At 55.3% G+C, this 57439-nt stretch carries 55 protein-coding genes, 1 pseudogene and 1 other annotated feature (1 of these 57 cut by a window edge); of the genes and pseudogenes, 21 read left to right on the forward strand and 35 right to left on the reverse strand.

What is annotated here, in order from left to right; all coding sequences use genetic code 11:
• Nucleotides 1–374 precede the first annotated feature (374 nt).
• Entirely contained in the window at nucleotides 375–1196 is an 822-nt protein-coding gene (gene dapB, locus QLG09_RS05595) for a 4-hydroxy-tetrahydrodipicolinate reductase (RefSeq protein ID WP_047743390.1), read from the reverse strand.
• 133 nt (nucleotides 1197–1329) lie between these two features.
• A complete protein-coding gene (locus tag QLG09_RS05600) occupies nucleotides 1330–2337 on the reverse strand; it encodes a LacI family DNA-binding transcriptional regulator (protein ID WP_020882554.1) in 1008 nt (335 codons plus the stop codon).
• 188 nt (nucleotides 2338–2525) lie between these two features.
• On the opposite strand from QLG09_RS05600, the gene QLG09_RS05605 reads away from it, so the two are divergent.
• Genes QLG09_RS05605 through QLG09_RS05625 form a run of 5 tightly spaced genes read left to right on the forward strand, consistent with a single transcriptional unit; the run spans nucleotide 2526 to nucleotide 6829 of the window.
• Entirely contained in the window at nucleotides 2526–4268 is a 1743-nt protein-coding gene (locus tag QLG09_RS05605; RefSeq protein ID WP_049023058.1) for a class I mannose-6-phosphate isomerase, read from the forward strand.
• Nucleotides 4269–4270: 2 nt separating this feature from the next.
• Nucleotides 4271–4699 carry a PTS fructose transporter subunit IIA gene (locus QLG09_RS05610; RefSeq protein WP_025205457.1) on the forward strand — a complete coding sequence of 143 codons (429 nt, stop codon included), beginning with the start codon at nucleotides 4271–4273 and terminating at the stop codon, nucleotides 4697–4699.
• 9 nt (nucleotides 4700–4708) lie between these two features.
• Nucleotides 4709–5203: a PTS sugar transporter subunit IIB gene (locus QLG09_RS05615; RefSeq protein WP_047955032.1), complete on the forward strand. Its 495-nt coding sequence runs from the start codon at nucleotides 4709–4711 to the stop codon at nucleotides 5201–5203.
• Between the two features lie 10 nt (nucleotides 5204–5213).
• Nucleotides 5214–6011, forward strand: coding sequence for a PTS sugar transporter subunit IIC (locus tag QLG09_RS05620; RefSeq protein WP_025205460.1), 798 nt, complete (start codon nucleotides 5214–5216; stop codon nucleotides 6009–6011).
• Entirely contained in the window at nucleotides 6011–6829 is an 819-nt protein-coding gene (locus QLG09_RS05625) for a PTS system mannose/fructose/sorbose family transporter subunit IID (protein ID WP_014168581.1), read from the forward strand. The genes QLG09_RS05620 and QLG09_RS05625 overlap by 1 nt, the downstream gene beginning before the upstream one ends.
• A 26-nt stretch (nucleotides 6830–6855) precedes the next feature.
• On the opposite strand, the gene QLG09_RS05630 is transcribed toward QLG09_RS05625, so the two are convergent.
• The 8 genes and pseudogenes from QLG09_RS05630 to QLG09_RS05665 all read right to left on the reverse strand — a co-directional run bounded on the left by QLG09_RS05630 (nucleotide 6856) and on the right by QLG09_RS05665 (nucleotide 14341).
• Nucleotides 6856–7626: a glucose-6-phosphate isomerase family protein gene (locus tag QLG09_RS05630; protein WP_049023057.1), complete on the reverse strand. Its 771-nt coding sequence runs from the start codon at nucleotides 7624–7626 to the stop codon at nucleotides 6856–6858.
• Entirely contained in the window at nucleotides 7619–8173 is a 555-nt protein-coding gene (locus QLG09_RS05635) for a glucose-6-phosphate isomerase family protein (protein WP_032681684.1), read from the reverse strand. The genes QLG09_RS05630 and QLG09_RS05635 overlap by 8 nt, the downstream gene beginning before the upstream one ends.
• A gap of 158 nt (nucleotides 8174–8331) precedes the next feature.
• Nucleotides 8332–9282 carry a 4-hydroxy-3-methylbut-2-enyl diphosphate reductase gene (gene ispH / locus QLG09_RS05640; RefSeq protein WP_020882547.1) on the reverse strand — a complete coding sequence of 317 codons (951 nt, stop codon included), beginning with the start codon at nucleotides 9280–9282 and terminating at the stop codon, nucleotides 8332–8334.
• Between the two features lies 1 nt (nucleotide 9283).
• Nucleotides 9284–9733 (reverse strand): FKBP-type peptidyl-prolyl cis-trans isomerase, encoded by a 450-nt coding sequence (fkpB, locus tag QLG09_RS05645; RefSeq protein ID WP_020882546.1) that lies wholly within the window; start codon nucleotides 9731–9733, stop codon nucleotides 9284–9286.
• A 92-nt stretch (nucleotides 9734–9825) separates the two neighbouring features.
• Nucleotides 9826–10326, reverse strand: a complete 501-nt coding sequence (lspA, locus tag QLG09_RS05650) for a signal peptidase II (RefSeq protein WP_020882545.1) — start codon at nucleotides 10324–10326, stop codon at nucleotides 9826–9828.
• Nucleotides 10326–13142, reverse strand: a complete 2817-nt coding sequence (gene ileS, locus QLG09_RS05655) for an isoleucine--tRNA ligase (protein ID WP_049023056.1) — start codon at nucleotides 13140–13142, stop codon at nucleotides 10326–10328. Before ileS ends, lspA begins: the two co-directional genes overlap by 1 nt.
• 34 nt (nucleotides 13143–13176) lie before the next feature.
• Nucleotides 13177–14115 (reverse strand): bifunctional riboflavin kinase/FAD synthetase, encoded by a 939-nt coding sequence (gene ribF, locus QLG09_RS05660; protein ID WP_014168574.1) that lies wholly within the window; start codon nucleotides 14113–14115, stop codon nucleotides 13177–13179.
• Nucleotides 14116–14122: 7 nt separating this feature from the next.
• A pseudogene (locus tag QLG09_RS05665) lies at nucleotides 14123–14341 on the reverse strand (DUF2575 domain-containing protein).
• A 102-nt stretch (nucleotides 14342–14443) separates the two neighbouring features.
• Between QLG09_RS05665 and rpsT the strand changes: the two are divergent.
• Nucleotides 14444–14707, forward strand: a complete 264-nt coding sequence (gene rpsT, locus QLG09_RS05670) for a 30S ribosomal protein S20 (RefSeq protein WP_008502037.1) — start codon at nucleotides 14444–14446, stop codon at nucleotides 14705–14707.
• 59 nt (nucleotides 14708–14766) lie between these two features.
• Here the strand turns inward: rpsT and nhaR are convergent, their stop codons facing one another.
• The 4 genes from nhaR to dnaK form a co-directional block, all read right to left on the reverse strand.
• Nucleotides 14767–15666, reverse strand: a complete 900-nt coding sequence (nhaR, locus tag QLG09_RS05675; protein WP_014168572.1) for a transcriptional activator NhaR — start codon at nucleotides 15664–15666, stop codon at nucleotides 14767–14769.
• 57 nt (nucleotides 15667–15723) lie between these two features.
• Complete coding sequence (nhaA, locus tag QLG09_RS05680; protein WP_014168571.1) at nucleotides 15724–16899, reverse strand: Na+/H+ antiporter NhaA; 1176 nt, start codon at nucleotides 16897–16899, stop codon at nucleotides 15724–15726.
• A 182-nt stretch (nucleotides 16900–17081) separates the two neighbouring features.
• The gene (gene dnaJ, locus QLG09_RS05685; RefSeq protein WP_020882543.1) at nucleotides 17082–18227 is read right to left on the reverse strand and encodes a molecular chaperone DnaJ; all 1146 of its coding nucleotides are present in this window, start codon (nucleotides 18225–18227) and stop codon (nucleotides 17082–17084) included.
• Nucleotides 18228–18314: 87 nt separating this feature from the next.
• Nucleotides 18315–20228: a molecular chaperone DnaK gene (gene dnaK, locus QLG09_RS05690; protein WP_014168568.1), complete on the reverse strand. Its 1914-nt coding sequence runs from the start codon at nucleotides 20226–20228 to the stop codon at nucleotides 18315–18317.
• Nucleotides 20229–20525: 297 nt separating this feature from the next.
• Between dnaK and satP the strand changes: the two genes are divergently transcribed.
• On the forward strand, nucleotides 20526–21092 hold the full coding sequence (satP, locus tag QLG09_RS05695) for an acetate uptake transporter (RefSeq protein ID WP_049023055.1): 567 nt from the start codon (nucleotides 20526–20528) through the stop codon (nucleotides 21090–21092).
• Here satP and QLG09_RS05700 read toward each other — a convergent pair.
• The 3 genes from QLG09_RS05700 to tal form a co-directional block, all read right to left on the reverse strand.
• On the reverse strand, nucleotides 21069–22391 hold the full coding sequence (locus tag QLG09_RS05700; protein WP_032681686.1) for an MFS transporter: 1323 nt from the start codon (nucleotides 22389–22391) through the stop codon (nucleotides 21069–21071). The two genes, satP and QLG09_RS05700, sit on opposite strands and share 24 nt — an antisense overlap.
• A 122-nt stretch (nucleotides 22392–22513) precedes the next feature.
• Nucleotides 22514–23101 (reverse strand): molybdopterin adenylyltransferase, encoded by a 588-nt coding sequence (gene mog, locus QLG09_RS05705; RefSeq protein ID WP_020882540.1) that lies wholly within the window; start codon nucleotides 23099–23101, stop codon nucleotides 22514–22516.
• A 111-nt stretch (nucleotides 23102–23212) separates the two neighbouring features.
• A complete protein-coding gene (tal, locus tag QLG09_RS05710) occupies nucleotides 23213–24166 on the reverse strand; it encodes a transaldolase (protein ID WP_014168563.1) in 954 nt (317 codons plus the stop codon).
• A 262-nt stretch (nucleotides 24167–24428) separates the two neighbouring features.
• On the opposite strand from tal, the gene QLG09_RS05715 reads away from it, so the two are divergent.
• Together QLG09_RS05715 and yaaA are read left to right on the forward strand one after the other, a co-directional pair.
• Nucleotides 24429–25859, forward strand: a complete 1431-nt coding sequence (locus tag QLG09_RS05715; protein WP_032681687.1) for a sodium:alanine symporter family protein — start codon at nucleotides 24429–24431, stop codon at nucleotides 25857–25859.
• A gap of 66 nt (nucleotides 25860–25925) precedes the next feature.
• Nucleotides 25926–26699, forward strand: coding sequence for a peroxide stress protein YaaA (gene yaaA, locus QLG09_RS05720; RefSeq protein WP_025205476.1), 774 nt, complete (start codon nucleotides 25926–25928; stop codon nucleotides 26697–26699).
• Between the two features lie 31 nt (nucleotides 26700–26730).
• Here the strand turns inward: yaaA and QLG09_RS05725 are convergent, their stop codons facing one another.
• The 7 genes from QLG09_RS05725 to yjjY all read right to left on the reverse strand — a co-directional run bounded on the left by QLG09_RS05725 (nucleotide 26731) and on the right by yjjY (nucleotide 33512).
• Nucleotides 26731–27030 carry a DUF2502 domain-containing protein gene (locus QLG09_RS05725; protein ID WP_020882537.1) on the reverse strand — a complete coding sequence of 100 codons (300 nt, stop codon included), beginning with the start codon at nucleotides 27028–27030 and terminating at the stop codon, nucleotides 26731–26733.
• Nucleotides 27031–27241: 211 nt separating this feature from the next.
• Nucleotides 27242–28528, reverse strand: a complete 1287-nt coding sequence (gene thrC / locus QLG09_RS05730; protein ID WP_020882536.1) for a threonine synthase — start codon at nucleotides 28526–28528, stop codon at nucleotides 27242–27244.
• A gap of 3 nt (nucleotides 28529–28531) precedes the next feature.
• A complete protein-coding gene (thrB, locus tag QLG09_RS05735; protein WP_014168558.1) occupies nucleotides 28532–29461 on the reverse strand; it encodes a homoserine kinase in 930 nt (309 codons plus the stop codon).
• A gap of 1 nt (nucleotide 29462) precedes the next feature.
• Nucleotides 29463–31925 carry a bifunctional aspartate kinase/homoserine dehydrogenase I gene (gene thrA / locus QLG09_RS05740; protein ID WP_282488767.1) on the reverse strand — a complete coding sequence of 821 codons (2463 nt, stop codon included), beginning with the start codon at nucleotides 31923–31925 and terminating at the stop codon, nucleotides 29463–29465.
• A gap of 24 nt (nucleotides 31926–31949) precedes the next feature.
• Nucleotides 31950–32067: a sequence feature (Thr leader region), on the reverse strand.
• Nucleotides 32006–32074 carry a thr operon leader peptide gene (gene thrL, locus QLG09_RS05745; RefSeq protein ID WP_015572623.1) on the reverse strand — a complete coding sequence of 23 codons (69 nt, stop codon included), beginning with the start codon at nucleotides 32072–32074 and terminating at the stop codon, nucleotides 32006–32008. It overlaps the preceding feature by 62 nt.
• A 211-nt stretch (nucleotides 32075–32285) precedes the next feature.
• Entirely contained in the window at nucleotides 32286–32972 is a 687-nt protein-coding gene (locus QLG09_RS05750; protein WP_079231425.1) for a tRNA/rRNA methyltransferase, read from the reverse strand.
• Nucleotides 32973–33371: 399 nt separating this feature from the next.
• Complete coding sequence (yjjY, locus tag QLG09_RS05755; protein WP_001541509.1) at nucleotides 33372–33512, reverse strand: protein YjjY; 141 nt, start codon at nucleotides 33510–33512, stop codon at nucleotides 33372–33374.
• 95 nt (nucleotides 33513–33607) lie between these two features.
• Between yjjY and arcA the strand changes: the two genes are divergently transcribed.
• Nucleotides 33608–34324 (forward strand): two-component system response regulator ArcA, encoded by a 717-nt coding sequence (arcA, locus tag QLG09_RS05760; protein WP_003856501.1) that lies wholly within the window; start codon nucleotides 33608–33610, stop codon nucleotides 34322–34324.
• A 43-nt stretch (nucleotides 34325–34367) separates the two neighbouring features.
• Here arcA and creD read toward each other — a convergent pair whose 3' ends face one another.
• The 4 genes from creD to creA are packed head-to-tail and all read right to left on the reverse strand — an operon-like array spanning nucleotide 34368 to nucleotide 38375.
• The gene (gene creD / locus QLG09_RS05765) at nucleotides 34368–35720 is read right to left on the reverse strand and encodes a cell envelope integrity protein CreD (protein WP_059306844.1); all 1353 of its coding nucleotides are present in this window, start codon (nucleotides 35718–35720) and stop codon (nucleotides 34368–34370) included.
• Between the two features lie 56 nt (nucleotides 35721–35776).
• Nucleotides 35777–37201, reverse strand: coding sequence for a two-component system sensor histidine kinase CreC (gene creC / locus QLG09_RS05770; protein ID WP_014168554.1), 1425 nt, complete (start codon nucleotides 37199–37201; stop codon nucleotides 35777–35779).
• Entirely contained in the window at nucleotides 37201–37890 is a 690-nt protein-coding gene (gene creB, locus QLG09_RS05775) for a two-component system response regulator CreB (RefSeq protein WP_079231426.1), read from the reverse strand. The genes creC and creB overlap by 1 nt, the downstream gene beginning before the upstream one ends.
• Nucleotides 37891–37904: 14 nt before the next feature.
• Entirely contained in the window at nucleotides 37905–38375 is a 471-nt protein-coding gene (gene creA / locus QLG09_RS05780; protein ID WP_079231427.1) for a protein CreA, read from the reverse strand.
• Between the two features lie 211 nt (nucleotides 38376–38586).
• On the opposite strand from creA, the gene robA reads away from it, so the two are divergent.
• Nucleotides 38587–39456, forward strand: a complete 870-nt coding sequence (gene robA / locus QLG09_RS05785; protein WP_014168551.1) for an MDR efflux pump AcrAB transcriptional activator RobA — start codon at nucleotides 38587–38589, stop codon at nucleotides 39454–39456.
• Here the strand turns inward: robA and gpmB are convergent.
• The gene (gene gpmB / locus QLG09_RS05790; protein ID WP_014168550.1) at nucleotides 39453–40100 is read right to left on the reverse strand and encodes a 2,3-diphosphoglycerate-dependent phosphoglycerate mutase GpmB; all 648 of its coding nucleotides are present in this window, start codon (nucleotides 40098–40100) and stop codon (nucleotides 39453–39455) included. The two genes, robA and gpmB, sit on opposite strands and share 4 nt — an antisense overlap.
• 50 nt (nucleotides 40101–40150) lie before the next feature.
• Here gpmB and yjjX point away from each other — a divergent pair, with 50 nt between their 5' ends.
• Nucleotides 40151–40666: an inosine/xanthosine triphosphatase gene (gene yjjX, locus QLG09_RS05795; RefSeq protein ID WP_014168549.1), complete on the forward strand. Its 516-nt coding sequence runs from the start codon at nucleotides 40151–40153 to the stop codon at nucleotides 40664–40666.
• Here the strand turns inward: yjjX and trpR are convergent.
• Nucleotides 40657–40986: a trp operon repressor gene (gene trpR, locus QLG09_RS05800; protein WP_020885267.1), complete on the reverse strand. Its 330-nt coding sequence runs from the start codon at nucleotides 40984–40986 to the stop codon at nucleotides 40657–40659. The genes yjjX and trpR overlap by 10 nt on opposite strands.
• 54 nt (nucleotides 40987–41040) lie before the next feature.
• Complete coding sequence (gene sltY, locus QLG09_RS05805; RefSeq protein WP_282488768.1) at nucleotides 41041–42978, reverse strand: murein transglycosylase; 1938 nt, start codon at nucleotides 42976–42978, stop codon at nucleotides 41041–41043.
• 227 nt (nucleotides 42979–43205) lie between these two features.
• Here sltY and ettA point away from each other — a divergent pair, with 227 nt between their 5' ends.
• Nucleotides 43206–44873: an energy-dependent translational throttle protein EttA gene (ettA, locus tag QLG09_RS05810; protein ID WP_014168546.1), complete on the forward strand. Its 1668-nt coding sequence runs from the start codon at nucleotides 43206–43208 to the stop codon at nucleotides 44871–44873.
• A 64-nt stretch (nucleotides 44874–44937) separates the two neighbouring features.
• Here the strand turns inward: ettA and QLG09_RS05815 are convergent, their stop codons facing one another.
• Nucleotides 44938–45837: a LysR family transcriptional regulator gene (locus tag QLG09_RS05815; protein WP_032681692.1), complete on the reverse strand. Its 900-nt coding sequence runs from the start codon at nucleotides 45835–45837 to the stop codon at nucleotides 44938–44940.
• Between the two features lie 108 nt (nucleotides 45838–45945).
• On the opposite strand from QLG09_RS05815, the gene QLG09_RS05820 reads away from it, so the two are divergent.
• Entirely contained in the window at nucleotides 45946–46947 is a 1002-nt protein-coding gene (locus QLG09_RS05820) for a zinc-binding alcohol dehydrogenase family protein (RefSeq protein ID WP_108647500.1), read from the forward strand.
• Between the two features lie 59 nt (nucleotides 46948–47006).
• On the opposite strand, the gene nadR is transcribed toward QLG09_RS05820, so the two are convergent.
• From nadR to serB, 3 genes are read right to left on the reverse strand one after another with little or no spacing between them, the layout of a single operon-like run.
• Complete coding sequence (gene nadR / locus QLG09_RS05825; RefSeq protein WP_014168543.1) at nucleotides 47007–48239, reverse strand: multifunctional transcriptional regulator/nicotinamide-nucleotide adenylyltransferase/ribosylnicotinamide kinase NadR; 1233 nt, start codon at nucleotides 48237–48239, stop codon at nucleotides 47007–47009.
• 35 nt (nucleotides 48240–48274) lie between these two features.
• Complete coding sequence (gene radA, locus QLG09_RS05830; RefSeq protein WP_014168542.1) at nucleotides 48275–49660, reverse strand: DNA repair protein RadA; 1386 nt, start codon at nucleotides 49658–49660, stop codon at nucleotides 48275–48277.
• 11 nt (nucleotides 49661–49671) lie between these two features.
• The gene (gene serB / locus QLG09_RS05835) at nucleotides 49672–50640 is read right to left on the reverse strand and encodes a phosphoserine phosphatase (protein WP_020885272.1); all 969 of its coding nucleotides are present in this window, start codon (nucleotides 50638–50640) and stop codon (nucleotides 49672–49674) included.
• Nucleotides 50641–50757: 117 nt separating this feature from the next.
• Between serB and QLG09_RS05840 the strand changes: the two genes are divergently transcribed.
• The 7 genes from QLG09_RS05840 to QLG09_RS05870 all read left to right on the forward strand — a co-directional run.
• Entirely contained in the window at nucleotides 50758–51402 is a 645-nt protein-coding gene (locus QLG09_RS05840) for a YtjB family periplasmic protein (RefSeq protein ID WP_282488769.1), read from the forward strand.
• Between the two features lie 39 nt (nucleotides 51403–51441).
• Nucleotides 51442–52458: a lipoate--protein ligase LplA gene (lplA, locus tag QLG09_RS05845; protein ID WP_282488770.1), complete on the forward strand. Its 1017-nt coding sequence runs from the start codon at nucleotides 51442–51444 to the stop codon at nucleotides 52456–52458.
• 408 nt (nucleotides 52459–52866) lie between these two features.
• A complete protein-coding gene (locus QLG09_RS05850; protein ID WP_020885274.1) occupies nucleotides 52867–53559 on the forward strand; it encodes a DUF1120 domain-containing protein in 693 nt (230 codons plus the stop codon).
• Between the two features lie 271 nt (nucleotides 53560–53830).
• Nucleotides 53831–54541, forward strand: coding sequence for a DUF1120 domain-containing protein (locus QLG09_RS05855; protein ID WP_020885275.1), 711 nt, complete (start codon nucleotides 53831–53833; stop codon nucleotides 54539–54541).
• A gap of 251 nt (nucleotides 54542–54792) precedes the next feature.
• A complete protein-coding gene (locus QLG09_RS05860) occupies nucleotides 54793–55509 on the forward strand; it encodes a DUF1120 domain-containing protein (RefSeq protein WP_014168534.1) in 717 nt (238 codons plus the stop codon).
• 70 nt (nucleotides 55510–55579) lie between these two features.
• A complete protein-coding gene (locus QLG09_RS05865; protein WP_282488771.1) occupies nucleotides 55580–56284 on the forward strand; it encodes a fimbria/pilus chaperone family protein in 705 nt (234 codons plus the stop codon).
• Nucleotides 56285–56299: 15 nt separating this feature from the next.
• Nucleotides 56300–57439, forward strand: partial view of a fimbrial biogenesis usher protein gene (locus QLG09_RS05870; protein WP_282488772.1) — the 5' portion only. The gene runs 1275 nt beyond the window's last position; 1140 of the gene's 2415 nt are visible here — the first part of the coding sequence; it begins with the start codon at nucleotides 56300–56302; its stop codon lies beyond the right edge, outside the window.

Consider the following 57439-nt stretch of genomic DNA (forward strand, 5'->3'; position numbering starts at 1 on the left):
CCAGCGGATTTTTGGCAAACGGCGGCATTCTGGGGATTTGGTGGCTAAAAGTCAACTTAAAACGGAGATTTGTCATATTCTTTTGCGAGCCTGAGAGAGCCAGGAGAGCTTAAGCGGCAAAAAGATCAGGTAAATCACTGCGGAAAACGCTTGCGCGGCAAGTTTAATGGGAAAGGCCGCTTCGTGGCATCAAAAAGTGGACCAGACGGTCAAATTTACATTCAGATAACACAAAACACGAAGAAGAGATGAACTTTAGCGTGTAAATTCAGGAAATCATGATGAAAGACATAAAATAAAAGGGCAATAAAATATTGCCCTATGCAATCAAAGCATTACGACTGCAATAACCACATCACGATGGGTAATAACGGTTACAAATTGTTGAGATCAAGCACATCTCGCATATCAAAAAGACCCTCTTTCTTGTCTTTTAACCACAAGGCGGAGCGTACAGCGCCATTTGCAAACGTCATCCGGCTGGATGCCTTATGCGTAATCTCGACGCGTTCCCCAATATCGGCGAACATCGCCGTATGTTCGCCGACGATATCGCCCGCGCGGACGGTAGCAAAACCAATCGTGCCGGGAACACGTTCACCGGTGTGCCCTTCACGGGTGTAGACCGCGCAGTCTTTCAAATCTTTATCCAGTGCATGAGCAATCGCTTCCCCCATCGCCAGCGCCGTACCGGATGGCGCGTCGACTTTATAACGATGGTGCGCTTCAACAATCTCAATGTCGGTATAACTGCCCATGACCTTCGCTGCCTTCTCCAGCAGCTTCAGCATGACGTTCACCCCCACGCTAAAGTTTGCGGCGAAGACAATCGCAATCTCGTGTGAGGCATCCTGAATGGCCTGCTTCCCGGCATCATCAAAACCGGTGGTGCCGATCACCATTCCTTTACCGTGCTGACGGCAAAATGCCAGATGCGTGAGCGTGCCTTCCGGACGGGTAAAATCGATGAACACATCAAAGTCATCTTTTACCGCCTCCAGGCTGCTCTGCACGGTAACGCCTGTCTTACCCGCGCCCGCCAGCTCACCCGCGTCAGCGCCAAGCAACGATGAGCCGTCACGCTCCAGCGCCGCGCCCAGTGCCACGCCATCCATCTGTAGTGCCGCCTGAATCAGCTGGCGACCCATACGTCCACCCGCGCCCGCAATGGCGACACGGATCTGTGCATCATGCATAGTTATTCTCTTACGTTAAAATGATGTAAACCGTTTTCAGATTAACCAGCCTTTGCAGATGCTGCCAACTGAAAACGACGATAATTAGAATTTAATGATAAACAGGAAGAAATATCAGCAAAAGGCATAATCTTCAGCGAAAACCGCACGATTCGCGGACCACCAGCGCGGGCGGTAAAATAATGCGTTTCGCCGGCTCCCGGTTCCCCTGTATCCGGCTGAAAAGCAGTTCGCCGGCCTTACGTCCTATCTCCTTCGCGGCAACGGAGACGGTAGTCAGTGCAGGCTGTACCAGCCCGGCCTCGGTAATATCGTCAAAGCCCACCAGGGCAAAATGGCGTCCCGGCTCGCGTCCCATTTTGCGTAAACACTGCATAACGCCAAGGGCAACAATGTCCTGGTAACACACTGCAGCGGTAATCTGCGGATGGTTCATCAACAACGCTTCCGCCACGCGCGCGCCATCACTCTGGCTTGCCTGTGAGGTGACGATCCATTCGGGATTCGGCGTCACACCATACTCCAGTAATTTACTGGTAAATCCGCCGATACGCTGAGCGCGAGACCCCGAATTCAGGCTACCGCCGATAAAGGCAATCTGACGATGCCCCATCCTCAGAAGATGCTCTGTCGCCATTTGCGTGCCAAGGAAGTTATCGGTTCCCACAAAATCAAAGTCCGGATCGTTTAGCGGTCGCACGACCATAATTGCCGGAATATTGCGTCGCTTAAGACCATCGAAAAAGGCCTGCGGAGTTTCTCGCGCGGCACACAGCACCATGCCACAGACGTTGTTACGCATCAGCGAATCCACAAACTTTTGCTGTCGCTCGGACGACTCTTCGCTGTTTGCCAGAAACAGCAGAAGGTCGTGGCGTTCCATCTCATGGCTTAGACCTGCCGTCATTTCGCCATAAAAAGGGTTCGTGATGTCATGCAACAGGAGCCCCACCTGATTACTGCTGCGGTTTCGCAGGTTGGCTGCCGTCTGATTGTAAACATAGCCCGATTCATCCAGCGCCTGAAGTACGCGCTCCCGGGTCCGTTGCGAGATCCGCCCTTTATTACACAGCACCATTGATACGGTGGCGGTTGAAACCCCGGCGCGTTTTGCCACATCAGCCAGCGTGATACCCGTCATGATCGCTCCTTGTCGTTCACATCAGATTAATCGAATAACCTCAATTTTGCACTTTTGCGCGTGAGCCTCTTCACATAATGGCCGCCTTTTCGCCACTTATCGCCAGAACTGGCGGGTTAATCGCGTTAATCACCCTTCCCAAACAAGGTTAATCGAATAACCTTAAGCAACGAAGACGGAGAGAAAAGATGGCAACTTACGATAAATTCCCGGAAGTCGCAGTAGAGGGGTATGACGATTGTGCCTGGCAGGGCTGGGACGCGATTGTGCGCGAGCTTACCCACAGAGCGGGTCAATATACACGCACCGTGCTGGTCATTGACTGCTACCCCGGCGTCAGGCTGGAGGAACTGGAGACAAAACTACTGCCAGCATTGGGGGCTACGCTGACGCTCAATGCCGAACAGATGCGTCTCGACGAACACGCTTTAAGCCGGTTGCTGGCCCGACATCTCACTGACGACCGCGTCTTCGGCGTGCTCTCCTGCCACCAGCTCGACGAATTCATTGACCCGGTGAAACGCGAGGCGTTGCAGGCGCAGGTCGAACGGTGCCGCGAAGGGATAATCGTTATTTACGGGCCGGGTGCCGCGCTGGTTAATGCAGGCGATATTCTGGTCTACGCCGATTTACCGCGCTGGGAGATCCAGCAGCGCATGCGCAGCGGTGAACTGGCTAACTGGGGCGCGGCGAACCAACACGAGGATATTTTGCGTCGCTACAAACGCGCCTTTTTCATTGAATGGCGCGTATTCGATCGTCACAAAACCCCGCTGCTACGGCGTACTGATTATCTCCTGGATACCACCCAGGCGGATAATCCGGCGATGGTCGGCGGCGATGCGCTGCGCGCCGGGTTGCAACACACCACCCAACGTCCTTTTCGTGTAGTGCCCTTTTTCGACCCCGGCGTCTGGGGCGGACAATGGATGAAACAGAAATTCGATCTCGATCCCTCTGCGCCTAACTACGCATGGTGTTTTGACTGCGTGCCCGAGGAAAACAGCCTGTTGCTTCGTTACGGCGCGGTGCGGATCGAGATCCCCTCTCAGGATTTGGTGCTGCTGCACCCCCGGGCGCTGCTGGGTGAAAAAGTGCATGCCCGTTTTGGCGCGGAATTTCCCATCCGCTTTGACCTGCTTGATACCCTCGGCGGGCAGAACCTGAGTTTTCAGGTGCATCCGACCACGGAGTACATACAGCAGCATTTTGGTATGCATTACACCCAGGATGAGAGCTATTACATCCTTGAGGCAGAGCCAGGGGCTCAGGTGTATCTGGGGACCCGAACGGGTACCCGGCCCGAAGCGATGATGGACGACCTCAGACGGGCCAGCCGCGGTGAAAAGCCGTTCGACGACGCCCGCTTCGTCAATCATCTTGCGGCGAACAAGCACGATCATTTTTTGATCCCCGCCGGTACGGTTCACTGTTCTGGAGCAGGAACCGTGGTACTTGAGATCAGCGCCACGCCTTACATTTTTACCTTCAAGCTCTGGGACTGGGGACGGCTGGGAATGGATGGGCAGCCCCGCCCGGTTCATCTGGCGCATGGCGAAAAGGTGATCGACTGGCAACGCGATACGCAGTGGGTCGAACAGCATCTTGTGAATCAGTGTGAACCCCTCGGCGAAGGCACCGGCTGGCGCGAAGAACGAACCGGGCTTCACGAACGTGAATTTATCGAAACGCGTCGCCACTGGTTCAGTGAACCGGTGACGCACTCCTCCCACGGAGGCGTGAATGTCCTTAATCTTGTTGAAGGTGAAGAGGCGACGGTAGACAGCCCCGGCGGCGCATTCGCCCCGTTCGTCGTGCACTACGCAGAAACGTTTATCGTCCCCGCTGACGCAGGCGAATACCGTATTTCTCCGTCAGGGCCAAGCTGCGGTAAATCCATTGCCACCATTAAAGCCTGGGTAAGAGGTTAACCATGATTCACATTATTGTGGCGACACACGGCCCGCTGGCCACCGCCCTGCTGGAAAGCGGAAAAATGGTGTATGGCGATCTTCCTCATCGACAGGCGGTATGTCTGAACGCACAGGCTGGCATAGCGGGGTTTCGCCGTGATTTCGCTGCGGCATACCACCGCGCAGGTGCGGGCGCAGACGGCATCGTCGTCCTGTGCGATATGCAGAGCGGAACGCCGTGGAATGTGGCCTGTGAATACGCGTTTAATCCCCAGACGCATCCGCCGGTCGCCGTGGTGGCAGGAGTCAACTTCCCCATGCTCTTGCTCACCGACGACATTCTGATGGCCCGGGATGTCCATGCCGCCGCGGCGCAGCTCATCGAATTAACGCAGCCCACCCTGGTTCAGGCAAAACGGGTGGAATCCGCCCAGAACGACGATTTCTAAGGAGCTTATATGAGCATTTCGTTTGTACGTATTGACGACCGGGTGATTCACGGGCAGCTCGTCACGCGCTGGGCCAAAGAGCTGCCCTGTGATGGCATCGTGGCAATTGACGATGCCGTCGCGGCCGATCCGCTGCTCTCGTCGGTAATGAAAGGCGCGGTGTCAGATACCAGAGTGTGGCTGTTCGATACCCTGACCGCCATCGAAAAGCTGCCGAAAGTGATTGCCAGCGATAAGCGCTACTTCGTGATTGGCAAATCGCCTGTCACCCTGCAACGTCTTGAACAGGCAGGCATAAGCCTGAAGAGCGGCAATGGCAAAATTAACGTCGGGCCAATGAGTGCCCGCGCCAACACCATCACCATTGGCCCTAATCAGTCCGTAACGCCAGAGGAGGCAGCAGCCTTTGACTGGCTGACTGAACAGGGGCATGCCATCGAGTTTCGTCTGGTGCCCGATGCCAGTTTTTACAGCTGGCAGGACGCCCGGCAAAAACTGAAATAAGGAGCGCATGATGATTTTCGAAGCTTCTCTCATCGGTCTGCTTTGCTATCTCGGTGCACTCAGTAGTCCCTGGCTGTTTGGCCTGACGGGCGGCTGGTATCTCATCTCCCGCCCGCTGGTTTCGGGGATGCTGGTGGGCCTGATTCTGGGCGACGTTAAAACCGGGATCATGATTGGTGTGGCGGTGCAGGCCGTTTATATCGCGATGGTCACCCCCGGCGGTTCAATGCCTGCCGATCTCAATTTTGTCGCTTATCCTGCTATCGCGCTGGGGATTCTGTCGGGCAAAGGGCCAGAGGTGGCCGTGGCGCTGGCGGCGACCATTGGCATTGCCGGAACGATACTGTTTAACGCCATGATGGTATTGAACTCATTCTGGAACCACCGCGCCGACGTGGCGCTTGAGCTCGGGGATGAGCGCGGAATTTATCTTAACAGCGCGGTCTGGCCGCAGGTGATGAACTTTGTTCTGCGCTTTGTGCCGACGTTTATCGCCGTCTATTTTGGCGCGCAGTACATCAGCGGGTTTATGGACAGTCTGCCCGGCATCGTGCTTTCGACCATGAACGTGCTGGGGGGCATCTTACCGGCCGTTGGGATCGCCATCCTGCTTAAGCAGATCATCAAAAGCTACAGCATGCTGATCTACTTCCTGGTGGGCTTCATATGCATTGTGTTCCTGAAGCTCAACATGGTGGCACTGGTGATTGTGGGCGCCCTGCTGGCGTTAATTCATTACAACTACAAGCCGGAAGCGCCGCAGGCTGTCACGCCGGGTAGGCCCGCCGACGATGAGGATGAATTCTGATGGAAGACCGTAAACTGACCCGAAAAGATCTGCGCCGCTGCTGGCGAGCGTGGATGATGCATAACCTCTCTTCGATGAGCTTCGAGCGTCTGGAATCGTTCGGCTTCTGTCTGAGCATGTTACCGGTCGCCAAAAAACTCTACCCGGATGCCGCCCAGCGCACCGAGATGCTGCGCAGACACGCCTCGTTTTACAACACGGAGCCGCAGATCGGTGCCATCGTAAACGGTATGGCGCTTGGGCTGGAAGAGAAAAAAGCCAACGGCGAGCCCATTGATGGCGAAACGATCAATACCCTGAAGGTGGGGCTGATGGGACCAATCGCGGGGATTGGTGACTCAATGATCCCCGGCATGCTGATCCCCATTTTACTGAGCATCGGTATGGCGCTTGCCGCCGGAGGAAATGTTCTTGGCCCGTTGTTCTACACCGTCGCCTGGCTGGCCATCATTATCCCGGGATCCTGGTTTCTGTTTCTGAAAGGCTATCAGATGGGCTCAGGGTCGGTCGAGATGCTGGTGAGCAGCAAGTCAACGCGACTGCGCGAAGCTTTGTCTCTGCTGGGTGTATTTGTGATGGGCGGCGTGGCGGCAAGCTACGTTAAGTTGGGCACCGGGCTGGAATTTATCACCCGTGACGGGGTTAACATCCATGTTCAGCAGATGCTTGACGGTATCTTCCCGCAGCTATTACCGCTTCTGGTGGTTCTGGGCACCTGGTATCTGATGGCGAGACGTGGCGTCTCCCCGGTCAGGGCCATGATTGTGCTGCTTGCGCTGGCGGCGCTGGGCGTCGCGTCAGGTCTGTTTGCCGGATAAGACAGCCGGGGCAATGCCCCGGTTTTTTATGGGTGGAAGTTATGCCACAGTTCAGCCACTTTATCCGGGCGAGAGATAAACTGAAAGCGAGCAGGATCGGCAATAAATTGCGTATAGACAGGCTCATCCGTCAGGCCGAATTCGCTGTAGCGACGCGGTGTGATCATCTGTAGCCGCCCCGGCAGATAATGCGTGTTGTGCTGCCAGATGATATGGCTCCCCTGCAGCAGCGGATACCAGGCCAGTCCTTTACGCGCCCGCACGGCATCATATTCAAAACCATATTCCCTGTCGCACCACGCACCGAAGGTCAGTGGTTCATCCGGCGAGGCAGAGATAGTGGCATGCCCCCAGCCAGGCGGAACCAGCACCTTTTCGCCCGGCCCGGCCAGTACGGCGAAACAGCGCCCGGGATCGTCCGCAACATACTCCTGCATATAGATAATGGCGCGCCCCTGCCAGATTTCATACAGCTCGGGCGGAGACCAGCCGCTGTGACGGCTTTTACGGTGAACATGCCCCTGGCTGCGGATCGGCTCTTCACCCAGCGTTCCCGTCGCGTAGGTCACGACCCCAAACAGCAGCATGCGTTTTTTCAGCTCCTGCCGGTCTGCCAGACGGGCGACATCCATCGCAATAGCATAAACGTCTTCCGGGCCTGAGCAGTCAGGATCCCGTAACGACGCGCGGATCTCATCAAGCGTACGGACCTCTGGCATCGGGCCAGTGACGTCCTCACCGTAGCTGAACCCCAGCGGGTGTCGGGTGATGGTCATGTCGAGCCCAAAGTTATCCATTCTGAACCTCCCAGCCACCGTCAGTGGCCAATACCCGCACGGCAAAACCGTGGGGTAACGCGGCATAGTCGTGTCCGGCGACGGCGGGCCAGACCGCGAGTGAAGAGAGCGTGGTCTCACCGGTATTGATTAAACGGTGGGCGGTAAAAGGCGCAATAATATGGACGGATCCCGGCATCACGCACTCCAGACGGGTTTCGCCGGATGTCGTCTGGAGTAAAAGCAGGCCACTTCCCCGCAGTCCAAAATAGACTTCGCCCTGTTCACGACGTTGATGAAAATGGCCGCGGGTCATAAAGAATTCCCGGCCGATTTTACCTGCATGTAAATGGGTAACGCCGACAAACAACGCCCCTTCCTGTGCAGGCGATTCCAGCATTTCGACGTCATACACCGTCTGATGCGGATCGCATTGTGCCCAGGCGTCTCGATCGGCAAACAAACCATTGAGATCGGCAAGGCGTGTGGATTTAAGAATAAGTGCGCCGCGGGCAAGTGTACCACTGGCCCAGGCCACCAGAGGCGGCAGGATAATATCTGAAGTCATCGTCTTCTCCGGCCCGAGGAGAACAACCCGCCCAGCATAACAATTTAAACGATTAACCTGCGCATCAAAGGCGCAATGTGTCAGGTGAATCACAGTTAATCAGCAATAAAAATGCCGGCCACTGACGTGGCCGGCATTCGGGTCATGCGCGAGGAAACTTACTCGACTTCGCGTGCGTCGATACGCAGCTCTTTCGGGACCTCGAAAACAATGTTCTCTTCGCGTCCTTCCAGCGGGACCGCTTCGCCGCCGCCCAGTTCCTGCAGACGGGAAATCACGTTCTGCACCAGGATATCAGGTGCCGAGGCGCCTGCGGTTACCCCGACACAGGCCACGTTTTTCACCCACGCTTCCTGGATATCGCTGGAATCATCAATCAGATAGGCCGCTTTCCCCATTCGCTGCGCAAGTTCAGCCAGACGGTTGGAGTTAGAGGAGTTTTTCGAACCGACAACCAGCACCACGTCCGCCTGTTCAGCCAGAGCACGCACCGCTTCCTGGCGATTGGTGGTGGCGTAGCAAATGTCGTCCTTACGCGGGCCGACGATTTTCGGGAAGCGCTGACGCAGGGCGTCAATCACGTCCGACGTATCGTCAACGGAGAGCGTCGTCTGGGTCATAAACGAGAGACGCGTTTCATTTTTGACGTTCAGCGTAAACACATCTTCCGGAGACTCCACCAGGTACATCCCCCCTTCCGGGTTGCTGTACTGGCCCATGGTACCTTCGACTTCCGGGTGGCCGGCATGGCCAATCAGGATCGACTCTTCACCACGACGGCTGGCGCGCGCCACTTCCATATGCACTTTGGTCACTAATGGGCAGGTGGCGTCGAACACGGTCAGATCGCGGCTTTTCGCTTCGTTACGCACCGCCTGAGAAACCCCGTGTGCGGAGAAAATCAGGATCGCGCCGTCAGGCACTTCGCTGATCTGCTCAATGAAGATCGCGCCACGCTCGCGCAGGCTGTCGACGACATAACGGTTATGCACCACTTCGTGACGCACATAAATCGGCGCGCCGTAAATCTCGAGCGCGTTTTCAACAATGCTGATAGCGCGGTCTACACCGGCGCAAAAGCCGCGCGGGTTAGCCAACAGGATCTGCATTTCAGGCCTCCAGTACCGGATCGATCTCCAGCACTTCAATATCAAAATGGACGGTGCGCCCGGCAAGCGGATGGTTGAAGTCAACGGTGATGGAGTCACCATTGATTTCGCGGATCACGCCAGGCATTTCGCTGCCATCCATAGCGGTAAAGAGCATGATCGCCCCGATTTCCGGCTCACCTGCATCCATAAACTCGCGGCGCGAGAAGTACTGAACAAGGTCCGGGCTTGGCACGCCAAACGCGGCATCCGGCTCCAGCGAAAATGCCTTTTTCTCGCCTTCTTTCAGGCCAAGCAGCTGTTGCTCAAGACCTTCAGACAGGGAGGTGTCGCCGAGACGAAACAGGGCGGGTTTGCCGTTATTGCGGGTGGATTCAGCCGTGGAGCCATCATCCAGTTTCAGCGTGAAATGAACGAGAACCGCGCTGTTGCTCTGTACGGATTTAGACATGCAAATTGCTCGCTTGTTTTGACCCACCGGTGAGAGACGGGAGGCCAGACATTCTGTAGGCCGGGGGCGCATGCGCCACCCGGCATTTACATTTAAGCCTGTTTCTTCGCGGCCGCGTTCGGCAAGAAGCCTTCCAGCACGATTAACGCCGCGCCGATGCAAATTGCGCTGTCGGCGAGGTTAAAGGTCGCGAAGTGCCAGTCGCCGACATAGAAGTCGATCATATCGACCACAAAGCCATGCCACAGGCGATCAAACAGGTTGCCCAGCGCGCCACCGATAATCAGCGCATAGGCGATGTTATTTAGCTTTTGTGTTGCCTTCGAACGGTACATCAGCAGCGATAGCACCACACAGATACCGATAGCGATACCTGCAAAGAACCAGCGCTGCCAGCCACCGCTGTCAGCAAGGAAACTAAACGCCGCACCGTAGTTACGTGCGTAATGCAGGTTAAGCGACGGGAACAGCGACACCGTCTCCCCCAGAGCAAAATTCTGGAGGATCAGGAACTTGCTGCCCAGATCGATAATCAGCACTACCACCACCAGCCACAGCCAGCGCAGTCCTGTTGAACAGAGAGTTTTACTCATCAGGCAAACTTACGTTTCTCGCCGTCACCGGCGACGTTGCTGACACAGCGTCCGCAGATATCTGCGTGTTCCGCCACCTGGCCGACATCAGTGGTGTAATGCCAGCAACGCGGGCATTTATCACCTTCGGCTTTGCTCAGTGCGACTTTCAGTCCTTTGAGCAGTTCGCTCTGCTGTGCATCAGCAGACGCCTGGGCATAATCCGCAACTTTCGCACCGGAGGTCAACAGGACAAATCGTAATTCATCGCCCAGCGCCGTCAGTTTCGCCGCCAGCTCTGGCTCGGCGTACAGGGTAACTGCCGCTTCCAGCGAGCCGCCGACTTTCTTGTCAGCACGCGCCTGCTCGATAACCTTGTTCACTTCGCCACGCACTTTCAGTAGCTCGTCCCAGAAGGCATCGTTCATCGCTTCGGTGCTGGAGAGATCGAACAGACCTTCATACCACTCGCCGGTGAAGACATACTTCTCACGGTCGCCTGGCAGGTAACCCCAGATTTCATCTGCGGTGAAGGACATGATCGGTGCCATCCAGCGAACCAGCGCTTCTGCGATGTGGAACAGCGCAGTCTGGCAGCTACGACGCGCCACGCTGTCCGCTTTCGCGGTGTACTGGCGGTCTTTGATGATGTCGAGGTAGAACGAGCCCATCTCGATGGAGCAGAAGCGCATCAGGCGCTGCACCACTTCGTGGAAATCGTAAGATTCGTAAGCCTTCAGGATATCTTCCTGTGCCGCTTTCGCGCAGCCTACCGCCCAGCGATCCAGCACCACCATCTCTTCCGGCTTCACCATATCTTTTACCGGATCGAACCCGTTCAGGTTCGCCAGCAGGAAGCGCGCGGTGTTACGGATACGACGATAGCTGTCTGCAGCACGTTTCAGGATCTCGTCCGACACCGCCATTTCGCCGGTATAATCGGTAGAAGCAACCCACAGACGCAGAATGTCCGCGCCTAGTTTGTTCATCACGTCCTGCGGAGAGACGGTGTTACCGATCGATTTAGACATCTTACGGCCCTGACCATCCACGGTGAAACCGTGGGTCAGCACCTGGCGATACGGTGCTTTACCTTTCATGGCGGTGGAAATCATCAGCGATGACATGAACCAGCCGCGGTGTTGGTCAGAACCTTCCAGATACATATCTGCCGCGTGGCCGGCAAATTCCGGACGCACGTCAACAACAGACGCGTGCGTTGAACCGGAGTCAAACCACACGTCCAGGGTATCAGGCACTTTCTCGTAGTTGTCTGCATCAGCGCCCAGGATGTCGCGGGAATCGAGATCCCACCATGCCTGAATGCCGTCAACTTCTACACGCTTCGCGACTTCTTCCATCAGTGCCAGCGTGTTCGGGTGCAGTTCCTGTGTCTCTTTGTGCACGAACAGAGACATTGGCACGCCCCAGGTACGCTGACGGGAGATACACCAGTCAGGACGGTTAGCGACCATGGATTCGATACGCGCCTGACCCCAGTCCGGGATCCACTGCACGCCTTTGATCTCTTTCAGGGACTGCTCGCGCAGGCCTTTCTGATCCATGCTGATGAACCACTGTGGGGTCGCACGGAAGATGATCGGAGATTTGTGACGCCAGCAGCACGGATAGCTGTGCTGCATTTTCTCAACGTGCAGCAGCGCGCCGCTGGTGCGCAGCATGTCAACGATGATGTCGTTCGCTTTGAAGACGTTGATACCGTCCAGCGCCGGGTAGGTGCCAGGCAGGTAAGAGCCGTCAGGACCCACCGGGTTAGCGATTTCAAGACCGTATTTCAGGCTGATGCTGTAGTCGTCAGGACCGTGGCCACCGGCGGTATGTACCGCACCGGTACCCGCATCCAGCGTCACATGATCGCCCAGAATCGCCGGCACATCGAAGCCCAGGAACGGGTGTTTGAAGCGCATCAGCTCCAGCGCGTCACCTTTCACGGTGCCCAGCACGGTGTAGTCGGCGATGTTCGCGCGTTTCAGCACGCTTTCGACCAGATCTTTCGCCAGGATCAGCGCCTGACCGTCAACCTGCACCAGCGCGTACTCGAACTCACCGGACAGGGAGATCGCGCGGTTTGCTGGCAGCGTCCACGGGGTGGTGGTCCAGATAACCAGCGAGATGGGACCGTTGACAGAGGTCACGCCAAATTTGGCTTTCACCGCCTCCTGATCGACCGCGTGGAAGGCCACGTCGATAGACGGAGAGGTTTTGTCGTAATACTCCACTTCCGCTTCTGCCAGCGCAGAACGGCAGTCCACGCACCAGTGCACCGGCTTCGCGCCTTTGTGCAGATGGCCGTTACCGATGATTTTACCCAGCGCACGGATGATGTTGGCTTCGGTTTTGAAGTCCATGGTCAGGTACGGACGTGACCAGTCACCCAGCACGCCCAGGCGGATAAAGTCCTGACGCTGACCGTCAACCTGCGTGGCCGCGTATTCGCGACATTTTGCGCGGAATTCTGCCGCGGTGAACTTCTCACCCGGCTTACCAAACTCTTGCTCAACTTTCAGTTCGATTGGCAGACCATGGCAGTCCCAGCCCGGAACGTAAGGCGAGTCATATCCCGCGAGGCCTTTGGACTTCACGATAATGTCTTTCAGAATCTTGTTTACAGAGTGACCAATATGAATGCTGCCATTCGCATATGGAGGGCCATCATGCAGAATGAAGGTTTTTTTGCCTTTTTTGGCTGCACGGATGATGCCGTACAGGTCATCATCGGTCCAACGCGCCAGCATTCCCGGTTCGCGCTTGGCGAGATCGCCGCGCATCGGGAACCCTGTTTCCGGCAAATTCAGGGTTGATTTATAGTCACTCATCAGATTCTCGGTTCCGTATTTTTCACGTAGGCATTTAAGCCGGGTTTACTCGCCCAAAAAACTCGCGGGCCGTTAATTCATCTCGCGCGATTTGCGCCTTTAGTTCATCCAGCGAAGCAAATCGCTGCTCATTGCGTATTTTTTTACGCAGTATCACATCTATATGGCGACCATAAAGGTCCATTACAACGTCCAGCAGGTGCACTTCTAATTGTTGACGGACACCGGCGACTGTAGGACGTGTGCCAATATTGGCGACACCGAAATACGGTTTATCGCCCAGACCAGCCACTTCCACCGCATATACCCCTTTAACCGGGGAGACCTGACGACGTAGCGGTATATTCGCCGTCGGGAAACCTATGGTGCGGCCCAGCGCATCGCCATGGACCACACGGCCTGAAATGCTAAACGGATGTCCCAGCAGCGTTTCCGCCGTATCCAGTTCATCGTTGGCCAGCGCCTGACGCACCGCAGTGCTGCTAACCCGGACGCCGCCTTCGCAAAAGGTCATTGCGCTGGTGACATCAAAGCCGTACTCGAGGCCAGCCTTCTGTAATAGCAAGAAATCGCCCTGACGACCAGCGCCAAAGCGGAAATCATCACCCACGGCCAGAAACTGCACGCCAAGGCGCCTGACCAGCAGGTCACTGACGAAATTTTGTGCTGTGAGCGCGGCAAAGCGGCGATCGAAACGCACGCACAATACGTAGTCCACCCCGGACTCTGCCAGGTAGCGCAACTTCTCGCGCAGGCGAGTGAGGCGAGCCGGTGATTTATCGCCGGCAAACAGCTCCAGCGGCTGCGGCTCAAAAATCATCACTACAACGGGCAGGCCACGCGCCTCCCCTTCTTTACGCAATCCCTGCAGCAGCGCCTGATGACCACGATGCACGCCGTCGAAATTACCAATGGTCAGCACGCACCCGTGCGGTGCTCTGCTGAGATTATGTATGCCGCGTATCAGCTTCATGTCTGGCTCAAAACAGTGAAAATCGCCAAAGTATACCTTGTACAGCGGTTAAGGTTAACCGGCGATTGTTCGCGCAAAACAGAAAGCCGTAATGATTTCATCAGGCTGACCTTTCACAGCAAAAAAATCTGCCCGTGAACTGCGTTTTTTGTGCCGAAAAGCTGTATTCACGAGCGACAAGCTGGTAGAATCCTGCGCCATCACTACGTAACGTAGCGTCGCCAATCAACGGCGCTTATTTGCACAAATCCATTGACAAAAGAAGGTATAGAGGGCATATTCCTCGGCCTTTGAATTGTCCACATAGATCATATTTGGGAGTTGGACCTTGGCTAATATCAAATCAGCTAAGAAACGTGCTATCCAGTCTGAAAAGGCTCGTAAGCACAATGCAAGCCGTCGCTCTATGATGCGTACTTTCATCAAGAAAGTATACGCAGCTATCGAAGCTGGCGACAAAGCTGCTGCGCAGAACGCATTTAATGAAATGCAACCAATCGTGGATCGTCAGGCTGCTAAAGGTCTGATCCACAAAAACAAAGCAGCGCGTCATAAAGCAAATCTGACCGCGCAGATCAACAAACTGGCTTAATCGCCACTTGTTGTTGCTTGTTTTAAAAGAACCCGCTTAACGCGGGTTTTTTTATATCTTCAGATTGCCGGTGGCGTAAACAGCGCCGAGTAGTCGCGGTTACAGATGCGCTGTACCGCTGGGTGTTGAATCATCCTTTCTGCAAATATCGCGTGATACTCCTCCATCACGTTATCGACCCGGCCAATCTCCGTAATCTTGTTATCTGAATAGAGATCGTGCACGTACAGCGTCGGTGCAACGAAGATGGCGTTATGCGCCTCACCAAAGGCTTTCATTAGCGCAGCATCGTCAAACTCGCCGAGGATCTCCACCTTCAGTCCCTGAGAGTTAAACCAGTTCAGCAGTTTGCGCCCAAGCATGGAGCGCCGGCCTGGCACCAGCAAACGACGCTCCTCCAGACAGGCAGGAAACGGTTTTTCCGGCGGCGGGTTAATGCACCAGAAGCTGACCCCGCATTCGCCAATCTTCACCGAGAACAGCCCTTCCTGCTGCGTAGAGTCGATCGGGCAGTCCGAGATAATCATATCCAGCTTATGCTGGCTCAGCTGCTCCAGCAGCATCTCGTGCGTGGATTCAAAACAGCGCAGGTGGATTTGCTCATCTTCAACCACCGCCGCATCCAGCACGCCGCTGACCAGCCGTTTTGACAACGCATCCGCCACGCCGACGTCAAAGAGCAGGTTTGACTCTTTGCGGTAGTTAACGATATCCAGCATCTCCTGGCTTAAGGTGAACATTTTATCCGCATAGCGGAAAACCAGTTCGCCCAGCTCACTTGGCTCAATCCCACGGCCCTTGCGCTTAAAGAGCTTGCCCTGTAGCCGCTCTTCCAGCGCCTTGATTTGCCCGGTGATGGTCTGCGGCGTCAGGTAGAGCGCCTCTGCCGCCCCCACGACCGAGCCCTGCTTATAGACGTGCCAGAAGTAGTAAAGGTGGTTGTAATTCAAATGAGACATCGTGTCTTCGCTCCCTGATCGTGTAGCGGGAGAAGGTGTTCTTCTCCCGGTTTCCTGTTATGCCTGAACGACCGGTCCGGACAGTTTGACCTTCAATAAGGTATAGCCAGTGACTGCGGCCAGTAACGATCCGATAAGGATACCCAGCTTCGCCCAGACGATAAGCTCAGGCGCATGGGCACCAAAAGCCAGCGTTGAGATAAAGATCGACATGGTAAACCCAATGCCACACAGCACGCCCACCGCCATGATCTGCTTAAACGTGGTGCCGTGCGGCAGTGACGCCAGCTTCAGCTTCAGCGCCAGCCAGCAGAACAGGCTAATACCCAGCGGCTTACCAATAAACAGTCCGGCAATAATGCCCAGCGGCAACATTGAGGTCAGTCCCTCAAGGGTTACCCCTTCCAGCGAAACGCCTGCATTAGCGAAAGCAAACAGCGGCAGGATCATAAAGGCGACCCACGGGTGCAGTACATGCTCCAGCTGTTTAGCAGGCGATTTCCCCTCCTGCGGCTTAAGCGGAACGAAGAAGCCGACGATGACCCCGGCGAGCGTAGCGTGCACGCCTGATTTCAGTACCGCGGTCCACAGCACCATCCCCACCAGCACGTAGATCCCGATGCGGCGCACGTTGCAAATGTTCAACAGCGCCAGTACCGCAATCGCTCCTGCGGCAACGCTCAACGACAGGATCGACAGGTCGCTGGTGTAGAACAGCGCAATAATGACAATCGCGCCCAGGTCATCAATGATCGCCAGCGCCATCAGGAAGATTTTCAGTGCCACCGGCACGCGGCTTCCCAGCAAGGCCAGCACACCCAGGGCAAACGCGATATCCGTTGCCGCCGGAATGGCCCAGCCGTGACGCGATACTGGATCCTGCCAGGTGAACGCCAGGAAGAGCAACGCCGGAATGACCATCCCCCCGAATGCGGCAATCACCGGGAACGCGGCACGCTGACGGCTGGCAAGCGAGCCCAGGACCAGCTCACGCTTAACCTCCAGCCCTACCAGCAGGAAAAACACGGCCATCAGTGCATCGTTGATCCACAGCAGCATGTTCTTATTAATTTCCAGCGCCCCGACTTTCAGCTCGACGGGAGTTTCCAGAAACGCGTGGTAAAAGTCGCGTGTGAAACCCATATTGGCCAGCGCCATCGCGGCCGCAGCGGCAATAATCAGGATGATGCCGCCTGATGCTTCACTGCTAAAAAAACGGTGTATTAATTTCACGTAGGCTCTCTCTTACAGCAATACTTCGGTAAAACCATAATACCAGGCCAAACAGCTCGGCAAAAGCAGATTAATGTTGAGTATATATTCAGTTTTACCGAATGATAGCCATGAGGACAGCTACAAAAAGAAAAAGCCCGAAATCGCTTCCGGGCTTTTTGAGATGAACACCAGCTAACGGATTAGCGGGTCAAATCGTCGAAGAATTTTTTGACGCCATCGAAGAAGCTTTTGGAGCGCGGGCTGTTTTTCTCACCCGTCGGGCCGCCAAAACTTTCCTGCAGCTCTTTCAGCAGCTGTTTCTGCTTGTCGTTCAGGCCAACCGGAGTTTCAACCACCACGCGGCACAGCAGGTCGCCCTGCGCACCACCGCGAACGGATTTAACACCTTTACCACGCATGCGGAACAGCTTGCCGGTCTGGGTTTCGCCTGGAACCTTCAGATTGACGCGACCATCAAGCGTTGGCACTTCAATTTCGCCACCGAGTGCCGCCATGGCGAAGTTGATGGGCACTTCACAGTACAGGTTGTTGCCTTCACGCTCGAAGATGGCGTGCTGCTTGACCTGAACCTGAACGTACAGATCGCCTGCCGGTGCACCGTGCTCGCCGGCCTCACCTTCACCTGCCAGACGGATACGGTCGCCCGTGTCCACGCCTGCCGGGATTTTAACGGACAGCGTCTTGGTTTTCTCAACGCGACCATGACCGTGGCATTTTGTGCAGGGGTCTTTAATCAGCGTACCGCGACCATGACAGTGCGGACACGCCTGCTGCACGGCGAAGAAGCCCTGACGCATCTGTACCTGACCGGAACCGTGACAGGTTGGACAGGTTTGCGGCTGGGTGCCTGCTTTCGCGCCGCTGCCGTGGCAAACGTCACACTCTTCCAGCGTCGGAATACGGATCTCTTTGGTGACGCCACGTACGGCCTCTTCCAGCGTCAGATCCATGTTGTAGCGCAGGTCGGCGCCGCGTGCCGCGCGCTGACGGCCACGACCGCCGCCAAAAATGTCGCCGAAAACATCGCCAAAGATATCGCTGAAGTCAGCACCGCCGCCAAAGCCGCCGCCACCGAATCCACCGCCGCCCATGCCGCCTTGTTCGAAGGCTGCGTGACCGTACTGGTCATAGGCCGCACGTTTCTGTGCATCGGTCAGGACTTCGTAGGCTTCTTTGATCTCTTTAAATTTGGCTTCAGCCTCTTTGTCACCCTGGTTGCGGTCCGGGTGGAATTTCATGGCCAGGCGCTTATACGCCTTTTTGATTTCACGCTCTTCCGCAGTTTTCGGAACGCCTAAAATCTCGTAATAGTCTTGCTTTGCCATTGGTTTTTTTAAGCCCCTTAACATGCGAGCACGGGCGTGGAGAGTTCTCCTACGCCCGTGCCGATTAATTACCCTGCATCAGGGCGATTATTTTTTGTCTTTCACTTCTTCGAACTCAGCGTCGACAACGTCGTCGTCTTTCGCGTTGTTCTGAGAAGCGTCAGCGCCAGCCTGCTGTTGGGCGTGCTGCTGCTGAGCGATTTCCATCAGCTTCTGAGAAGCCTGTGCCAGCTCCTGCATCTTCGCTTCGATATCCGCTTTATCTTCGCCTTTCAGAGACGTTTCCAGCGCGCTCAGTGCAGCTTCGATAGCCGTTTTGTCTTCAGCTGGCAGTTTATCGCCGGCTTCTTCAACCTGCTTACGGGTGCTGTGCAGCAGATGGTCGCCCTGGTTGCGGGTCTGAACCAGCTCTTCGAACTTACGGTCAGATTCCGCGTTCGCTTCTGCTTCACGAACCATTTTCTGGATCTCTTCTTCGTTCAGACCGGAAGAGGCCTTAATGGTGATCTTCTGCTCTTTACCGCTGTTTTTGTCTTTCGCGGAAACGTGCAGGATACCGTCAGCATCGATATCGAAGGTTACTTCGATCTGCGGCATACCGCGTGGCGCCGGGTTGATGCCATCCAGGTTGAACTGACCCAGTGACTTGTTATCCGCCGCACGCTTACGCTCACCCTGCAGCACATGGATGGTTACTGCAGACTGGTTGTCTTCAGCAGTAGAGAACACCTGGCTGTGCTTAGTAGGGATAGTGGTGTTTTTGGTGATAAGCGCCGTCATCACACCGCCCATGGTTTCGATACCCAGAGACAGCGGGGTAACGTCCAGCAGCAGAACGTCTTTCACATCACCCGTCAACACACCACCCTGAACAGCAGCACCGATAGCCACTGCTTCGTCCGGGTTAACGTCTTTACGTGGCTCTTTACCAAAGAATTCAGCCACTTTCTTCTGAACCATTGGCATACGGGTCTGGCCACCAACGAGGATAACGTCGTTGATATCAGACACGGACAGGCCAGCATCCTGCAGAGCAACTTTCAGTGGCTCGATGGAACGGTTCACCAGGTCTTCTACCAGGCTTTCCAGTTTCGCACGGGTCACTTTAATGTTCATGTGTTTAGGACCGGTCGCGTCTGCAGTGATATACGGCAGGTTCACGTCGGTCTGCTGAGCGGAAGACAGTTCGATCTTCGCTTTCTCAGCGGCTTCTTTCAGGCGCTGCATTGCCAGCGGGTCGTTACGCAGGTCAATGCCCTGATCTTTCTTGAACTCGTCAACGAGGTAGTTGATCAGACGGGTATCGAAGTCTTCACCACCCAGGTGGGTATCACCGTTGGTTGCCAGAACTTCGAAGGTTTTTTCGCCATCAACTTCGTCGATTTCGATAATAGAGATATCGAAAGTACCACCACCCAGGTCGTAAACCGCGATAGTACGGTTGCCAACTTCTTTATCCAGACCGTAAGCCAGTGCCGCTGCGGTTGGTTCGTTGATGATACGTTTTACTTCCAGACCTGCGATACGGCCAGCATCTTTCGTTGCCTGACGCTGAGCATCGTTGAAGTAAGCAGGAACGGTGATAACAGCTTCAGTTACCGGCTCACCCAGGTAATCTTCTGCGGTTTTCTTCATTTTTTTCAGCACTTCAGCAGAGATCTGCGGTGGTGCCGTTTTGGTGCCTTTCACATCAAGCCATGCATCGCCGTTATCTGCTGCGATGATTTTGTAAGGCATGATAGAAACGTCACGCTGAACTTCTTCGTCCTGGAAGCGGCGGCCAATCAGGCGTTTAATCGCAAACAGGGTATTTTGCGGGTTTGTCACTGCCTGACGTTTAGCCGGCTGACCAACCAGAGTTTCACCATCCTGGGTATAAGCAATGATAGAAGGCGTGGTGCGATCGCCCTCGGCGTTCTCCAGCACGCGTGCGGTAGTGCCATCCATAATCGCTACACAAGAGTTGGTAGTACCCAGGTCGATACCAATAATTTTACCCATCTAAACGTCTCCACTTAAAATTCAGTCAACATGTGGTTGTGTACCTGTAATAAGGGCAGAACGTGCTTTTTCAACTGCCCACAATTGATTTTTTTCAGGTCCACACACTGCGGTTGACTACAAGATGGGGTCGCGCCAGCGTCCATCAAGGGGGAACGGTAAAAAAAATTTTTAATTTCACCCTGATGAGATCATAGACGGCATTGATTGCGCCCATTATGATGCCGCGCCCCGTCAGGGAGAACTGACGCGGGTTTAACCATTTCACCATATTAATGATGATTTTTTTGAGGACTTATGGGCAACACTAAGTTGGCTAATCCGGCTCCGCTGGGCCTGATGGGTTTTGGCATGACCACTATCCTGCTGAACCTGCACAACATCGGGATGTTCCCGATGGATGGCATTATCCTGGCGATGGGCATTTTTTACGGCGGTATCGCGCAAATCTTCGCGGGCCTGCTGGAATATAAGAAAGGCAACACCTTCGGCTTAACCGCATTTACCTCTTATGGTTCTTTCTGGCTGACCCTGGTCGCGATCCTGCTGATGCCTAAAATGGGCCTGGCAGATGCGGCAAACGCACATTTCCTGGGCGTTTACCTTGGTCTGTGGGGCATCTTCACGCTGTTTATGTTCTTCGGCACCCTGAAAGGCAACCGCGCACTGCAGTTTGTTTTCCTGAGCCTGACCGTGCTGTTCGCCCTGCTGGCGATCGGCCACCTCGTGGATAACGAAAGCATCGTGCATATTGCCGGCTGGATTGGTCTGGTGTGCGGCGCAAGCGCTATCTACCTGGCAATGGGTGAAGTGCTGAACGAGCAGTTTGACCGCACCATCCTACCGATTGGTGAAAAACACTGATCCATCTGTCGTGTCCGCCTCGCGGGCACGACATCCCTGTTTCTGCCGAAGCCAAATGCCTAACACCAGCCCCATCACCGACAGCGCGAGCACATACCAGGCGGGAGCCATCGGGGATACTCCCATCAACACCGTGACCGCAATCGGCGTCAGCCCGCCAAAGATGGCGTAAGAGACGTTATAGGAAAAAGAGATCCCGGTGAAGCGGACCTCTGGCGGAAAAGCTCGCACCATCACATACGGCACTGCACCGACAACCCCCACGCACAGCCCGACCGTACCGTAGAGCAGGAACAGCTGTTCAGGATGGCTGCCTGCCAGGTGGTAAAACGCCCAGCTCGACGCAGCCAGCAGCAGACTGCCGATGATGAAAGTCAGGCCGGCACCGATACGATCAACGGCCAGCCCCGCGGCCAGACAGCCAAAGCAGAGCATAATGGTGGCGATACTGTTTGCCTGCAACGTTACCGCCGGCGCAAAACCGTACTGCTTTTGCAGCCATACCGGAGACATTAAGATAACGACCACGATGCCCGCCGACAGCAGCCAGGTGAGCAGCATCGACACCACAACCGCGCTTCGGTGGCGCACCACCACGGCTTTTACCGGCAACTCCTGCGCCAGCGCCTTGCGCTGCTGCATCTCAAGGAAAATGGGTGTCTCCTGCAGCCAGCGGCGAAGATACATCGCCACCAGGCCAAACGCCCCGCCGAGCAGGAACGGTACGCGCCATCCCCAGTCGTGAACCGCCTGTTGCGTCATGCTGGTATTCACGATAGTGGCCACCACTGAACCGAGGAGGATACCGACAGTCAGCCCCGCCGTTAAGGTTCCACAGGCGATGCCGATGCGGCGCGCCGGCACATGCTCCGCCACAAATACCCAGGCCCCCGGCACTTCGCCGCCAATTGCCGCCCCCTGAAGAATGCGCATCAGCAACAGCAGCAGCGGAGCAACAATGCCCATTGAGGCGTAAGTAGGCAGCAGACCAATGGCCAGCGTCGGCACGGCCATCAGTAAAATGCTGAGCGTGAACATCTTCTTACGCCCGACCAGGTCACCAAAGTGGGCCATCACAATGCCACCCAGCGGTCGTGCCAGATACCCGGCGGCAAAAATGCCGAAGGTTTGCACCTGGCGCAACCACTCCGGGATATCTGCCGGGAAGAAAAGCTCCCCCACCACGGCGGCGAAGAAGACGAAGATGATAAAGTCGTAAAACTCCAGCGCACCGCCTAAGGCCGCGAGCGTGAGGGTTTTGTAGTCCTGTCGATTCAGAGGTCGGGTGTTATGTGACATAGCGAACCATTTGGCTTGTGTTGTGGATTTATTTTTACAGCAAACGTAAAGAAAATATTACTATACCGTAAAACCCTTACCACGCTACCGTCGCTTCAGCTAATGTCACATATTGATTAATTTCAGGAGATTGTCTCGCGACGGGCGTTTTTCGGACGAAAAGCTGCTACCACTTTCTCATCGGTCTCCACATACGGGCCGTCAAGTAACTGTATACAATACGGTACACTTGCAAAAATCCCGTGCACGATCACGCTGCCATCTTCCGCTTTCAGTCCTTCAAGCGTCTCTTTGATGGACTTCGGCTGGCCCGGCAAATTCAGAATCAATGCCTGCTTGCGGATCACCCCGACCTGACGGGAGAGGATCGCCGTCGGGACAAAGTGTAGACTGATCTGGCGCATCTGCTCACCGAAGCCAGGCATCTCACGATCGGCAACCGCCAGCGTGGCATCCGGAGTGACGTCCCGGCGCGCAGGTCCGGTGCCTCCCGTGGTCAATACCAGGTGGCAGCTCATCTCATCCACCAGCTCACAGAGTGTCTGTTCGATAATTGGCTGCTCGTCAGGGATCAGGCGGGTCTGGATCTCAAAGGGGGTTGTCAACGCACTGCCCAGCCATTCTTCCAGCGCGGGGATGCCTTTATCCTGATAAACACCGCTGGAGGCGCGGTCAGAAATCGACACTAAGCCGATGCGTAAGGTATTCATATCCATTCCATTCAAAAAAGTACTGATTAAAGGGAATGATACACGCAGAGGGGAAATTCAGACAGAGTACGAAAGAAGTAGCGTGACCGGGGACCCGGTCACGCAGAATGATTACAGCAGGTCGCCGATCATTTTTTCCAGTTTTTCCTGGTCGATAGCAAACTTACGGATACCGTCCGCCAGTTTATCTACAGCCATTGGATCCTGGTTATGCTGCCACAGGAACTCAGATTCAGTGATGCGCTCCGGACGCGCTTTCACTTCACCGGTGTAGGACAGTTTACGCTCGATAGCACCTTCGCTTTCAGCCAGCTCTTTCAGCAGTGCCGGGGCGATGGTCAGGCGGTCACAGCCAGCCAGTTCGATGATTTCACCTACGTTACGGAAGCTTGCGCCCATCACCACAGTCTCATAACCGTGCTGTTTGTAGTATTCGTAGATTTCGGTCACGGAAACGACGCCTGGATCTTCAGATGCCGCGTACTCTTTCTTATCCGTGTTGGCTTTGTACCAGTCCAGAATACGGCCAACGAATGGAGAAATCAGGTATACGCCGGCTTCCGCACATGCACGCGCCTGTGCGAAGGAGAACAGCAGCGTCAGGTTACAGTTGATACCGTCTTTTTCCAGCTGTTCAGCTGCACGAATACCCTGCCAGGTCGACGCCAGTTTGATCAGGATGCGGTCATTGCTGATGCCGGCATCGTTGTACATTTTGATCAGACGTTTTGCTTTGGCAATAGACGCTTCGGTGTCGTAGGAGAGACGTGCGTCAACTTCGGTAGAGATGCGGCCAGGAACCAGTTTCAGAATTTCCAGACCAATGTTCACGGCCAGTTTATCAGTGGCATCAACAACCTGCTGCGCGCGGTCGTTGCTCTGTGCTTTCGCCCAGGTCACTGCGTCGTCAATCAGTTTGCGATACTCAGGGATCTGTGCGGCGTTAAGGATCAGAGAAGGGTTGGTGGTGGCATCCTGCGGCTGGTACAGCTTCATTGCCGCGATATCTCCGGTGTCAGCTACGACAGTGGTGAACTGACGAAGGGAGGTCAATTTATCCGTCATGATAGTGTTTCTCTTTTAACGTGCCCTGGATAATTCACGCTACCGACAGCATGCCTGCAGCGGAAAAATGACAGGTTTACTTGTTAGGGGGATGTAACCGGTCTGCCCTGATGATAACACGACGGAGGGGTAGCGCAACCGCAGACAGTGCGCTTAGACAGAGTATGATAAACTCAGAATATTAACAGGCTGCTAAGTAACAGCATGTCCAATCAGTGGTAGCGCTTACATATTCATTTTGGCATCAACAAGAGGGACGTTAATGCCTGATTTCCTTTTCTTTATTAATGAAGTCCTTTGGGGTTCGATAATGATATACCTGCTGCTGGGTGCAGGTATTTGGTTTACGCTACGCAGCGGGTTTATCCAGTTTCGTTATATTCGCAAATTTGGCAGAAGTCTGAAAAACAGCGTCACGCCCCAGCCAGGCGGATTAACCTCTTTCCAGGCCCTCTGCACCAGCATTGCTGCACGCCTCGGCAGCGGTAATATGGCGGGGGTGGCACTGGCCATCAGCGCCGGTGGCCCGGGCGCCGTTTTCTGGATGTGGGTCACGGCGCTTATCGGGATGGCCACCTCCTTTGCCGAGAGCGCCCTCGCCCAACTCTACAAAGAAAAAGATAAAAACGGACAGTTTCGCGGCGGCCCGGCCTGGTACATGGCGCGTGGCTTAGGAATGCGCTGGATGGGCGTGCTGTTTTCGCTGTTTTTACTGCTCGCGTACGGTCTGATTTTCAATACCGTTCAGGCGAATTCTGTTGCCCATGCCTTGCGCTATGCCTTTGCGTGTCCGGAGTGGATCACCGGGCTTGTTTTAGCCCTCTGTATCCTGCTGACCATTTCGACCGGCCTAAAAGGTGTCGCCCGCCTGATGCAGTGGCTGGTGCCTGTCATGGCGCTGCTGTGGGTTGCCGCCAGCCTGTTCGTCGCCGCACGGCATATCGAGCAGGTGCCGGAAGTGATTGCAACCATCTTCAAAAGCGCATTTGGCTGGCGCGAGGCGGCATCGGGCGCACTGGGCTATACGTTCAGCCAGGCGCTGATGTCGGGCTTTCAGCGCGGAATGTTCTCCAATGAAGCCGGTATGGGATCAACGCCCAATGCCGCAGCCGCCGCCGCGTCCTGGCCGCCCCACCCGGCGGCACAAGGCATTGTTCAGATGATTGGCGTTTTTACGGACACCATTATTATCTGTTCCGCCAGCGCCATGATCCTGCTGCTGGCTGGCCCGGTACCTCACTCATCGGAAACAGCCGGCATACAACTGCTTCAGCAGGCACTCGTGAATCTGACGGGCGGCTGGGGAGCCGGGTTTGTCTCGCTCATCCTGCTGTTATTCGCCTTCAGCTCGATTGTTGTGAATTACCTCTACGCCGAAAATAACCTTATTTTCCTGAAAGTGGACTCCCGCCGTATGATCACGCTGCTGCGCCTCGGGGTGATACTGATGGTGTTAGCAGGTTCGCTGCTCAGCATGCCGCTGGTCTGGCAACTGGCGGATGTCTTTATGGCGCTCATGGCCATCACTAACCTGACGGCGATCCTGCTGCTCTCACCCGTGGTTACGCTTATCGCACGGGACTATCTTCGTCAGCGCAAACTGGGCGTACCGCCGGTCTTTGATGCCTCGCGTTATCCCGACATCCAGGCGCAAATTGCGCCCGGCACCTGGGATGATTTGCCACGGCAATAACAGCTATCGATCAATTGAGGGCGATTTTTTGCTAAAGTCGCTCTAAATTTCCTGCAAGGACTGGATATGCTGATTCTGATTTCACCTGCTAAAACGCTCGATTACCAGAGCCCGCTCGCCACCGAGCGCTATACCCAGCCTGAACTGCTGGACTATTCGCAACAGCTGATTCACGTCGCGCGTAAGCTCTCTGCGCCACAAATTGCCTCGCTGATGAGCATCAGCGACAAACTGGCGGATCTTAACGCGACCCGTTTCCACGAGTGGCACCCGGACTTCACGCCGAACAACGCCCGCCAGGCGCTTCTGGCGTTTAAAGGTGATGTGTATACCGGCCTGCAGGCGGAAGATTTTAGCGAAGCCGATTTCGACTTCGCCCAGCAGCATCTGCGCATGTTGTCAGGTCTGTACGGCGTGCTGCGCCCGTTGGACCTGATGCAGCCATATCGTCTGGAGATGGGTATCCGCCTGGAAAACCCTAAAGGCAAAGATCTGTACCATTTCTGGGGCGATATCATCACCGACAAACTGAACGCTGCGCTGCGTGCTCAGGGCGATAATGTGGTGATCAATCTGGCCTCCGATGAATACTACAAATCGGTGAAGCCGAAAAAGCTGGATGCGGAAATTATCAAGCCCGTTTTCCTCGATGAGAAAAACGGCAAGTTCAAGGTCATCAGCTTCTACGCCAAAAAAGCGCGTGGGCTGATGAGCCGCTACATCATTCAGAACCGCCTGACGAAGCCGGAGCAACTGACCGGCTTCAACAGCGAAGGCTACTTCTTCGATGAAGAAGCGTCGGGAAAAGGCGAACTGGTGTTTAAGCGCCACGAGCAGTAAAACAAACCCCGCCAGATGGCGGGGTTTTGCATTAATGGTGTTTCCAGTCTGGGCCAGGACGCGGGTCGTCGTGACGATCGTGATGGTGGTCATCATGATGACGATCGTGATGCTCGTCATGTGGGCGCCAGTGATTATCGCGCCAGTCATAGTGAGCCTTCCACCAGTCATGGTCGCGCCAGCGACCACCATCCCAGTAGTGACCACGATTATCCTGATCGCCAATCTGCAGTTTTACCGCAGGGACGAGGGTGATTTCAGAGGCCTGAACCGCCATCGGAGCGACCAGCATCATTGAAAGCACCAGCAGAGCAGGTTTCAGTTTAGACATAGGTGACTCCTTATTCATTTACCCGATGTGGGCCGATGTAAGGAGAATACGTGAGGAGGACGGGGGATGTTATTCTCTGCAATCCTAATCGCTAAGTGACCGCATTTATTGGGAATTTCTGCTTTTTTACTGCTATTTTTCTCCTTAATTTCTCCATAAAAAAAGCCGGGTAAGTTTCACCTTACCCGGCCTGCATAGGGTGACAGAACCGTTATCCGCGCGTCATCATCAACTTACGCAGCGCGGCGAAATCCGCGGGCAGTTCATGCGAAAGCAGCGGCAGGTCCGCACGCTCGGCCAGCTCTTTTGGCAGCGGCAGCGTTTCACCCAGAATCACTTCCACGCTCTCTTTGAACTTCGCCGGATGAGCCGTTCCCAGGAACAGGCCATACTCCCCCGGATTCAGCTGATCGCGCAGCGCACGGTAAGCGATCGCCGCATGCGGTTCAGAGGTGTACCCCACCGCTTTCAGCTCACGCAGGGTGGCTTTGGTGGTCTCATCCGTCACCGCGGCATAACCCAGATCGCCCAGACGCCAGACCTTACGGCGGAACAGCTCTTCCACACGCGGCCAGTTATTCGGCTGGCTTACGTCCATCGCATTCGAAAGCGTCGCCTGCGTGGCGTTCGGCGCCCATTTACCGTCTTTCAGGAAGCGCGGCACGGTGTCGTTGGCGTTGGTGGCGGCGATAAAGCGTTTTACCGGCAGGCCGAGCGATTTCGCCAGCAGGCCCGCCGTCAGGTCACCAAAGTTGCCGCTTGGTACGGAAACGACCAGCTGATTGCGCGCCTCCTGTGGCAGCTGTGCAACCGCTTCGAAGTAGTAGCAGATCTGCGCCAGCAGACGGCTGATGTTAATGGAGTTCGCCGAGTTCAGACCCAGTGCCACTTTCAGCTCTTCATCATCGAAGGCCTGCTTGACCAGCGCCTGACAGGCATCGAAATCGCCGTCAATCGCCACGGTTTCAATGTTGCCCCCGAGCGTACAGAACAGTTTCTCCTGCAGCGGACTGATTTTGCCTTTCGGGTAGAGGATCACCACGCGAACGTTCTTCAGACCGTAGAACGCATGGGCAACGGCCGCACCGGTATCGCCGGAGGTCGCCGTCAGAATCGTTACCGGTTTGTCGCCGCTGATGTGGGTCAGCATCTGCGCCATAAAGCGGCCACCGAAGTCTTTAAACGCCAGGGTTGGACCATGGAACAGCTCAAGGCAGCCGACATCCGGCTCAACCTGCTTAACCGGTGCCGGGAAAGCGAACGCTGCACGCACGCGCTCTTCCAGCAGCTCCTGCGGGATTTCATCGCCGATAAAGGCAGAGAGAATTTTAGTGCTGCGGGTGACAAAGTCCTGCTTCAGCAGTTCATCAATGTCGGTCAGCTGAAATTCCGGCAGGTCATGGGGGAAGAACAGCCCCTGATTTTTGCCCAGTCCCTGAGTCACCGCCTGCGCGAAGCTGACCTGCTCGTTATGATCTTTAAGGTTGTAGAGTTTCATTCGTTATCCCAGTACTCGTGCGCCAGCCGTGTCCAGACGGCAAATATGAACAAAGCCTTCCTGATTTTGCAGGTAGTGTTTAGAGAGCCAGTCCGCCACGCGCTGCGCCGTGTCTGGCTTATCGCACAGGGCGAACAGCGTCGGGCCGGAGCCGGAGATACCGCACGCCAGTGCGCCGGTATCCATTGACGCCTGTCGCGCCTCGTTAAAGCCAGGCAACAGCTTAGTGCGGTACGGCTCGGCGATAACGTCTTTCATTAATTTTGCTGCCAGCTGCGGCTGACGGGTGTAGCAGGCGTGTATAAAGCCGGCCAGATGACGTCCGTGAGCGATACAGTCCTGACGACGATACTGCGCAGGCAGGATCGCACGCGCTTCAGCGGTGGATACCTTAATGCCGGGATAGGCCAGCACCCACAGCCACTCATCAAACCCTGGCACCTGCTGGCTGATGATGCCATTTTCTTCAATCATCAGTTGCATACCACCGAGGAAGCAGGGGGCGACGTTGTCATAATGAATGCTGCCGGAGATGCGCCCTTCCAGCTCGCCCATTAACCCGAGCAGACGGTTATTATTCAGCGGCTTGCCGCAGTGCTCATTCATGGCCACCAGTCCGGCGACCACGGAGCAAGCGCTGGAACCCAGGCCAGAGCCAATCGGCATACTTTTTTCCAGCGTCATGGCGACCGGCACATTTTTGCCGATCTCCTGACAGAACCGCTCCCAGCACTGATAAACGATATTCTCGCGCGGGTCTGTCGGCAGTTTGCTGGCGAAGCGGCCCACGTTATTCAGGCTAAAGCTCTCTGCCGCTTCAACCGTTACCGTATCGCCCAGCAGCGAACCATCCACCGGCGTCACCGCCGCACCCAGCACATCAAATCCGACGCTCATATTGGCGCTGGAAGCCGGGGCATAAACTTTCACCATGTTAAACTCCTAACTTCCATGACAGGGTACGCAGCAAATCGGCAAATACACCCGCCGCGGTAACATCATTCCCTGCGCCATAGCCGCGAAGCACCAGCGGCAGTGGCTGATAATAGTGGCTGTAAAACGCGAGGGCGTTTTCGCCGTTTTTTACTTTGAACAGCGGGTCGTTGCCATCCACTTCAGCAATCTTCACGCGGCACATACCATCGTCTTCAATATTGCCAACATAGCGCAATACCTTACCTTCATCACGGGCTTTCGCAACGCGTGCGGCAAAGGCGTCGTCTAGCTGCGCTAAATTGGCCATAAAGGTGTTCACGTCACCGCTGTCGTCAAACCCGGCAGGCAGAACAGGCTCAATCACGATATCGGAAAGCTCCAGCTCACGGCCCGTTTCACGCACCAGTATGAGCAACTTACGCGCCACATCCATACCGGAGAGATCGTCTCGCGGATCCGGCTCGGTGTACCCCAGTTCACGCGCGGCACGGGTCGCTTCCGACAGGCTCATGCCCTCATCCAGCTTGCCGAAGATAAACGACAGCGAGCCGGAAAGAATGCCGGAGAAACGCTGCAGTTCATCCCCCGCGTTCAGCAGGTTTTGCAGGTTCTCGATCACCGGCAGGCCCGCGCCCACGTTGGTGTCGTAGAGGAACTTACGCCGTGACTTGCTCGCCGCCAGACGCAGCTGGTGATAGTAATCCATCGACGAGGTGTTGGCCTTTTTGTTTGGCGTCACCACGTGGAAACCTTCGCGCAGGAAATCGGCGTACTGATCGGCCACCGCCTGGTTCGAGGTACAGTCGACAATGACCGGGTTAAGCAGGTGATACTCTTTCACCAGACGGATTAACCGGCCCAGATTAAAGGGCTCTTTGGCATCATTCATCTCAGACTGCCAGTTTTCCAGGTTCAGGCCATGAACGTTGGTCAGCAGCGCTTTTGAGTTCGCGATACCGCACACGCGCAGATCAATGTGCTTTTTCTTCAACCACTCCTGCTGACGCTTCACCTGCTCCAGCAGCGCGCCACCCACACCGCCCACGCCAATCAGGAACAGCTCGATCACCTGATCGGTGTTGAACAGCATCTGATGAACCACGCGAACGCCGGTTGTCGCATCGTCGTTGTCAACGACCACCGAGATTGAACGCTCAGATGACCCCTGGGCAATGGCCACAATGTTGATGTTGGCCCTGGCCAGCGCGGCAAAGAATTTGGCCGAGATACCGCGCAGCGTACGCATACCGTCGCCCACCACCGAGATAACCGCCAGGCGTTCCTGGATAGAAAGCGGCTCCAGCAGCTCTTCTTTCAGCTCAAGGTAAAACTCTTCTTCCAGCGCACGACGGGCGCGCAGACAATCCCCCTGCGGTACGCAGAAGCTGATGCTGTATTCAGAAGAGGACTGAGTGATCAGCACAACCGAGATACCGTTGCGGGACATGGCTGCGAAAACGCGGGCCGCCATACCGACCATACCTTTCATTCCCGGGCCGGAAACGCTGAACATGGCCATATTGTTCAGGTTAGAAATGCCTTTCACCGGCAGGCCGTCTTCATCGGTACTGGCACCAATCAGCGTGCCTGGCGCTTGCGGGTTACCGGTGTTTTTAATCAGGCAAGGGATCTGGAACTGGGCAATAGGAGAGATGGTGCGAGGGTGAAGAACTTTAGCGCCGAAGTAGGAAAGCTCCATCGCTTCCTGGTATGACATCGACTTCAGCAGCCTGGCGTCCGGTACCTGGCGCGGATCGCAGGTGTATACACCGTCGACGTCAGTCCAGATCTCACAACAGTCGGCGCGCAAACAGGCTGCCAGCACGGCAGCAGAGTAGTCGGAGCCGTTACGGCCCAGTACGACAAGTTCACCCTTCTCGTTTCCGGCGGTGAAGCCCGCCATCAGGATCATATGGTCAGACGGAATTTTGCTCGCGGCAATGCGGCGGGTTGATTCGGCTATATCAACGGTCGACTCGAGGTAGTGACCCACTGCCAGCAGTTTTTCAACGGGATCGATAACCGACACATTGTGGCCACGCGCTTCCAGCAGGCCCGCCATGATGGCAATCGACAATTTTTCACCACGGCAGATTAACGCCGCGTTGATGCTGTCCGGGCAGTGACCTAAAAGGCTGATACCGTGCAGCACGTGTTTGATTTGGGCGAACTCTTGCTCAACAAAGGATTTCAGCTGCGCGAGCGGGAAACCCGGCTGCGCCTCCGCCAGTCCCTGCAGCAGCTCAGCGAAGATACGCTCGGCGTCGCTCAAGTTCGGGAGTGCATCCTGGCCACCGATGGTCTTTTCAATCATCGCCACCAGGTGGTTGGTGATTTTTGCCGGGGCAGAGAGCACGGTCGCGACCTGCCCCTGCCTGGCGTTGCTCTCCAGGATATCGGCAACACGCAGAAAACGTTCTGCATTTGCCACTGATGTACCGCCGAACTTCAACACTCGCATGGTTCTACCTCGTTTCCTTTAGCCGAAAAAAAAGCCCGCACTGTTTGGGTGCGGGCTTTTTTCTGTTTTTCCTGTACGCGTCAGCCCGCATCATTTCCTGTGGTAATGATGATGGTTGTTGTAATGGTGGTGATGCTGATGCGTTTCATGGATGTTGTGTACTCTGTCATTATTATCTGTCTGTGCTGTATTCTTTTAGGGTTAAAGGATTGGGCACCTTAAGTCAATGAATTTTTAATTTGATCACAATTCGGGACGCTCTCACGTCCCGCTGCTTGCAGATTTATTTTCATCCGATTCCCCCAGACGCACCCCACCAAGACAGACGGATACGCCATAGTAAAAACTTATGACAGCATTTTACTCGGACAATTTTTTTTCAATATCATGCAGCAAACGGTGCAACATTGCCGTGTCTCGCTGCTCAAGACGCCCAAGTCGCTGATGCAGCCAGTCCGCCATTTTTTGATCTTCCGCGACACCGAGTTGTAATAACAGATGGTCAACGCGAGCGCGCAGCGCGGCCAGCTGGTTTTCATCTGCCCCTTCAGCCTGGGGTTGAGGAATTTGTATTAGGGAGGCTAATTGATAGCAATACACCATTACCGCCTGGCCTAAATTCAGCGACGGATAATCCGCCACCATCGGCGCACCGGTCAGGACGTCCGCCAACGCCAGCTCCTCGTTCGTCAGACCGGAATCTTCCCGCCCAAAGACCAGCGCGGCCTTCGTCAGCCACTGGCTTTTCTCCGTTAACATCGGCACCAGTTCTGCCGGCGTGGCGTAATAGTGGAACTTTGCCCGGCTGCGTGCCGTGGTCGCCACGGTAAAAGAAATGTCGTGCAACGCAGCGGCGAGCGTGTCGTAAGTGGTTATATTATCGAGAATATCCCCTGAACCGTGCGCCACCCAACGGGCCGCGGGCTCGAGGTGCGCCTGGCTGTCCACGATGCGAAGATCGGTAAACCCCATGGTCTTCATGGCACGCGCCGCAGCGCCTATATTTTCGGCTCTGGCTGGGGCGACCAGTACAATCGACAGATGCATTTATGCTCTCTTTTTAATCAGTTAGCGGGTAAAAATGTGATGCACTTCAACATATTACGCGGCGCGAATTTACAAAAATGCAACACAAATCACCGAAATAGCGTTTCAGAACAAATTAAAAACGCTAAACTATTTTGTGGCTGAACAATCAGTTAGAATGTTAACAGAAGGCTATTATCCTTATGTTTTATAATGGTAATGACCTCATGAATACTCTTTTCTGATTGGATTCGTATCGTTTATAAATCAAGGTACGCAACTAGTTGGTTTATTGAAAAATTGTGACAAAGGCTAGCATTCGGCTACGATGATTTCATCAAACTGTTAACGTGCTACAATTGAACTTGATATATGTCAACGAAGCGTAGTTTTATTGGGTGTCTGGTGTCACTTAGCCTGTTATGTTGCTGTTAAAATGGTTAGGATGACAGCCGTTTTTGACACTGTCGGGTCCAAAGGGAAAGTACCCACGACCAAGCTAATGATGTTGTTGACGTTGATGGAAAGTGCATCAAGAACGCAATTACGTACTTTAGTCACGTTAGGCCGGTCATGTTAATTTGCGACATGCATCAGGCAGGTCAGGGACTTTTGTACTTCCTGTTTCGATTTAGTTGGCAATTTAGGTAGCAAACATGCAGACCCCGCACATTCTTATCGTTGAAGACGAGTTGGTAACACGCAACACGTTAAAGAGCATTTTCGAAGCAGAAGGCTACGATGTCTTTGAAGCGACCGATGGCGCAGAGATGCATCAGATCCTTTCTGAAAATGATATCAACCTGGTGATCATGGATATCAACCTGCCGGGCAAAAACGGCCTTCTTCTGGCGCGCGAACTGCGTGAACAGGCGAACGTCGCGTTAATGTTCCTGACAGGCCGTGATAACGAAGTTGATAAAATCCTTGGCCTGGAAATCGGTGCGGATGACTACATCACTAAACCGTTTAATCCACGCGAGTTAACCATTCGTGCACGCAACCTGCTGTCCCGCACCATGAACCTGGGCACGGTCAGCGAAGAGCGTCGTAGCGTAGACAGCTACAAGTTCAACGGCTGGGAACTTGATATCAATAGCCGTTCACTGATTAGCCCGAACGGTGAGCAGTATAAACTGCCGCGCAGTGAATTCCGCGCGATGCTGCACTTCTGTGAAAATCCGGGCAAAATTCAGTCCCGTGCAGAACTGCTGAAGAAAATGACCGGCCGTGAGCTGAAGCCGCACGACCGTACCGTAGACGTGACCATCCGTCGTATCCGTAAACATTTCGAATCTACGCCTGATACGCCGGAAATTATCGCCACTATTCACGGTGAAGGTTATCGTTTCTGCGGCGACCTGCAGGAGTAATCCGGCAACTGAAGTAAAAAAAACGGCGCTTTCGCGCCGTTTTTTATTTCCAGACTCGCATCGTATCCGCATCAGGTTCAACGGGGGGGACGGGACGCTTCGGCTGAGAGAGCGAATACCAGTCAAGGTGACGCGTCAGGTACATGACCGCAAACAGTGCCATCGCCAGTACGGCAGCTCCCAGCAGCAACGCGCTGTCCTCAGAACGCAGCAGGAACCACATCACGACATCCAGCCCCAGCAGCGCCAGAATAAACACCCCGCTTCGCCTCCAGCTTTTCAGTACCGCCTGCAGGTACACACCATTCATCATCGCGCCGACAAGGCTTGCAATAATCCAGGCCGGCGTAAACCCGACATGCTCAGACAGGGCAAGTAAGACGAGATAGAACAGGACCAGCGACAACCCTACCAGCAGATACTGCATTGGGTGCAGACGCAATCCGGTGAGGGTTTCGAACACGAAGAAGGCCATAAACGTCAGGGCAATCAGTAAAATAGCGTACTTGATCGCGCGGTCTGTCAGCTGGTACTGATCCGCTGGCGTGGCAACCGTCACGCTAAAGGCCGGGATAGAACTCCACTCCGGTGACTCGCCCTCGGCGAACCAGCTTTGCATGTTGTTAGCAAACCAGCTGCTCTGCCAGTTTGCCTGGAAACCAGACTCGCTAATCTGATGTTTAACAGGCAGATAGTATCCCATAAATCCCGGGTGCGGCCAGTTACTGCTCAGCGTCATTTCGCTGTTACGCCCGACCGGCACCACCGCAAAACTGCCCGTCCCCGCCAGGTTAAACGACATATCAAGGGCGAGCGTTTTCGGCTCAAGGGCTTTATCACTCAGCGGAATATGAATACCGGCAAGTGTGCCATACACGCCGGTTCCCGGTTCTACGCTGAGCGCCTCACCGTTGATTTTTGCGACCTTCACAGTACCAATGCCCCGGGCATCACCCACGCCAATCACCAGGAATGGCTGCCCCAGCGTCATGGTTTCGCCCTTCAGCTGCGCCATTTTCTCCGTCGAAAACTGCGCTTTTATTTTGAGATCGGTGTTCCAGATTTGCCCGTCATAAATACCGATGCTTCTGGACTCCACGCGCTGATTTCCCTCAACGAGCAGAGATTCCGGCAGGATAAAGTGCAGGTAGCTTTTTTTGTATTCGACCTTTTTCTCATCCTCAAGTTTGTAAAAAACCTCGGTGACAGGAATGGCAATCAGCGGTCCTACTAGCTTTTGCGGCCCGCTGGTGCTTTGGCGAAGCGAGTGTTCAACATCGTTACGGTAGCTCTCACGCTCCGAAATCAGGTTACTGACCATAAAGAGCGGGACTAACAACAGCAGAATACACCCCAGCAGGGTGCTTACTTTCCAGAACAGGGGGGATTTCATCATTACGTCTCCTTTGTGATGAGGAGAGCGTACCGGGGCTATGTGGGGCCAGTTTGAAGTTATGTGAAGTGACGGTGAAGTGTCAGCGTGGCTTTCACGCCGCCTTCTGGCTGGTTATGCAGAGCAATGTCCCCCTGATGCAGACGCGCCACCTCCTGCACGAATGCCAGACCCAGCCCGCTGCTTTTCAACCCGTTCTCGCGGGGGAGCGAGTAAAAACGTTCAAAAATACGCGCCATGGCATAGTCCGGTATCCCGCTTCCACTATCGCTTACGGTAAGCCGGATCTCGGTTGGCGTCTCCTCGGCAGCCAGCTGAAGCGTCCCGCCCTGCGGAGTAAAATCGATGGCATTATCCAGCAAATTGCCCAGCGCCTGTTCAAGCAGCTCGGGGTCGCCCTGCACCTGCAGCGAAGTGGGCTGGCAGGTCAGGATGATATTTTTCGCCGTGATAACGGCGGAGCGTGAATCCGCAAGCCGTGAAAACAGCGTGCTGATACTCACGCTCACCGGCTCTATCTCTACCCGGTTTTCAAGACGCGCCTGAGAGAGCAGTTTTTCCACCAGCGACTGCATACGCGCGTTTTGCACCAGAATATTATCGATAAACCGCGCGGCCACCGCCGGCGGCGGCTGCTCATTAAGGATCTCTGCCGCGCCGCGGATTGCCGCCAGCGGGCTTTTGAGTTCGTGAGTAAGCGCATGCACATAATGCTCGATGTAATTCTTACCCTCGAGGCGAATGCGCATATTTTCCAGCGCCTGCGCCAGCTTGCGTAGCTCACTGCTGCCGGGGTTAGGCAGCGGGAGAGGCGTGTCCGTGGTCACCGCATCGGCGTAGCGCGACAATCTGCCAATGGAACGATTGATCCATCCCGCCACCAGCAGACCAATCAGCAGGGCAATGCCGAGCAGCGCCCCACCCGCCCACAGGATCCGCCGCTCGCTACGGTGAATAACCGGTGCCATGGCGCTGTTAGGTTTTCCGACCGACAGCACGCCGATAATGTTGCCCCTGTCCATTACCGGTGCGGCAACATACATCACCGTACTTTCCGGATCGTCAGGGTTGCTCTGGGTGCTGCGCGCGCCATATTCCCCGCGAAGCGTCAGCCAGACGTCATTCCAGCGGGAGTAGTCTTTTCCTACCGCCAGGCCCGCCGAATCAAACACCACCTTGCCCGTGGCGTCGGTCATGTAGACATGGTACTCGTTGCGGACTTTATGAATGCCACCAATGTTGGCGCGAAACGGCCGCTGATGGAGCCGTGAAAAGGCCTGAGCCAGCTGGCCCTGCTGCGGATTGCCTGCGAGCAGGTCGTCTCGCCCCACTTCCGCCAGCAGGGTCGCGGTGTCAATCAGCGTGCCTTCGGTGGCTCTGCGCACGCCGGGCTTGACCTCCTGCACGAAGATAGATAGCACAAACCACGCGGCGATAGCGACAATCAGGAAATAGCCCAGCAGCAGACGCATGCCAATACGCATTAATAAAGCCCCAGACTGTAACCCATCCCGCGATGGGTACTGATGGGCGAAAGCCCGTCATTGACCGCGCGCAGCTTGGCGCGCAAGGTTTTGATATGCGTATCCACGGTACGATCGAAGCTATCGCCGTCTTCGCCCCACACTTTGTCCATAAGCTGCTGGCGAGAAAAGACCCGGCCCGGCGCCTGCAACAATGTTTTGAGCAGCAGGAACTCGTAGCGCGTGAGCGGTAAAGGCTCCCCATACCAGCTGATTCTGGCGGCGGGTTCATTCAGTTCAAACTGCCCGATACGCACGATCTCGGTGGGGGCGGTGGATTTTTGTAACCGCCGTAGAATAGTCCTCACCCGGGCACAGACTTCACGCGGGGAGAAGGGTTTAGCGACATAATCATCCGCGCCCATCTCCAGCCCGAGCAGCTTATCCACCTCGTCACTTCGCGCCGTCAGAAACAGGATCGGCAGTGACGGATGCAGCGCCAGAAGCTGACGGCAGAGTTCAAAGCCGCTGATGTCAGGCAACCCGACATCCAGAATCGCCAGCGCGGGAACCTGCCGTCGCGCCTCTTCCAGTACCGGTAACCCACGCCCGAAAGCCTTCACCGCAAACCCCTCCTGCTGAAGCATGTAGAGTAGCGTGTCGGCGATACTGATTTCGTCCTCAACCAGCCAGACCAGAGGTTGCTGCATGATTCATCCCTGAATTAGTGCCATGGCATGATCGGCACGGCGCTGATGGCGTTTTTCGGTGAGCCTTCAACCACTTTGTCGGAATAGGCCAGATAGGCGAGCGTGTTGCGTTTGGCGTCATAAAAACGCACCACCTGCAGCTTTTTAAACACCAGCGAGGTCCGTTTCTGGAAAACCACGTCGCCCTGCGTTTTGCCGTTTTTGATTTTGTCACTCAGCTCCACAGGACCGACCTGCTGGCAGGAGATTGCCGCATCGGAGGTATCTTCAGCCAGCCCAAGCCCGCCTTTAATGCCCCCGGTTTTCGCCCGACTAACGTAGCAGGTGACGTTTTTCACGTCCGGATCGTCAAACGCCTCCACCACAATCTTGTGGTCCGGGCCGAACACTTTGAAAACGGTATCGACAGAACCAATCTGTTCCGCCTGCGCGGCGTGCCCCACCGTCAACATCAGGGCAGTGAAGATCAAAGTCTTGTATTTCATATTGTTACCATTTTTAAGAATTACGCTGAGCGATTATTCAACACTGTAGACAAAAATGTAGCAAGATCACAGGATTAGAATATATTCACCCAAAACGAGGAACAAAAGGCATTAATGAGCAAAAAAAACACTGAATGCTAAAACATCAAAAAATGCTATTATCCGCTAACCTGTTATCAGGCACCTGCTGTTTTAAGGATGAGGATAGTATATGGATCAGGCTGGAATTATTCGCGACCTGCTCACCTGGCTGGAAGGTCATCTCGACCAGCCTTTGTCACTGGATAATGTGGCGGCTAAAGCAGGCTATTCCAAGTGGCATCTGCAAAGGATGTTCAAGGATGTCACCGGTCATGCTATCGGGGCCTATATCCGCGCACGTCGTCTGTCAAAATCAGCGGTGGCATTACGCCTGACCGCGCGGCCGATTCTGGATATTGCACTGCAATATCGTTTCGACTCGCAGCAAACCTTTACCCGCGCCTTTAAAAAACAGTTCTCGTTAACGCCAGCGCTCTATCGCCGCTCGCCTGACTGGAGCTCGTTTGGCATGCGTCCGCCGCTGCGTCTGGGTGAGTTTGCAATGCCGAAATATGAATTTATCACCCTGCCAGAAACGCACCTGATTGGTACGACGCAAAGCTACTCCTGTTCGCTGGAGCAGATTTCCGAATTCCGTCATCAGATGCGCGTTCAGTTCTGGCGCGACTTCCTGAGCCATGCGCCGGCGATCCCGCCCATCCTGTATGGTCTCAACGAAACGCACCCAAGCCAGGAAAAAGACGACGAGCAGGAGGTGTTCTACACCACCGCGTTAACGCCAGAACTGGCGAATGGCTATATTCAGGGTTCAAAGCCCGTGGTGCTGGAAGGCGGCGAATACGTGATGTTCGCTTATGAAGGGCTGGGAACGGGTGTACAGGAATTTATCCTGACCGTTTACGGAACCTGCATGCCAATGCTGAACCTGAATCGCCGTAAAGGTCAGGATATTGAGCGCTACTATCCGGCAAGCGATGCTAAACCGGAAGAAGGCCCCATCAATCTGCGTATGGAATTCTTAATTCCGATACGTCGTTAACGCTGAAGTTCGTCAAGTGCAGGGGCATCAAGATGCGAAATGTCCCCTGCCATCTCTACGACCCAACCTGACGCCAGCCACGCGCTTTCCTGATAGTCGATACGGGAAATAGAGCAGTTGCGCAGACGCAAACGGCGTTCTGCATACGCAGGTAACCCCAGAATCGTACTCACCAGGCAGCCCAGCGCAATACCGTGACTCACCAGCAGCGGACGACTACCGGCCGGAAGCTTCAGGCATTCCGCCAGCGCGGCATGCATACGCACGCTCAGCTCCTGCATGGATTCGCCTTCCGGAATACGGCCATCTTCGGTGCCGTTGACCAGCGTGCGACGCCAGCCCTCTTCCGTTTCCGTCAGCGTATCGATATGCCGTTTTTCCAGCACGCCCATATCCAGCTCGCGCAGACGCGGCTCGATCATGACATCACAACCACAGGCATCGGCAATGATGCGCGCCGTCTGCTGTGTGCGACCTAAGTCGCTGGTGATAACATGCGTAATGCCCAGCGTTCTGGCGCGTTCTGCCACCTGCCACGCCTGCTGCACACCCTTTTCAGTAAGAGGACTGTCTGACTGGCCTTGAATACGTCGCTCGGCGTTCCACTGCGTCTCACCGTGGCGAACAAGGTATACCTGTAACATGCTTTTTTTCCGTTATACTGCGATGAGTTTTTTTTGAATCGAGCTTAATTATGCACCATGTTGTCTCTGCTACCACCAATCCTGCCAAAATTCAGGCAATTCTAAGGGCATTCGAAGAGATTTTCGGCGAAGGATCCTGCCATATTGATGCCATCGGCGTCGAGAGCGGCGTGCCTGAACAGCCGTTTGGCAGCGAGGAAACGCGCGCTGGCGCACGAAATCGCGTGGCAAACGCCAGGGCTGCCGCACCGGATGCTGACTTCTGGGTGGCAATTGAAGCGGGTATCGACGAAGGCGCGACGTTCAGCTGGGTGGTCATCGAGAACCGTGAACAGCGTGGAGAAGCGCGTTCAGCAACCCTGCCGCTGCCAAAAATCATTCTGGAAAAAGTGTCCGCGGGTGAAGCGCTCGGGCCGGTGATGTCTCAGTACACCGGCATCGATGAAATTGGCCGCAAAGAAGGCGCGATTGGCGTCTTTACCGCTGGCGCGCTGACGCGTTCAGGCGTTTACCACCAGGCGGTTATTCTGGCCCTGAGTCCGTTCCATAACGCGATTTATCGCTGAGCGCCCAGCAGCACAGACTCCAGCCACTGACGCAGTTCCACCGGCGCGGATTTCAGGCTGTTCGATCCGCGGGTGATCGTCGCGATACCCGCGCCCAGCTCATTTTTAAGCTCACGCTGGCTCATCTCACCGCGCAACAGCTCTTCGATGATCCGCACGCGTGTGCCCAGAGCTTCACGCTCATCCGGCGTCAGCATCAGCTGCAATAAAGGCAAATGCAGATCCTGGTCGTAAGACTGGCGGAGCAACTCCACAAAACGAAGCCACTCCTGATGACGTTGTTCGGCCATTGCCGAGGAATACGGGGAATGCTGGGTCATGTTATGCCGCCTGTTGTACTCATTAACGAGTACAGCATAACACAACCCGCCCCATCAGTAACGTCTCTGCCACTCAGCATCGCTCATCAGGGTATCTTTTTGTCCCATGAAATAGCGATAGTAGGCGTCATAAGCCAATACGTTCTTCACATAGCCGCGGGTTTCCGAGAACGGAATACTTTCCACAAACGCGACGGCGTCAATGCGCCCGGCGCTGTTGCCAAGCCAGGTGCGCACGCGGCCCGGGCCTGCGTTATACGCCGCCGAGGAGAAGATGCGGTTATTGCCGAACTGCTGATAAACATACTGCAGGTAGCTGGTACCGATATTGATGTTGGTCTCCGGATCCAGCAGCTGTGACGGGCTGCTGTATCCCGGGATGTTAAACATCTTCACCGTGTGCGTCGCGGTTCCCGGCATCACCTGCATCAGGCCGCTGGCCCCGACCGGGGAACGGACTTTCGGGTTCCACGCACTCTCCTGGCGGGCAATGGCCATGGCGTAGCTTTGCGGAATGTCTTTACCGCTGGTGTAGCGCTCGAACAGGTCTTTATAGGCCAGTGGGAAACGCTCTTCGAGATGATCCCACAGCTTGCCAGCGATCGTTGCCTGCACGCTCAGATCCCACCAATGGTTATCAAAGGCATAGCGGGCAAGCTGTGCCTTCTCATCGGTCGTACGGCTGGTCACCAGATTCGCCCATTCGCTACGGGCGGTATTGTCCATGTTCCAGTACATCAGCTCGCGAACACGCGCCATTTCTGGTCCCTGAGTCAACGCCGGGTTGGCGTTAGCAGGGGCTTTATCAATGCGGAACGTGTACTCCTCACCCAGACGCTGCGCGGCCGCCATCGGATAGAACCCACGCTGCTGCATCAGCGCATGAAGGATCTCTTTGGCTTCATCGTCACGCCCGCGCTCCATCAGCAGATCCGCCTGCCAGTAACGCCATTCGTCTTTCTCTTTGGCATCCATTGGCAGACGCGCAAGCCAGGTATTCAGCCCCCGGCGATCGCCCGTCCCCAGCGCCATACGCACGCGGCGCTCCACCAGCGACGTGGAGTTCGAACGCATAATCGCATCGTCTCGCCAGCGCGCCTGCTCGTCGGTTACATCGGTGCTCATCAGTCGCCACGCCACAATGTCGCGCAGCTCCTGAGTTTGATCTTCATTGAGCTGCTGCGCCTGCACCAGCTGCGGGATCATCAGCCGCGCATTTTCCACGTCGTCACGCGCCACGCTGGCAAAAGCCACCGCGGCCATCTGGCGGGTAAAATCGGTCGCGCCGGTGCTGCGGGCAAAGATCAGCACGCTGTTCGGATCGTTCGCCAGGGCGATGACGGCGGTTGAGATCGTCTGATAATCAGACGGCATTTGTCCCGCAAGCGTGGTAACCAGCCGCGTGTTTCCGGCTTTCATCGCCAGGCGAATACGTTCAAGGTACGCCAGCGGATCCTGCTTACCTGACGCACGCCATGCGCCAAAGAGGGAATCACAGGCATTTGGCTGGCTTTTTCCGGTCAACCACAGATCTTTCGCGCCCGCCCAGGCCTCTTCCTGCTGTCCGGTAACCCACTTCGCATAGTAATAGTTACACTGGGCTTCGGTAGTGTTCGGTTTTTCCGGGCTAAACGCCAGCAGCCCACGCCAGTCTTCACGACGTGCCAGCTCGTTCACAAAACGAGACTGCAGCGTCCGCGCGGGTGGCAGCGTCGGGTTCGCCTGAATAAAGTTATTCACGGTGACCGTGGGTTGATTCATGAGATCGTCAGTGATCTGCCGATACTCCAGATACGGATAGAGAGGATACGCTTTTAAGGTCGGCATCAGTGCCTGCACGGTATCCATCTGCTTATTGTCCCACGCCTGTTTAATCTGGGCGTAGCGATTACGTTGTTCATCCAGTGAATCGGCATGCACCGCCTGGCTTGCCGCCATCACGCATACGCTGGCAGCCAGCAGACGCCAGACCACCTGTTTGGCTTTTCCCACAAGCTCTTCCTCATTGTTTTTTCGTCAATTGCAGCGTCTTGCCACGTCAAAGTCTAATTAACTTATGCTAACCAGGCATCCTGCAACGCGCCACGTCGCGGACACTTTTTTACCTTTCTTGCGCGTTTTAACACTCCCGACGTTCCTGGCTGGGATTAGGACGGGAAAAAGGCTACACTTCGAGGCTGATATTCTTTCTCATCACGATAAAAGAGGCGAAGTCCAACGTGGCTCAATTCGTTTATACCATGCATCGTGTCGGCAAAGTTGTCCCGCCGAAACGTCATATTCTTAAAAATATCTCGCTGAGCTTCTTCCCGGGCGCAAAAATCGGTGTTCTGGGTCTCAACGGTGCCGGTAAGTCCACCCTGCTGCGCATCATGGCCGGCATCGATACAGACATCGAAGGTGAAGCCCGTCCGCAGCCTGGCATCAAAATTGGCTACCTGCCGCAGGAGCCTCAGCTCAACCCGGAACACACCGTTCGTGAATCCGTTGAAGAGGCGGTTTCTGACGTCGTTAACGCACTGAAAGGTCTGGATGAAGTGTATGCCAAATACGCTGAACCGGATGCGGACTTCGATAAACTGGCCGCTCAGCAAGGCAAGTTTGAAGAGATTATCCAGGCGCATGACGGCCACAACCTGAACGTGCAGCTCGAGCGCGCCGCTGACGCCCTGCGTCTGCCAGACTGGGATGCGAAAATCGCGAACCTCTCCGGGGGTGAACGCCGCCGCGTGGCGCTGTGCCGTCTGCTGCTGGAAAAGCCAGACATGCTGCTGCTCGACGAACCGACCAACCACCTGGATGCGGAATCCGTGGCATGGCTGGAGCGTTTCCTGCACGATTTCGAAGGCACCGTTGTGGCGATCACCCACGACCGTTACTTCCTCGACAACGTTGCAGGCTGGATCCTGGAGCTTGACCGTGGTGAAGGCATTCCATGGGAAGGCAACTACTCCTCCTGGCTGGAGCAGAAAGACCAGCGTCTGGCGCAGGAAGCCTCTCAGGAAGCCGCGCGTCGTAAGTCTATCGAGAAAGAGCTGGAGTGGGTTCGTCAGGGCGCTAAAGGCCGTCAGTCTAAGGGCAAAGCCCGTCTGGCACGCTTTGAAGAGCTGAACAACACCGAATACCAGAAACGTAACGAGACCAACGAACTGTTTATTCCGCCTGGCGCACGTCTGGGGGATAAAGTGGTTGAAGTCACCAATCTGCGTAAGTCTTATGGCGATCGCCTGCTGATTGACGACCTGACCTTCTCCGTACCGAAAGGTGCCATCGTGGGGATCATCGGTCCGAACGGCGCGGGTAAATCCACCCTGTTCCGCATGATGTCCGGTCAGGAACAGCCAGACAGTGGTTCAATCACTCTGGGTGAAACCGTGAAACTGGCTTCCGTTGACCAGTTCCGTGACGCCATGGATAACAGCAAAACCGTGTGGGAAGAAGTCTCCGGCGGCCTGGATATCATGCGTATCGGTAACACTGAAATGCCAAGCCGCGCTTACGTTGGCCGCTTTAACTTCAAAGGCACCGACCAGGGTAAACGCGTGGGCGAGCTCTCCGGTGGTGAACGTGGTCGTCTGCACCTGGCCAAACTGCTGCAGGTTGGCGGTAACGTGCTGCTGCTCGATGAACCGACCAACGACCTGGACATTGAAACCCTGCGCGCACTGGAAAACGCCCTGCTGGAGTTCCCGGGCTGTGCAATGGTTATCTCGCACGACCGTTGGTTCCTTGACCGTATCGCAACCCACATCCTGGACTACCAGGACGAAGGGAAAGTGGAGTTCTTCGAAGGTAACTTCACCGAATACGAAGAGTACAAGAAACGTACGCTGGGCGCGGATGCGCTGGAGCCGAAACGTATTAAGTACAAACGTATCGCGAAATAAATGTAAAACGGCAACGTCAGTTGCCGTTTTTTTTTGTTCCTACATCCTGTGAGTGACGCACCGTTCACCCACCCACGTAAAACCGCTTCACCTCATCACACTGCATCGCAAAGTCGATATAACGCATCAGCGCCGGCGAGTTCAGCTTGCGGCTCGGGTAAGCCAGCCACAGATCGTTCCCCTCGACGTTCCACTCCGGCAGCACCTTCACCAGCGCGCCCTTTTCAACCTTATCCTCAAGTAAAAAAGCGGGAAGCAGCGTGATCCCGGCGCCGGCGATGGCACATTCGCGCGCATACACCAGATTATCCGTCAGATGGGCGTTATCCGGCAGATAACGGTAATCCTCACTTTCGCTTTGCAGCAGCCACTCAGACCACGCCTTGTGGGTAATACAGCGGTGATCCACCAGCTGCCGGGGATGCGTCAGCGGCTCCCGGCGCGCCAGGTAAGCCGGTGAGGCCAGCATATAACGCGGGCAATGACCAATCATACGGCCAATCAGGGAGGAGTCCTGCGGCTTACCGGTACGCAGCGCCACGTCAAAACCTGACTCGACCAGGTCGAGCACGTCGTCAGAAATGGACACGTCAAGCGAAACATCCGGATAGCGGAGCTGGAACTCCGCATTCAAATGCGCCAGCAGCGTCGCGCCGATCCCGGCCGGGCAGGTGATGCGCAGCCGACCGCTGGGGTTTTCACGCAGCCGCTGAATGGCGTACTCGGCCCGTTCACTTGCCGCCAGCATCTCGCGGCAGTGAACCAGATAGTGCTCGCCGGCGAACGTCAGGTTCAGCCTGCGCGTAGTACGATTGAGCAAGCGGATCCCCACCTGCTGCTCAAGCTGGCTGATTCGCTGACTGACGCTGGATTTCGGCAGCTCAGCTTTCTGTGCCGCCGCGGTAAAACTGCCCAGCTCTGCCACCAGCGCAAACAGCGCCATATCCTGAAGTTGTTTAAACATGATTGTTCATCCTGTACGAACACTTCGTTCTTAATTGTCCATCTTATCACGCGGCTGAGCACTTAATAGACTAGTCTCAACAACACGCTTTCCCTAAAGGAGCTCACCATGTCAGTTAAAGCCATTGCCGTTAATCCAGACAGTCCTGCTGATTTCATTGAAATTACCCAACCGATGCCGCAGCCCGGCGAGCACGATCTGCTGGTTGAGGTAAAAGCCGTTTCCATCAACCCGGTCGATACCAAAGTTCACGCGGGCATCGTCAGAAGCGGCCTGACAGAACCACGCGTTCTCGGCTGGGACGCCAGCGGCATTGTGAAAGCCGTGGGTGCAGGCGTTAGCGGTTTTAAACCGGGGGATGAAGTGTGGTACGCGGGCGATATTACCCGCCCGGGCAGCAATACCACCCATCAGTTGATCGATGCGCGCATTGTCGGGCATAAGCCGGTAAGCCTCGGCTGGGCTGCCGCAGCCGCCTTGCCGTTAACCGCCCTCACCGCCTGGGAAGGATTGTTTGAACGGCTGAATATCCAGGATGCCGGCCAGGACAAAACGCTGCTCATTATTGGCGGCGCGGGCGGCGTAGGATCGCTGGCGATCCCGTTTGCGAAGCATCGCAGCAACGTGAAGATCGTCGCGACCGCCTCGCGGGAAGATTCTGCTCAGTGGTGTCGCGATCGCGGTGCCGATCACGTGGTGAATTACCGGGACCTGAAAGGTGAACTGGCTAAACAGGGCCTGACGTTTGTGGATTACATTTTCATTCTCAATGATACCGACGGCCACTGGGATGCCGTCAGTGAACTGATCGCACCGCAGGGGCATATCTGCTCCATCGTTGAGAACGCACATCCGCTGAACCAGGATAAGCTGAAATCCAAATCCGCCGCGCTGCACTGGGAGTTTATGTACACCCGCAGCATGTACCAGACCGCCGACATGGCGCGTCAGGGCGAGATCTTAAACGAGGTTGCGAAGCTGGTGGATAACGGCGTGGTGGAAAGCTCACTGAGCGAAACGCTGCACGGGCTGAGCGTCGAAAGCATCACCGAAGCGCACCGAAAAGTGCTGGACGGGCATATGCGTGGCAAAGTGGTGGTTGAGTATTGAGGGGGGGGGTTCCCCCTCACACCGGCCCTCTCCCTCAGGAGAGGGTTAGGATGAGGGAATTACCCCTGCTCCCCCATCATCTCTTTCACCAGCTCTACGCAGCGCAGGAAACGGCTGTCGTAATCTGACTCCTCCACATGCACAAACTCCACGTTATTTTCGTGCAGCATGTCGATGAGCATGCTCTGGAACTCTTTTCTGTCGACGGAACTGCCGAGGCTGCGGATCCCGTCGGCAACCCACGGGGTATTGTTTTCGAGCAAAATCACCAGGTCAAAGCGGTATTCGTCTATCAGCGCCTGCACAAACGGATGCTCGCGTCCCTCGTATTTTTTGCAGAACGCCTGGGTGGTGACGAAATCGGTATCAATGAAGGCCACTTTATTGGCGTATTTCACCGCGAAATCAATGTACTGCGCATGACCGAGCGCGATTTTATCGTAGTCGGAGTACTGCAACGCCATCTCGTCACCGCCCAGATGTGAGAAGACGTAATCACGCCCGTACTCCCACGCACTGGTGGTGTTAAAGATGTTGGCCAGCTTGTTGACCAGCGTCGATTTCCCGCTCGACTCGCCGCCCAGAATCGCAACAGTGCGCACAAAGAACGGTTTTACCTCGGTTGGGATGTAATCCCAGTAGCGGAACGGGTTTTCGCGGATCAGCGCCCCGCTGATGTTCATAAAGGTACGCTTTGGATCGATCAGCACGGTTTCAATGCCCAGATGCTCGCGGAACTGCGGCGCATCGGACTCTTCAGAGGTGTAGATCCAGTTCGGGGTGATCCCTTTTTCGTCCATGAACGCTTTGACGCCATTGCTCCACACATCCCAGCCGTGCGGATACGGCTCCATGCCCTCTTCATTAAAAGCATGAATACGAATGTTTTTCTGGTACTTAAAGGTCTGCAGCAGCCAGCGCAGGCGATCCGGCACGGTTGGCTGCTGCGACATGGCGCTGTCCTCGAACAGCTGACGGTCGCGGGTTTCATCGTAACCCATGATGATATGCAGCTCGTCCACCTGGCTACAGGCACGCTGGATAAGATAGATGTGCCCGGTATGCAGCGGGTAAAACTTGCCAAATACCACGCCGACGTTCTTTTGCATACGCGGGAATTCAAGCCCCAGAAAGCGGTGCAACGCTTCCAGCTTTTGTGCGCTGGGGCTTTTGATTTTGGCGTTCAGCAGTTGGCTCAGGTAGCCTTTGGTCATGCCGCTGGCATCCGCCACCTGCTGCAGCGTGCAGCCTTTCTGGCGGATTGCGGTCTTGATGTAGTCAAATGATGACATAAATTACGGTGCCTCCTGCAAAATCGAATACGTAATTATAAGTCGTCAAAGACATTTAACGCATCTGCGAGTTTCTTCACGCCAAAGACCTGCATCCCTTCCGGGATTTTTTTCGGCACGTTGGCGGCGGGCACAATGGCGCGGCGAAAGCCGTGCTTCGCCGCCTCGGAGATGCGCTCCTGGCCGCTTGGCACCGGGCGTATCTCCCCGGCCAGACCCACTTCACCAAACACCACCAGGTCCTGCGGCAGCGGTCTGTCACGCAGGCTGGAGACCATTGCCAGCAGCAGCGCCAGATCCGCACTGGTCTCAGTGACTTTGACCCCGCCGACCACGTTGACGAACACGTCCTGATCCGCCATCTGCAGGCCGCCGTGGCGGTGCAGTACGGCCAACAGGATCGCCAGGCGGTTTTGTTCCAGGCCAACGGCCACACGCCGTGGGTTACCCATCATTGAGTGATCCACCAGCGCCTGAATTTCCACGAGCAGCGGACGCGTCCCTTCCCAGAGCACCATCACCGAGCTACCGGAGGTCACTTCATCGCCCCGGCTGAGGAAGATGGCAGACGGGTTGCTGACTTCACGCAGCCCCTGCTCGGTCATGGCAAACACGCCCAACTCGTTCACCGCACCAAAACGGTTTTTGTGGCTGCGCAACGTACGGAAACGGGAATCGGCATCGCCGTCGAGCATGACGGAGCAGTCGATACAGTGCTCCAGCACTTTCGGCCCTGCCAGCGAGCCATCTTTCGTGACGTGGCCGACCATCACAATCGCCACACCGCGCGTTTTGGCAAAGCGCGTGAGATAGGCGGCGGTTTCACGCACCTGCGCCACGCTCCCCGGTGAAGACTGGATATCCGCCATGTGCATCACCTGAATGGAGTCGATAACCATCAGCTTCGGCTGCTCTTCTTCGGCAATCATGCAGATTTGCTCAATGCTGGTTTCCGAAAGCATGTTGAGGTTGCCGGTTGGCAGGCCAAGACGGTGCGCACGCATCGCCACCTGCTGCAGGGACTCTTCACCGGTGACGTACAGGGTTTTCATCTGTTCGGCGAGCTTGCAGAGCGTTTGCAACAGCAGTGTTGATTTACCCGCTCCCGGGTTACCGCCGATCAGGATCGCACTGCCCGGCACCACTCCCCCGCCGAGCACACGGTCAAACTCTTTGAAGCCGGTCGAGAAACGCGGCAGCTCTTCGAGGCTAATATCCGAGAGCTTTTGCACTTTCGCGACACCGGCGTTGCCGGCATAACCGCTCAGGCGTTCATTGCGGGCCACGCTCGGCGAAGCCGCCACACCACGCACTTCGGTGATGGTGTTCCAGGCATGACAGGCGCTACATTGCCCCTGCCAGCGCGGATAATCCGCACCACATTCATTACAGACAAATGCGCGTTTTGGAGCTTTCGCCACGGTTTACCTCGTTATTTCTGATTCACGCTGCCGGAGAGAATGCAGAACACCCCCATCAGGTCAGCATGACGGATGGTGACTTCCGTCTTTTCATTCACTTTAGGCTTGGCATGGTAGGCAATGCCAAGGCCTGCCGCTTTGATCATCGGCAGGTCGTTCGCGCCATCACCGATGGCAACGGTCTGGACGACAGGAATTTCATATTTTTCCGCCAGACGGGTCAGGGTATTGGCTTTGTACTGGGCATCCACGATATCGCCGATCACCTGGCCGGTCAGCTTGCCGTCCATGATTTCCAGCTCATTCGCCACCACGGTGGTCAGGCGCAACGTGTCGCGAAGGTAGTCGGCGAAGAAGGTGAACCCGCCCGAGGCGATAGCCACTTTCCAGCCCAGCGTTTCTAACTTCAGCACCAGCTGCGTCAGCCCCGGCATTAACGGCAGCTCATCACGCACCTGGCGCAGGATGTTCGCGTCCGCCCCTTTCAGGGTCGCTACGCGCTGTCTCAGACTGGCGGTGAAATCCAGCTCGCCGCGCATCGCGCGTTCGGTCACATCGGCCACCAGCTCGCCGCTGCCGGCAAGCCTGGCGATCTCGTCGATACACTCGATCTGGATGGCGGTGGAATCCATGTCCATCACCAGCAGACCCGGCGTTTTCAGGTGTGGAATTTTGCCGAGAGGCGCCACGTCCAGGCCGGCATCATGCGCCAGGCGGGTCGCGCGCTGCGTCAGGGAACCTGCCAGGCGGATGACCTGATAATCCTCTACGCACCAGGCCGCCACGATGACCATCGCTGCACCCAGTTTGGTTTGATATTGGGTCAGGCGTTGTTTGTCCAGGCCGCGTCCGTACAGCAGCCAGCCGCTACGGCCAGCGTGGTAATCCAGAGGCATCACCTCATCACCACTTAAAGAGAGCGGCAATCCTGGCCATAAAGAGACATCCGTAGGCAGGTCGCACCAGGTAATGTTCGGCATTGAAGCTCCTGTGAATTCGTTCGCGCCGGAAGGTTCCAGAGGGAAAATAACGCATGAGGCTACCTTGTAACCATCACTTCTGGCAACATTAAGCCGTAAATTTTCAGCAGGTGGAATATGGCTCGCGCAAAACTGAAATTCCGACTTCATCGTGCCGTGATTGTCCTGATATGTCTCGCACTCTTGGTCGCGCTGATGCAAGGGGCATCGTGGTTCAGCCAGAATCACCAGCGGCAACGTAACCCGCAGTTTGAGGAACTGGCGCGTACTCTGGTGCGTCAGGTCACGCTCAACATCGCCCCGGCGATGCGCACCGAAACGCCGGACGAGAAGCGCATAGGTCAGATATTACGCCAGTTAACCGAAAACAGCCGCATTCTTGATGCCGGTGTCTATGACGAACAGGGCGACTTGATCGCCCGTGCCGGTGAGCACGTTGACGTCCGTGACAGGCTGGCGCTGGACGGCAAAAAAGCCGGCGGCTATTTCAATCAGCAGATCGTCGAACCCGTGCAGGGGAAAAATGGTCCGCTCGGGTATTTGCGCCTGACGCTCGACACCCACACCCTGCCCACCGAAGCAAAACAGGTGGACAACACCACCAATATTTTGCGCCTGATGCTGCTGCTCTCGCTGGCCATCGGTGTGGTGCTGGCACGCACGCTGCTGCAGGGTAAACGCACCCGCTGGCAGCAATCGCCTTTCCTCCTGACCGCCAGTAAATCGGTGCCCGAAGAGGACGAGGGCGATAAGAAAGAATAGTGATAAAGTAGGCTTACGATTCGGAAAAGGAACTTTGCCATGACGACGTTACGCCTGCTTATCTCTGACTCTCACGATCCCTGGTTCAATCTCGCGGTAGAAGAGTGCATCTTCCGTCAGATGCCAGCCACTCAACGGGTGTTATTTTTATGGCGCAACGCCGATACGGTGGTGATTGGCCGTGCGCAGAATCCCTGGAAAGAGTGTAATACCCGGCGTATGGAAGAGGATAACGTCCGCCTGGCGCGACGCAGCAGCGGCGGCGGCGCGGTATTTCACGACCTCGGCAATACCTGCTTTACCTTTATGGCGGGCAAACCTGAATACGATAAAACCATTTCCACCGCGATTGTGCTTAACGCCCTGACATCGCTGGGCGTGACTGCCGAAGCGTCAGGCCGCAACGATCTGGTCGTCAAAACCCCCGACGGGGATCGCAAAGTCTCCGGCTCCGCCTACCGTGAAACCCTGGACCGGGGATTCCATCACGGTACATTGTTGCTGAATGCCGACCTCAGCCGTCTTGCGAATTACCTTAATCCCGATAAGAAAAAGCTGCAGGCCAAAGGTATCACCTCCGTGCGAGGCCGCGTCGCCAACCTGACCGAATTACTGCCGGGCATCACCCATGAACAGATCTGCGATGCCATCCGCGAAGCGTTTTTCGCTCACTACGGCGAGCGGGTCGAAGCCGAAGTGATCTCCCCGGATAACACACCTGACCTGCCAAACTTTGCGGAAACCTTTGCCCGTCAGAGCAGCTGGGAGTGGAACTTTGGTCAGGCGCCGGCCTTCTCGCACCTGCTGGACGAGCGCTTCACCTGGGGCGGCGTGGAGCTTCATTTTGACGTGGAAAAAGGCCACATTACCCGGGCGCAGGTCTTTACGGACAGCCTGAACCCTGCGCCGCTGGAGGCGCTGGCCAGCCGCTTACAGGGCTGCCTGTATCGGGCCGACACGGTGCAGCTGACATGTGAGGCATTACGTGGCGAGTTCCCCAATCAGGCAATCGAGCTGGGCGAGCTTTCAGCCTGGCTTTCGCAGGCCGTACGCTAAACCATGTTGCCCGGCGTGCTTCGCCGGGCGAGTGATGTAACCTGTTTACGCGATAACGTCTTATTCTTATTTTTTAAGCAGGCTTCAGGGATCCAGCCAGCCCCATCTCATTAAAAAATATTATATTATCGTCGGGAAGGGCATTGAATGCTTCCCGGCCTTACGAAAACCGCTAATAACTTTCAATAATAAATTGAACAATAAAAGCGGAAATATGCCCGTAAAAAGCGTGAAAATATTCACACCATCTATGCTTTTATATTTTCATTACTGCCCGTTTAGAAATTCTAAATACACCATTTAGAGCAGCCACAATATACTACCGCCCGTGGTTACACCCATATATAAAACCTATTGATTACATTACTAGTCGACAGCTCTATAATTTCTCTTCGTTAAGGAACAACAATGAAAAAAATTCTTCTTGTCGCGGCCATCGCTGCGGCAACGTCCATGACCGCAGCCCATGCGGCTAACACCGCCGTCATGAAAGTGCAAGGCAAACTGACCAACGCGTCATGTACTCCTACAATGAGCAACGGCGGTGCAGTAGATTATGGCAAAATATCAATGGGCTCACTGAGCGCGACTGAGGATAACCAGCTCGGCCAGCGTGATATCACCATGACAATTACCTGTAATTCTGCGACCAAAGTCGGCTGGACAATGTACGACAACCGCAAAGACAGTCTGGCTGACGGCCATTATATTGAAGTCGATGATTCTGCCGTTGATGGCAGCTCGACATTCAGCCCTCAGTACACAAGCGGTTTAGGTTTTACCAAAGAAGGCCAGAAGATTGGCGGATGGGCAGTGTATACCAACCTGCCATATGTCACGGTAGACGGCGCACCTGCTGATGCGATTACCGCGGGAGGCACTAATCTGACTAAATGGAATAAAAATACGACGGGTCGTCTTGTTCTGGATGACTACGAAACCATGTCCGTCGCCAAACCGGGTGAACTCGTGCCGATGGCCTTTACCGAAGCCGTATTCCCAATGAAAGTCTCCATGGCAATCAGGAATACCAACAGACTGAGCATTACCGAAGATACCGAACTGGATGGTCAGGCGACCATTACGCTAAAATACCTCTAATTAAATTATCGCTCAGGCGATAACGTATCTCTGACGGCGAATTTAATTCGCCGTTTTTTATTCCTTTATTCATACTGCATCCATCATATTATTCGCAAGATGTAAATACATACATGATTGTATTTACAGCCCTTAATTAAACTCACAACCGAGTGTAGAATTTCTCATTTCACAAATAACTCTGACCATTAATAGAATTCCCGCGCTTGTGAATCAATACGTTAATTACACGCACACAAGAAAATGTCCACTTTTTGGTTAAGGAATAACAGTGAAAAAACTTCTTCTCGCCACTCTGATTGCCGTGGCATCTCACGCTGCGCTCGCCGACTCTACCGTTGTGATGAAGGTGAAAGGCAAAATGAATAATGCGTCCTGTACGCCTGAATTAAGCAATGGCGGTTCAATCGATTTTGGCACCATCGCCCTGGATCAACTTTCTCCTACCCAGACGAATCAGATGGGTCAAAAGGACATGTCGTTAACCATTACCTGCCCTTCAGCGACCAAAGTGGCCTGGAGCATCGCGGACAATAAAGAAGATACCAATGCGGCAAATGACCTGACGTCCAGCCAGTTCTACATCCGCGATGCGGCGGATAACGGGGGTGATGCCTGGGGCGCTGGCACCACCTATGGCGTTGGCACCACGGCGGCGGGCGAAAAGATTGGGGCGTATGCCATCGCAACACGCGTGAATGAAGTTACCGCCAATGGTCTTCCGGCTCAGGCCATTTATGCCCCGGCGTACGTCAACAGCAATGGCGAATACATGTGGCGTAACCTGAGTACCGGTATTATTGCCAACGGTAACGCAGAAATTATGACGGCGACCACCCCAGGCAAATCTTCTCCGCTGGCGATTACCAACGTCGTCTTCCCGTTTAAAGTCTCGATGGCCATTGTGAATACCGATCGCCTGACCACGACCGATGAAGCTCAGCTGAGCGGCGAAACCACCATTACGCTGGTTTATCTCTGATACGTTAAGGTCATGTTTTCTTTTCTCCGGCGGGATATTCCGCCGTTTTAAAGCAGAATATAAATCCATTCATATCTGATTGTAATGACTTAATAAAATCTCAATGTGCTCGTTAGAAAATCTAATTATTGCATTCTGTGAATCATTAATAGAATCAGCGGCGCTTGTTATTTAACACGTGTATTCATGCAAGCACTTTGCAGACTAAAAATATCTTTTTTAGTCACTCTCTTTCAGGTTAAGGAATAACAATGAAAAAGCTTCTTCTTGCCACCGTGCTATCCATGGCGGCAACAGCCGTTTGCGCAGAACCGACCGCCATGCTCAAAGTACAGGGCTCACTGACCAGCGCAGGCTGCGTGCCGGAAATCAGCAACGGGGGTCTGGCCAACTTCGGTGAAATCGGTCTGGACTCCCTCTCCTCCAGCGTGCCATATCAGGCAGGTCATAAAGATGTCACCCTGACCATCAAGTGCCAGTCCGCCACACGCGTGGGCTGGACGCTTCACGACGATCGCGCGGACTCCAACGCCGGTGCCAGCCTGCCAGCCAACCAGTTCCACGTGGATAACGCTACCGCAAACGGTGGCCAGGCATCTGGCTCCAGCCAACTGAACGGCGTAGGTAAAACCAGCGCCGGCGAGAACATCGGTGCGTATGCCATTTCTACCTACCTGACCTCCGTTACCGCAGACGGTGCGGCGGTACAGCCTATCGCGGCTACCCTGTATACCGGCGGCACGATCAGCAGCAGAAGCTGGATGAACATGTGGACCAGCGGCATCCTCTCCAACGATGGCACCGACGTCATGACCGTTTCCAAAAGCGGCCAGCGTGCACCTTTAGCCTTCATGAGCGCGGCATTCCCGCTGAAGATTGCGCTGGCCGTAGCCCCAAGCGACAAGCTGACCCTGACCGACAAAACCGAGCTTGAAGGCCAGTCAACGATCACCCTGGTTTACCTCTAATCCAGCCCCCTGACGCAAAACTCTCCAGTTATATGGGGAGTTTTTTCCTGACCAGCGAATGAAACCCACTATGTCTACGATCCACACATCAACACGTTTGATCTGCTCACTGTGCCTCGCCCTTCCGGCTTCGCTTTTTGCCGCCGGAATGGTGCCTGAAACCACCCTGCTGCTGATTGACGAAGCGAACCACGGCGGCGTCATGAGCGTGAAAAACACCGACAGCATTCCCACCCTGCTTTACACCTCCATCCGGGATATCGGGGGCGACCAGGGGGTAAAACTCAACGTCACCCAACCGGTGGTGCGCCTCGAGCCAGGCCAGGAGCAACAGGTTCGCTTTATTCTTGAAACCGACAAACCGCTTAGCGTTGAACAGTACAAACGCGTGGTGTTCGAAGGTATTCCGCCCAAGAGCACGGATAAAAACGTGAAGGTCGGGATCAACCTGCGTCAGGATTTACCGGTCCTGATCCATCCCAAAGATCTGCCGGTGGTCACCGACGCCTGGAAATTACTGACCTGGTCAGTCACCGGGAAAGAGGTCAAGGTGCAGAATCCGTCCGCCTACGTGGTCCGTTTCTCCACCTCTGTCACCTTACTGCCTTCGCATACGGAAGGTCTGGTCAACAAGACGTTTATCCTGCCGGGAGAGACCATGACGGTGCAGACCGACCCCCCGGTTAACGGCACCGATAACGCCATTGAGTTCAATCCGGCCAGCCGCTACGGGATTGAAGTTGAGAGCTTTACCGCTTCCCTGACGCGCCAGTAAGACAGGGATGTTTTGGTGATTGAGTTCTCTTTGCGTAATCAGACGCTTCGCGCCGCCATACTGGGGGCTTTGACATTGCCCGCCCAGTCGGTATCGGCGGCCGGTATGGATTTTAATACCGATATTCTGGCGACCCGCGGTATCAGCACCAACCTCGCCCACTACTTCTCCCAGGCCCAGCGATACCTGCCGGGGCCGCATGCCGTGCAGGTAAAAATTAACGGCGTCGATAAAGGCACGCTTGCGATCCGCGTGGGAGAGGAAGGGCAACTGTGTCTGGATGATGACTTTACCCGTGCGGCAGGTCTTCTCCCGCTGAATATCGATGCAAAAGAGCCCTGCCATAATCTTCTGCAAGATTACCCGACGGCCACCGTCACGCTGCTACCCAACGCGGAGTCGCTTGAGATTTATGTTCCCGCAGAGGCGATGGACAATGGTTTCTATGCCGCGAAATACTACGCGCACGGCGGTGCGGCGGGTCTTATCAATTACAGTGCGTTCAGCAACTACAACGAGTACGGCAGCGGCGGCAACAGTACCTTTTCCCAGGGCAATATTGGCGCCGGTCTCAACGTGGCGAACTGGACACTGCGCAGCAACTTTATCCTGACCGACGATAACGGAACCCGCAGCACAGAGAATCTCTATACCTACGCGGAACACGTCTTCGAAGAACGGAAGCTTCGCATTCAGGCGGGGCAGATTAACGTCAACTCGGCGCTGTTCAGTGGCGCACAAATTAATGGCGTTCAGTTCCTGCCGGAAACGGGCCTGCAACCGAATATTCCGGCGACGACTATTTCCGGCATCGCCCGCACCAACCAGGCGCGCGTTGACGTTCGTCAGTCCGGGCAGGTTATCTACTCTTCGCTGGTGAATGCCGGTCCGTTTACTCTGACCGATGTCCCGGTGGTGCGTGGCAACGTGGATTTGGACATCAGCGTGGTCGAAACCGACGGTTCCACCACGACGTTTACGGTTCCTTCCTCCTCACTGAACGTGAGCGGGATGACGCGCACCGAAGGGCTCAGCGTCTCGTTGGGTAAAGTTCGCGATACCGGGGATGAACAGGGGTCGCCCTGGGTATTTAATTTTTCTGACGGAACCCGGTTTACGCCCCAGCTCACCGGCGTCACGGCGGGCGTGCTGGCA

This window comes from Enterobacter sp. V89_11, assembly GCF_029967775.1.
In the GTDB taxonomy this organism is placed as follows: domain Bacteria; phylum Pseudomonadota; class Gammaproteobacteria; order Enterobacterales; family Enterobacteriaceae; genus Enterobacter; species Enterobacter ludwigii.

Bases quoted from the DNA above. Each gene is read 5' to 3' on its own strand.
- QLG09_RS05635 (WP_032681684.1), bottom strand. From the start codon at position 8,173: ATGACTTCAGATATTATCCTGCCGCCTCTGGTGGCCTGGGCCAGTGGT.
- thrB (WP_014168558.1), bottom strand. From the start codon at position 29,461: ATGGTGAAAGTTTATGCCCCGGCTTCCAGCGCCAATATGAGCGTCGGA.
- QLG09_RS05750 (WP_079231425.1), bottom strand. From the start codon at position 32,972: ATGCATCTGTCGATTGTACTGGTCGCCCCAGCCAGAGCCGAAAATATA.
- ileS (WP_049023056.1), bottom strand. From the start codon at position 13,142: ATGAGTGACTATAAATCAACCCTGAATTTGCCGGAAACAGGGTTCCCG.
- mog (WP_020882540.1), bottom strand. From the start codon at position 23,101: ATGAATACCTTACGCATCGGCTTAGTGTCGATTTCTGACCGCGCCTCC.
- QLG09_RS05865 (WP_282488771.1), top strand. From the start codon at position 55,580: ATGTCTACGATCCACACATCAACACGTTTGATCTGCTCACTGTGCCTC.
- gpmB (WP_014168550.1), bottom strand. From the start codon at position 40,100: ATGTTACAGGTATACCTTGTTCGCCACGGTGAGACGCAGTGGAACGCC.
- QLG09_RS05860 (WP_014168534.1), top strand. From the start codon at position 54,793: ATGAAAAAGCTTCTTCTTGCCACCGTGCTATCCATGGCGGCAACAGCC.
- QLG09_RS05610 (WP_025205457.1), top strand. From the start codon at position 4,271: ATGATTCACATTATTGTGGCGACACACGGCCCGCTGGCCACCGCCCTG.
- QLG09_RS05620 (WP_025205460.1), top strand. From the start codon at position 5,214: ATGATTTTCGAAGCTTCTCTCATCGGTCTGCTTTGCTATCTCGGTGCA.
- QLG09_RS05725 (WP_020882537.1), bottom strand. From the start codon at position 27,030: ATGTCTAAACTGAAACCTGCTCTGCTGGTGCTTTCAATGATGCTGGTC.
- creC (WP_014168554.1), bottom strand. From the start codon at position 37,201: ATGCGTATTGGCATGCGTCTGCTGCTGGGCTATTTCCTGATTGTCGCT.
- creD (WP_059306844.1), bottom strand. From the start codon at position 35,720: ATGATGAAATCCCCCCTGTTCTGGAAAGTAAGCACCCTGCTGGGGTGT.
- arcA (WP_003856501.1), top strand. From the start codon at position 33,608: ATGCAGACCCCGCACATTCTTATCGTTGAAGACGAGTTGGTAACACGC.
- nhaR (WP_014168572.1), bottom strand. From the start codon at position 15,666: ATGTCTCATTTGAATTACAACCACCTTTACTACTTCTGGCACGTCTAT.
- QLG09_RS05715 (WP_032681687.1), top strand. From the start codon at position 24,429: ATGCCTGATTTCCTTTTCTTTATTAATGAAGTCCTTTGGGGTTCGATA.
- creA (WP_079231427.1), bottom strand. From the start codon at position 38,375: ATGAAATACAAGACTTTGATCTTCACTGCCCTGATGTTGACGGTGGGG.
- dnaJ (WP_020882543.1), bottom strand. From the start codon at position 18,227: ATGGCAAAGCAAGACTATTACGAGATTTTAGGCGTTCCGAAAACTGCG.
- ribF (WP_014168574.1), bottom strand. From the start codon at position 14,115: ATGAAGCTGATACGCGGCATACATAATCTCAGCAGAGCACCGCACGGG.
- robA (WP_014168551.1), top strand. From the start codon at position 38,587: ATGGATCAGGCTGGAATTATTCGCGACCTGCTCACCTGGCTGGAAGGT.
- QLG09_RS05625 (WP_014168581.1), top strand. From the start codon at position 6,011: ATGGAAGACCGTAAACTGACCCGAAAAGATCTGCGCCGCTGCTGGCGA.
- fkpB (WP_020882546.1), bottom strand. From the start codon at position 9,733: ATGTCTAAATCCGTACAGAGCAACAGCGCGGTTCTCGTTCATTTCACG.
- QLG09_RS05820 (WP_108647500.1), top strand. From the start codon at position 45,946: ATGTCAGTTAAAGCCATTGCCGTTAATCCAGACAGTCCTGCTGATTTC.
- yaaA (WP_025205476.1), top strand. From the start codon at position 25,926: ATGCTGATTCTGATTTCACCTGCTAAAACGCTCGATTACCAGAGCCCG.
- creB (WP_079231426.1), bottom strand. From the start codon at position 37,890: ATGCAGCAACCTCTGGTCTGGCTGGTTGAGGACGAAATCAGTATCGCC.
- lplA (WP_282488770.1), top strand. From the start codon at position 51,442: ATGACGACGTTACGCCTGCTTATCTCTGACTCTCACGATCCCTGGTTC.
- ispH (WP_020882547.1), bottom strand. From the start codon at position 9,282: ATGCAGATCCTGTTGGCTAACCCGCGCGGCTTTTGCGCCGGTGTAGAC.
- dnaK (WP_014168568.1), bottom strand. From the start codon at position 20,228: ATGGGTAAAATTATTGGTATCGACCTGGGTACTACCAACTCTTGTGTA.
- yjjX (WP_014168549.1), top strand. From the start codon at position 40,151: ATGCACCATGTTGTCTCTGCTACCACCAATCCTGCCAAAATTCAGGCA.
- thrC (WP_020882536.1), bottom strand. From the start codon at position 28,528: ATGAAACTCTACAACCTTAAAGATCATAACGAGCAGGTCAGCTTCGCG.
- QLG09_RS05850 (WP_020885274.1), top strand. From the start codon at position 52,867: ATGAAAAAAATTCTTCTTGTCGCGGCCATCGCTGCGGCAACGTCCATG.
- satP (WP_049023055.1), top strand. From the start codon at position 20,526: ATGGGCAACACTAAGTTGGCTAATCCGGCTCCGCTGGGCCTGATGGGT.
- QLG09_RS05600 (WP_020882554.1), bottom strand. From the start codon at position 2,337: ATGACGGGTATCACGCTGGCTGATGTGGCAAAACGCGCCGGGGTTTCA.
- QLG09_RS05840 (WP_282488769.1), top strand. From the start codon at position 50,758: ATGGCTCGCGCAAAACTGAAATTCCGACTTCATCGTGCCGTGATTGTC.
- tal (WP_014168563.1), bottom strand. From the start codon at position 24,166: ATGACGGATAAATTGACCTCCCTTCGTCAGTTCACCACTGTCGTAGCT.
- serB (WP_020885272.1), bottom strand. From the start codon at position 50,640: ATGCCGAACATTACCTGGTGCGACCTGCCTACGGATGTCTCTTTATGG.
- lspA (WP_020882545.1), bottom strand. From the start codon at position 10,326: ATGAGTAAAACTCTCTGTTCAACAGGACTGCGCTGGCTGTGGCTGGTG.
- QLG09_RS05700 (WP_032681686.1), bottom strand. From the start codon at position 22,391: ATGTCACATAACACCCGACCTCTGAATCGACAGGACTACAAAACCCTC.
- QLG09_RS05630 (WP_049023057.1), bottom strand. From the start codon at position 7,626: ATGGATAACTTTGGGCTCGACATGACCATCACCCGACACCCGCTGGGG.
- QLG09_RS05615 (WP_047955032.1), top strand. From the start codon at position 4,709: ATGAGCATTTCGTTTGTACGTATTGACGACCGGGTGATTCACGGGCAG.
- dapB (WP_047743390.1), bottom strand. From the start codon at position 1,196: ATGCATGATGCACAGATCCGTGTCGCCATTGCGGGCGCGGGTGGACGT.
- nadR (WP_014168543.1), bottom strand. From the start codon at position 48,239: ATGTCATCATTTGACTACATCAAGACCGCAATCCGCCAGAAAGGCTGC.
- thrA (WP_282488767.1), bottom strand. From the start codon at position 31,925: ATGCGAGTGTTGAAGTTCGGCGGTACATCAGTGGCAAATGCAGAACGT.
- QLG09_RS05605 (WP_049023058.1), top strand. From the start codon at position 2,526: ATGGCAACTTACGATAAATTCCCGGAAGTCGCAGTAGAGGGGTATGAC.
- trpR (WP_020885267.1), bottom strand. From the start codon at position 40,986: ATGACCCAGCATTCCCCGTATTCCTCGGCAATGGCCGAACAACGTCAT.
- QLG09_RS05815 (WP_032681692.1), bottom strand. From the start codon at position 45,837: ATGTTTAAACAACTTCAGGATATGGCGCTGTTTGCGCTGGTGGCAGAG.